Annotated in this window: 34 protein-coding genes and 1 pseudogene; 26 read left to right on the forward strand and 9 right to left on the reverse strand. The window is 73.3% G+C overall.

Annotation, left to right across the window (positions count from 1 at the left end):
• From EIO00_RS24285 to EIO00_RS21000, 3 genes and pseudogenes are all read left to right on the forward strand, one after another.
• Window positions 1–194 (forward strand): annotated as a pseudogene (locus tag EIO00_RS24285) (hypothetical protein); the annotation flags it as partial.
• An 88-nt stretch (window positions 195–282) separates the two neighbouring features.
• Entirely contained in the window at window positions 283–1818 is a 1536-nt protein-coding gene (locus EIO00_RS20995) for a metallophosphoesterase family protein (RefSeq protein ID WP_140181632.1), read from the forward strand.
• A gap of 165 nt (window positions 1819–1983) precedes the next feature.
• Window positions 1984–3642 (forward strand): bifunctional 3'-5' exonuclease/DNA polymerase, encoded by a 1659-nt coding sequence (locus EIO00_RS21000; protein ID WP_140181634.1) that lies wholly within the window; start codon window positions 1984–1986, stop codon window positions 3640–3642.
• An 88-nt stretch (window positions 3643–3730) separates the two neighbouring features.
• On the opposite strand, the gene EIO00_RS21005 is transcribed toward EIO00_RS21000, so the two are convergent.
• The 5 genes from EIO00_RS21005 to EIO00_RS21025 form a co-directional block, all read right to left on the reverse strand.
• Window positions 3731–4516 (reverse strand): ABC transporter ATP-binding protein, encoded by a 786-nt coding sequence (locus EIO00_RS21005; protein WP_140181636.1) that lies wholly within the window; start codon window positions 4514–4516, stop codon window positions 3731–3733.
• Window positions 4517–4705: 189 nt separating this feature from the next.
• Window positions 4706–6304, reverse strand: coding sequence for a benzoylformate decarboxylase (mdlC, locus tag EIO00_RS21010; RefSeq protein WP_140181638.1), 1599 nt, complete (start codon window positions 6302–6304; stop codon window positions 4706–4708).
• Window positions 6301–7158 (reverse strand): ABC transporter permease, encoded by an 858-nt coding sequence (locus EIO00_RS21015; RefSeq protein ID WP_140181640.1) that lies wholly within the window; start codon window positions 7156–7158, stop codon window positions 6301–6303. The genes mdlC and EIO00_RS21015 overlap by 4 nt, the downstream gene beginning before the upstream one ends.
• Window positions 7155–7895 (reverse strand): ABC transporter permease, encoded by a 741-nt coding sequence (locus EIO00_RS21020; RefSeq protein WP_241661496.1) that lies wholly within the window; start codon window positions 7893–7895, stop codon window positions 7155–7157. Before EIO00_RS21020 ends, EIO00_RS21015 begins: the two co-directional genes overlap by 4 nt.
• A gap of 106 nt (window positions 7896–8001) precedes the next feature.
• Window positions 8002–8985 (reverse strand): ABC transporter substrate-binding protein, encoded by a 984-nt coding sequence (locus EIO00_RS21025; RefSeq protein WP_140181644.1) that lies wholly within the window; start codon window positions 8983–8985, stop codon window positions 8002–8004.
• A gap of 850 nt (window positions 8986–9835) precedes the next feature.
• Here EIO00_RS21025 and EIO00_RS21030 point away from each other — a divergent pair.
• The 5 genes from EIO00_RS21030 to EIO00_RS21050 all read left to right on the forward strand — a co-directional run bounded on the left by EIO00_RS21030 (window position 9836) and on the right by EIO00_RS21050 (window position 15196).
• Window positions 9836–12799 (forward strand): sensor histidine kinase, encoded by a 2964-nt coding sequence (locus tag EIO00_RS21030; RefSeq protein ID WP_161602767.1) that lies wholly within the window; start codon window positions 9836–9838, stop codon window positions 12797–12799.
• Window positions 12796–13206, forward strand: coding sequence for a roadblock/LC7 domain-containing protein (locus tag EIO00_RS21035; RefSeq protein WP_140181648.1), 411 nt, complete (start codon window positions 12796–12798; stop codon window positions 13204–13206). Before EIO00_RS21030 ends, EIO00_RS21035 begins: the two co-directional genes overlap by 4 nt.
• A gap of 43 nt (window positions 13207–13249) precedes the next feature.
• Complete coding sequence (locus EIO00_RS21040) at window positions 13250–13702, forward strand: DUF742 domain-containing protein (RefSeq protein ID WP_140181650.1); 453 nt, start codon at window positions 13250–13252, stop codon at window positions 13700–13702.
• Between the two features lie 37 nt (window positions 13703–13739).
• Window positions 13740–14315: a GTP-binding protein gene (locus tag EIO00_RS21045; protein ID WP_140181652.1), complete on the forward strand. Its 576-nt coding sequence runs from the start codon at window positions 13740–13742 to the stop codon at window positions 14313–14315.
• Between the two features lie 92 nt (window positions 14316–14407).
• Window positions 14408–15196 (forward strand): SGNH/GDSL hydrolase family protein, encoded by a 789-nt coding sequence (locus EIO00_RS21050; protein WP_140181653.1) that lies wholly within the window; start codon window positions 14408–14410, stop codon window positions 15194–15196.
• 75 nt (window positions 15197–15271) lie between these two features.
• Here the strand turns inward: EIO00_RS21050 and EIO00_RS21055 are convergent, their stop codons facing one another.
• Window positions 15272–15643 carry an anti-sigma factor antagonist gene (locus EIO00_RS21055; protein WP_161602768.1) on the reverse strand — a complete coding sequence of 124 codons (372 nt, stop codon included), beginning with the start codon at window positions 15641–15643 and terminating at the stop codon, window positions 15272–15274.
• 1705 nt (window positions 15644–17348) lie between these two features.
• On the opposite strand from EIO00_RS21055, the gene EIO00_RS21060 reads away from it, so the two are divergent.
• The 8 genes from EIO00_RS21060 to EIO00_RS21085 all read left to right on the forward strand — a co-directional run bounded on the left by EIO00_RS21060 (window position 17349) and on the right by EIO00_RS21085 (window position 24452).
• Window positions 17349–19526 carry an AAA family ATPase gene (locus EIO00_RS21060; protein WP_241661498.1) on the forward strand — a complete coding sequence of 726 codons (2178 nt, stop codon included), beginning with the start codon at window positions 17349–17351 and terminating at the stop codon, window positions 19524–19526.
• Window positions 19527–19688: 162 nt separating this feature from the next.
• Complete coding sequence (locus EIO00_RS21065) at window positions 19689–20951, forward strand: LCP family protein (RefSeq protein ID WP_140181659.1); 1263 nt, start codon at window positions 19689–19691, stop codon at window positions 20949–20951.
• A gap of 66 nt (window positions 20952–21017) precedes the next feature.
• Window positions 21018–21299: a hypothetical protein gene (locus EIO00_RS21070; RefSeq protein ID WP_140181661.1), complete on the forward strand. Its 282-nt coding sequence runs from the start codon at window positions 21018–21020 to the stop codon at window positions 21297–21299.
• 85 nt (window positions 21300–21384) lie between these two features.
• Window positions 21385–21540 (forward strand): hypothetical protein, encoded by a 156-nt coding sequence (locus EIO00_RS24615; protein ID WP_175596296.1) that lies wholly within the window; start codon window positions 21385–21387, stop codon window positions 21538–21540.
• Between the two features lie 280 nt (window positions 21541–21820).
• On the forward strand, window positions 21821–21979 hold the full coding sequence (locus tag EIO00_RS24620) for a hypothetical protein (RefSeq protein WP_175596297.1): 159 nt from the start codon (window positions 21821–21823) through the stop codon (window positions 21977–21979).
• Between the two features lie 381 nt (window positions 21980–22360).
• The gene (locus tag EIO00_RS21075; RefSeq protein WP_140181663.1) at window positions 22361–22849 is read left to right on the forward strand and encodes a glutathione peroxidase; all 489 of its coding nucleotides are present in this window, start codon (window positions 22361–22363) and stop codon (window positions 22847–22849) included.
• A gap of 25 nt (window positions 22850–22874) precedes the next feature.
• Window positions 22875–23798: an oxidoreductase gene (locus EIO00_RS21080; RefSeq protein WP_140181665.1), complete on the forward strand. Its 924-nt coding sequence runs from the start codon at window positions 22875–22877 to the stop codon at window positions 23796–23798.
• A gap of 225 nt (window positions 23799–24023) precedes the next feature.
• Window positions 24024–24452 (forward strand): phage holin family protein, encoded by a 429-nt coding sequence (locus tag EIO00_RS21085; RefSeq protein ID WP_140181667.1) that lies wholly within the window; start codon window positions 24024–24026, stop codon window positions 24450–24452.
• Window positions 24453–24488: 36 nt separating this feature from the next.
• Here EIO00_RS21085 and EIO00_RS21090 read toward each other — a convergent pair whose 3' ends face one another.
• The 3 genes from EIO00_RS21090 to EIO00_RS21100 all read right to left on the reverse strand — a co-directional run bounded on the left by EIO00_RS21090 (window position 24489) and on the right by EIO00_RS21100 (window position 29473).
• Window positions 24489–25031 carry a methylated-DNA--[protein]-cysteine S-methyltransferase gene (locus EIO00_RS21090; protein ID WP_140181668.1) on the reverse strand — a complete coding sequence of 181 codons (543 nt, stop codon included), beginning with the start codon at window positions 25029–25031 and terminating at the stop codon, window positions 24489–24491.
• A gap of 356 nt (window positions 25032–25387) precedes the next feature.
• On the reverse strand, window positions 25388–28099 hold the full coding sequence (locus EIO00_RS21095; RefSeq protein ID WP_140181670.1) for a DUF6493 family protein: 2712 nt from the start codon (window positions 28097–28099) through the stop codon (window positions 25388–25390).
• 3 nt (window positions 28100–28102) lie between these two features.
• Complete coding sequence (locus tag EIO00_RS21100) at window positions 28103–29473, reverse strand: SWIM zinc finger family protein (RefSeq protein ID WP_140181672.1); 1371 nt, start codon at window positions 29471–29473, stop codon at window positions 28103–28105.
• Between the two features lie 293 nt (window positions 29474–29766).
• Here EIO00_RS21100 and EIO00_RS21105 point away from each other — a divergent pair, with 293 nt between their 5' ends.
• The 10 genes from EIO00_RS21105 to EIO00_RS21150 all read left to right on the forward strand — a co-directional run bounded on the left by EIO00_RS21105 (window position 29767) and on the right by EIO00_RS21150 (window position 40686).
• Window positions 29767–30126: a hypothetical protein gene (locus EIO00_RS21105; RefSeq protein ID WP_140181674.1), complete on the forward strand. Its 360-nt coding sequence runs from the start codon at window positions 29767–29769 to the stop codon at window positions 30124–30126.
• Between the two features lie 66 nt (window positions 30127–30192).
• Window positions 30193–30498, forward strand: a complete 306-nt coding sequence (locus EIO00_RS21110) for a DUF3817 domain-containing protein (RefSeq protein ID WP_140181676.1) — start codon at window positions 30193–30195, stop codon at window positions 30496–30498.
• Window positions 30499–30565: 67 nt separating this feature from the next.
• Window positions 30566–31501, forward strand: coding sequence for a bifunctional helix-turn-helix transcriptional regulator/GNAT family N-acetyltransferase (locus tag EIO00_RS21115; protein WP_241661497.1), 936 nt, complete (start codon window positions 30566–30568; stop codon window positions 31499–31501).
• A gap of 970 nt (window positions 31502–32471) precedes the next feature.
• The gene (gene lon, locus EIO00_RS21120) at window positions 32472–34865 is read left to right on the forward strand and encodes an endopeptidase La (protein WP_140181681.1); all 2394 of its coding nucleotides are present in this window, start codon (window positions 32472–32474) and stop codon (window positions 34863–34865) included.
• A 261-nt stretch (window positions 34866–35126) separates the two neighbouring features.
• Complete coding sequence (locus EIO00_RS21125; RefSeq protein ID WP_140181683.1) at window positions 35127–36149, forward strand: NAD-dependent epimerase/dehydratase family protein; 1023 nt, start codon at window positions 35127–35129, stop codon at window positions 36147–36149.
• Window positions 36146–36640 carry a nitroreductase family deazaflavin-dependent oxidoreductase gene (locus EIO00_RS21130; protein ID WP_140181685.1) on the forward strand — a complete coding sequence of 165 codons (495 nt, stop codon included), beginning with the start codon at window positions 36146–36148 and terminating at the stop codon, window positions 36638–36640. Before EIO00_RS21125 ends, EIO00_RS21130 begins: the two co-directional genes overlap by 4 nt.
• Before the next feature lie 159 nt (window positions 36641–36799).
• Window positions 36800–37657 (forward strand): NAD(P)-dependent oxidoreductase, encoded by an 858-nt coding sequence (locus EIO00_RS21135; protein ID WP_140181687.1) that lies wholly within the window; start codon window positions 36800–36802, stop codon window positions 37655–37657.
• 178 nt (window positions 37658–37835) lie between these two features.
• Window positions 37836–38825, forward strand: coding sequence for a sugar ABC transporter substrate-binding protein (locus EIO00_RS21140; RefSeq protein ID WP_140181689.1), 990 nt, complete (start codon window positions 37836–37838; stop codon window positions 38823–38825).
• Window positions 38822–39865, forward strand: a complete 1044-nt coding sequence (locus tag EIO00_RS21145; protein ID WP_140181692.1) for an ABC transporter permease — start codon at window positions 38822–38824, stop codon at window positions 39863–39865. The genes EIO00_RS21140 and EIO00_RS21145 overlap by 4 nt, the downstream gene beginning before the upstream one ends.
• Window positions 39862–40686: an ATP-binding cassette domain-containing protein gene (locus EIO00_RS21150; protein ID WP_140181694.1), complete on the forward strand. Its 825-nt coding sequence runs from the start codon at window positions 39862–39864 to the stop codon at window positions 40684–40686. The genes EIO00_RS21145 and EIO00_RS21150 overlap by 4 nt, the downstream gene beginning before the upstream one ends.
• Window positions 40687–40803: the final 117 nt, after the last annotated feature.

Raw genomic sequence — 40803 nt, forward strand, 5'->3', positions numbered from 1 at the left:
CGCCCCGCGAGCAGCAGCCCTACCGCCAGCCGCCCGCCGCGCACCCCCGTCCGCAGCAGCCCGCGGACCGCTACCCGGCGCGGCCCCCGCAGCCGTCCGCGCCGCGTCAGCCGGGCGGCGGCCGGTTCCCCGTCACCGGCGAGTACGAACGGCGCCCGGGCGACCGCCCCGAGCACCCCCGCCGCCCCCGATGACGCCCGGGCGCGGCGCGGACGATTGACCTGAGGCGGCCGGCCCCGCAAGGTGGCGGTGTCCCCCTGCACCGCCCCCCGAGGAGAGCCCGTGCGCGCCGACGACGACGCTCAGCCCCCCGCCGGACCCCGCACCTCGCGGACCTCCCCCGCCGGTGCGGGATGGCGATGCGCCCGACCGGGGCGCTTCGTGGACCTGCTGCCGGAGGCGGGGGAGGTGCGCAGGTTCTCCTGGCGGCATCCCGGCGTGCTGTGGCGGTCCCGCAACGACTGGGTGGCCAAGGCGTTCGGCGACCCCAGCGGCGACATCCGCCGAGCCTGGGTGCGCGAGCTGCGGCGACGCGACCCGGATCTGTCGTTCGTCATGCGGCGCGAGGAGGAGTCGTTCTCGTTCCTGCTGCTGGGCGACACCGGAGAGGGCGACCGCTCGCAGTACGCGGTCGTGCCGCCGCTGCTGGCCGTCGGAGGCGACACCGACTTCATGGTGATCTGCAGCGACGTCATCTACCCCGGGGGCGAGGCCGCCGACTACGAGGCCAAGTTCTTCCGCCCCTACGCCGACTATCCGGGGCCGATCTACGCCATTCCCGGCAACCACGACTGGTACGACGGGCTGCGCGGGTTCATGCGCGTGTTCTGCGACCTGCCCGGCGAGCACGAGCCGCCCCCCTGGCGCGGGGCGGCCGGACGGCTGGCCCGGCTGCTGTGGCGCAGGCCCGCTCCGATCGACGAGGCCGCCCTCAAGGCCGCCCGCGAACGCTTCCGGGGCGCGCCCGGCCAGCAGGCCGTCCAGCCGGGCCCGTACTGGGCCATCGACTCCCCGTCGCTGCGGATCGTGGGGATCGACACCGGCATCGCCGGGGAGCTGGACCGCGACCAGGCGGCCTGGCTGCGCGAGGTGTCGGCGGGGGACAAGCCCAAGCTGCTGCTCACCGGCAAACCGCTGCTGGTCGACGGCCGCTGCAGGCCCGGACGGCTGGAGGGCGAGAGCGGCACGGTCCTGGACATCGTGGAGGACCCCGCCCACCGCTACGTCGCCGCGATCGGCGGCGACATCCACAACTACCAGCGCTACAGCAGGCGCCTGCCCGACGGGCGCACGATCGAGTACATCGTCTCCGGCGGGGGCGGCGCGTTCATGCACGCCACTCACATCATCCCCCGGACCACGCTGGTGGAGGAGGGCGCCTTCCGCTGCTATCCGCTGCGCGGCGACTCGCTGTCGCGCTACAGCCGCCTGTACGCGCGGTGGCTGCGGATGAGGTGGCTGGAGCTGTCCCCGCAGCAGGCGGCCGCGGCGGTCGCCCACCGGCTCGGCACGGACGTCGTCCGCGCCGAGGACCGCGGCGTCGTCCCCTCCCGCCGGGCCCGGTTCGTGGCGGCGCTGCTGGGCGTGCCGCGGGGGACCCGCTCGCGCCATCGCCTGCGGCGGCTTCCGGTGCGCACGATGCCGCAGTACTTCCGCTCGGAGTTCGCCGACTGGGACCGGCCCCCGTTCTTCAAGAACTTCCTGCGCCTGGACGTCGCCCCCGACGCCCTCACGATCCGGTGCTTCGGGGTGACCGGCTGCGCCGAGCACGAGGACCGCCCGCCGGTGGAGGACTCGGTGACGATCCCGCTGCGCTGAACCCCGCCCGGCGGCCCTTCTCCGCCCTTCCCAGCCCCGTCCCCGCCGGCCGGAACGGACGCCGTCGCCGGAACGGGGCCGCGGCACGGGGCCGGCGCGCCGCCGCGCCGACCGCCTTCGCGACCGCGGGGCGGAGCCGTGCGGCGGGAGGGGTTCAATGGACGGGTGCGCATCGCGGTGACGGCGACGGCCGACGGCGGCGGGCTGCTGCGCCCCCTGGCCGACGACGGCTCCCCCGCCGGCCCGCCCCGGCGGGTCGCGGACCTGGGCGCCGCCGTCGCCGAACGGGAGCGCGCCGACCGGCCCCGCTGGGTGTGGGCGTCCACCGCGGTGCTGTACCCCCGGCTGCTGGCCGCCGGGGTCCGGGTCGGCCGCTGCCACGACGTCGAACTGGTCGAGAGGCTGCTGCTGGGCCATGCGGGCCGCCACGGGGAACCCTCCTCGGCGCGGGCGGCCTGGGCCAGGCTGCGCGGCGAGCCGGTGCCCGCCGCCCCTCTCGACGACGCCTTCGAACGGCACCGGGGAGAGCAGCCCTCGCTGTTCGAGGAGGCCCCGGACGCCGCCGAGGAGCTGGACCGGCTGATCGCCGTGCACGCCGACCAGCTCCGCAGGCTCGCCGGGGCGGGGAGGCTGCCGCTGCTGGCGGCGGCCGAGTCGGCGGGCGCGCTGGTGGCCGCCGAGATGACCCGCGACGGGCTGCCGTGGCGCGCCGACGTGCACGACGCCCTGCTCACCGAACTGCTCGGCCCCCGCCCGGCCCCCGGGCTGCGGCCCCGCCGCCTGCAGGAGCTGGCCGACCGGATCAGCGCGGCGTTCGGGACGCGCCGGCCGGTCAACCCCGACTCGCCGGGCCAGCTGCTCAAGGCGTTCGCCGCCGCCGGCGTGCCGGTGCCCTCCACCCGGGCGCACGTGCTGCGCCGCGTCGACCATCCGGCGGTGCCGCTGCTGCTGGAGTACAAGGAGCTGGCCAGGCTGCACGCCGCGCACGGCTGGGCGTGGCTGGACGCCTGGGTCCGGGACGGCAGGTTCCGCCCCGAGTACGCGGTCGGCGGGGTGGCGTCGGGACGCTGGGCCACCCGGGGCGGCGGGGCGCTGCAGATCCCCCGGGTGCTGCGCCGCGCCGTGGTCGCCGACCCGGGATGGACGCTGGTGGTGGCGGACGCCGCCCAGCTCGAACCCCGGGTGCTGGCCGCGCTCGCCGGGGACCGCGCGTTCGCCGCCGCGGCCGCCCAGGGCGACCTGTACGCGGCGCTGGCGGAGGCGTTCGGGGGACGCCCGGAGGAGGCCCGCGACAAGGCCAAGATCGCGCTGCTGTCGGCGATGTACGGAGGCGGCGGCGCGGAGGCGACCCGGCTGCTGGGAGTGCTGCGCAGACGCTTCCCTCAGGCGCTGGAGTACGTGGAGGCCGCCGCCCGCGACGGCGAGGCGGGCCGGGTGGTGCGGTCCCGGCTGGGCCGCACCTGCCCGCCGCCCTCGGCCGCGTGGCGGGAGCTGACCGCCGACGAGGGCGAGCGGGCCGGCTCCGCGCTGCGCAGCCGGGGCCGCTTCACCCGCAACTTCGTGGTGCAGGCCAGCGCCGCCGACTGGGCGCTGGTGCTGCTGGCCCTGCTGCGCGGGCGGCTGCGGACCCTGCCCGGGCGTCCGCATCTGGTGTTCTTCCAGCACGACGAGGTGATCGTGCACACCCCGCGGGACGTCGCCGAGCGGGTCGCCGCCGAGATCCGCGCCGCCGGCGCCCGGGCCGGCCGGATGGTGTTCGGGGAGACCCCGGTCGTCTTCCCGATGCAGACCGCGATCGTGGACTGCTACGCCGACGCCAAGTGACGCCCGCCATGCGGAACCGGTACGGCGCCGTGCGGCCTCACCGGCGGCCGCGGAGCGCCTCAGGCGGCCCCGGCGGGCCGCCGGACGGTCACGTGGCGGCCGTGGCGGCCTGCTCGGCGGTCTCGCCCGCGCCGCGCACCAGCCGGCCCACCTCGGCGCGCAGCCGGACGAACTCCGGCAGCTCCCGGGTGGAGATCTGGTCGCGCGGCTCCGGCAGGTCGACCGTCAGGTCGGCGCGCACGTGACCGGGGGAGGCGCCCAGCACCACGACCCGGTCCCCGACGTACACGCTCTCGTCGATGTCGTGGGTGACCAGCAGGATCGTCATGCCGCCGTCGCCGCGCACCTTGAGGGTCAGATCCTCCAGGTCCTCACGGGTCTGGGCGTCCAGCGACCCGAACGGCTCGTCCATCAGCAGCAGCGACGGCCGGTAGGCCAGCGCCCGGGCGATGGACACCCGCTGCTGCATGCCGCCGGACAGCTGCCAGGGGTACTTGCTCCCGGCGTCCGCCAGCCCGACCGACTCCAGCGCCTCCATCGCCGCCTCGCGGCGCTGTGCCTTGGACATGCCGCGCTGCTTGAGCGGCAGCGCCACGTTGTCGCGGACCGTCAGCCAGGGGAACAGCGAACGGCTGTAGTCCTGGAAGACCACCGCGAGGTTGTCGGGGACCCCGTCGGCCGGGGTGCCGTCCAGGACGATCCGCCCCTCGGCCGGACGGATCAGCCCGGCGATGCACCGCAGCAGGGTGGACTTGCCGCAGCCGGACGGCCCCACGATGCTGACCAGCTGGCCGTCCTGCACGGTCAGGTTGATGTCCTTGATCGCCGTGTGGCCGTCGGCGTAGGTGTGCGTCAGATTCTGAATTTCGAGCAAGGGAGATCCCCCAGCGATCCTCGACGGCGGACCAGGCGAACGCGACAAAGCATGTCACATCCTGCCTTGTCCGAATCTGGTTTCCGAGCTTTCCGGAGCCCCGCCCGGGCCGTCCGCCCGGGCCGTCCGGGCGGGCCCGCCGTGCGGCGACGCGGATCCGCGCCCCCGCACGGCGGGGTCACCGGACGCTCAGCGCGCCCACGGCTCATAGGCCGGGGAGTCGTCGGCCGCGACGGTCACGTCGACCAGGAACGGCCCGTCGTGCTCCAGCCCCTCCAGCAGCGCGGGCTTGATGTCGGCGGCCTTGGTCACCGTCCGGCCCGGCACGCCCATCCCGCGGGCGACCTGCACGAAGTCCAGGTCGTGGATGTCGGTGCCGGGCACGGTGGGCAGGTCGATGCGGCGGCCCAGCGCCTTGACCGCCCCGTATCCGTGGTTGTTGAGCACCACGACGGTCATCGGGACCCGGTGCTGGGCCGCGGTCCACAGCGCCTGCACCGAGTACATGATCGAGCCGTCTCCGATCAGGCACACGATCCGTTCGCCCGAGGAGGCCAGCGACCGGCCCACCGCCAGCGGCAGGCCCCAGCCGAGCGCGCCGCTGCCGGTGGTCAGGAACCCGCCCGGCGTGTTGATCGGGAAACGGGCGTGGAACAGGTCCCGGTGGCTGGGGGCCTCCTCCACCAGCACCCCGTCCGCGGGCATGACCTCGCGCAGGGTCTCCACCAGCAGCTCCGGCGGGATCGGATCGGTCGCCTCGGGGACGGCCAGCCGGGGCCGGGGCGGGGGAGCCGGGCGGTCGGACCGTTCCACCAGCTCCAGCAGGCCCCGCAGCCCGCCCCGGATGGTGGTCAGCACGCTGGTGCCGACCGGCGCCCAGGCGACCTGCGCCGGGTCGCAGTCGAAGTGGAACAGCCGCGCGCCCTCGGGGATGAAGGGCCCCTCCTCGTGCACGTGGTAGGTGAACACCTGCGCGCCGAGCACCAGGATCACGTCGTTGTCCGCGAGCCGGGCGGCGAGCTGGGAGCGCACCGGGGGCAGGAAGCCCTGGAACAGCCGGTGCTCCTCGGGGAAGCCCGAACGCCCCGACAGCGGGCTGATCCACACCCCCGCGTTGGCGCGTTCGGCGAGCCGGACCACCAGTTCCTGGGCGCCTTCGTCCTCCACGCCGGGGCCGACCACGATCACCGGGGAGCGGGCGGCGTTCAGCGCGTCGGCCACCTCCCGCAGCGCGGCCGGGTCGGCGGCGAAGTCCGCGCGCACCTCCCGGTGCGGCACCGGCTCGGCGGGCAGGTCCCAGTCGTCCTCGGGGACGGACACCAGCACCGGGCCGCGCGGCGGGGTCATCGCGATCCGGTACGCCTCGGCGATCGCCTCGGCGACGTCCTCGCCGCGTTCGGGCTGGTGGCTGTACTTGACGTAGGGGCGGGGGAAGGAGGCCGGCTCGTCGGCCCCCAGGAACGGGCGGAGCCGGATCATCGGCCGGGACTGCTGCCCGGCCAGGATCACCACCGGCACCCGGTCCCGGTAGGCGTTGAACACCGCCCCCAGCGAGTGCCCCACGCCGCCCGCCGAGTGCAGGCTGACCAGCCCGGCCCGCCCGGTGCCCAGCGCATGACCGGCCGCGGCGGCCACCGCCACCGTCTCCTGCAACGCCAGCACGTAGCGGAAGTCCTCGGGGAAGTCGCGGAACATCCGCAGCTCGGTGGAGCCGGGGTTGCCGAACAGGGTGGTCATCCCGACGCTTCGGCAGAAGTCGTAGAACGCGTCGCGGACCGTGTACGTCATGTGTCGCCCTTTCCGTCGGCCGGGCGGTGCCGGCCGAGCGTACGTCGTTCCACCGCCAGCAGGAGGGTGTTCAGCGCGTAGCCCAGCACGCCGAGCAGGACGATCACCGACCACATGGTCGGCATGTCCGAACGGCTCTGGGCGTCGGTGAGCTGGAATCCGATGCCGTTGACGGTCCCCGGCAGCAGCTCGGAGAAGACCACCAGGATCAGCGACAGCGACAGCGCCAGCCGCAGTCCCGCGAAGATCTTCGGCAGCGCCGAGGGGATGAGGATGTAGCGGATCCGGTCGACCGTCGACAGCCGGAACACCTCGGCGGTGTCCATCTGCAAGGGGGTCACCGACCGCGCGCCGTCGGCGGTGTTCAGCAGGATCGGCCAGATCACGCTGAAGATGATCGAGGCCACCTGCATCTGCGTGCCCAGGTCGAACAGCACGATGAACACCGGCACCAGGGTCGGCGGCGGGATCGCCCGGCAGAACTGCAGCAGCGGGTTCAGGTAGGCCATGGCCCGCTCGGACCGGCCCAGCACCATGCCCAGCGCGATCCCGGCCACCGCCGCGATCGCCAGCGCCAGGGCCATCCGGCCCAGGCTGGGCAGCAGGTTGTCCATCGCCAGGTCGGTGAGGAACAGCCGGGTCGCCGGACCGGACAGCCACAGCTCGTGCGTCGCCGAGACGATCTGGGACGGCGGCGGGAAGAACGGGCTCTCGGCCGCCCGGGTGGCCAGCTCCCACGCGCCGATCAGCAGCGCGAACGGCAGCCAGCGGTGGGCGAGCCCGCCGAGGAACCGGGCGGCCCGGCGCCCGCGCCCGACGGCGGGGGAGACGGCGGAGGATGCGGTCGTGCTCATGTCGTGCCGCCTTGGCGAGCGTGGTGCCAGTGGAACATCCGGCGCTGCGCCCCGCCGAGGGCCGCGTCGATGACCAGCCCCAGGGTCCCCGCCCACACGGTGCCGGCCAGCACGTCGCGCGCCCCGTCGGGGACGGAGTAGGCCTGCGCGATGAAGATCCCCAGGCCCTCGCCGAAACCGGAGATGATCTCGGTGCCGACGGCCAGGATCAGCGCGATCGCCGCGGCCAGCCGGATCCCGGTGGCGATGAACGGGGCCGCCGACGGCAGCGAGACCCGCAGCAGGATCTCCAGCCGCCCGAATCCGAACACCCGCAGCGTGTCCTTGCCGGCGGGGTCGACCTCGGCCAGGCCGTACATGGTGTTGAACAGGATCGGCCAGGTGGAGGCGTACACGATCAGCGCCACCTTCATCTCCGTGCCGGAGCCCAGCAGCAGCCCGGCCAGCGGGATCAGCGCCACCGACGGGATCGGCCGCAGGAACTCCACGATCGCCCGGGTGGCGGCGTTGACCGCCGGGACGCTGCCCAGCAGCAGGCCCAGCGGGACGGCGACGGCGATCGCCAGCCCCAGGCCCACCGCCCAGGCGGTCATCGTGTCGGCCAGGTACTGCAGGAACAGCGTGTCGCCGGCCAGCTCGATCGCGCGGGTCACGACCGAGGAGGCCGGCGGCAGATACGAACGGTCGACGATCTCGGCCCGGCCGAGCAGCTCGCTCGCCGCGAAGAGGGCGGCCACGCCGACGGCCCCTCGCGCCCACCGTCCGGTGCGCGTGAGGGGCCGTGCCGCCCGGCCGGAGCGGGCAGAGGCGGTTGATGTCGTCATCAGGGAGATGGGACGGCCGTCAGGCCTTGGCCTGGAACACGATCGTGTTCAGATCGGGCTTGTCCTTCAGCAGGCCGCCGGAGACCATCAGGTCCACGATCCGCTGCAGACGGGTGGTGTTCACCGAGGACGGGAAGTCCGGCATGGTGATCACCGAGGCGACCTGCGGCTCGATGCGCGCGTAGTCGGGCACCACCTCTTCCACCTTCTTGCGGTCGCTGGCCGCCGCCTCCTGGGCCTTGAGCATGGCGCGCTGGAACGCCGCGCTGGTCTTGGGGTTCTTGCTGGCGAACTCCTGGGTGGTGACGTAGCCGCTGATCGGGACGCCGGTCACCGGCTCGCCGCCGCCGTTGACCACGACCCGGGCGCCCAGCTTCTTCTGGACGTCGGACAGGAACGGCTCGACCACGTGGATCGCGTCGACCTGGTCCTTCTCCAGCGCGGCCCCCATCTGCGGGAACGGCACCTGGATGTACTGGACCTTGGAGGGGTCGACGTTGTTGGCCTTGAGGATGGCGTTCAGGGTCAGCGACTGGATGTTGTTGGGGATGTTGACCGCGATCTTCTTCCCCTCCAGGTCCTTGGCGGACTTGATCGGGGAGTCGGGCTTGACCAGCACGTTCATCATGTTCGGGGTCAGCGCCGCGGCCTCGGAGAGGATGCTCAGCTTGAGCGTCCCCTTCTCATGGGCCTGGAAGAACGTGACGTAGTTGGCGCCGGCGATCACGTCCACGTCGCCCTTGATCAGCGCAGGCAGCGCCTGAGTGCTCTGCTGGATCGGCTTGACCTGGACCTTCAGGCCCTCGGCCTCGAACAGCTTCTGCTTGATCCCGATGTGCAGCGCGGCCCCGTCCACCAGCGGCAGCGCCGCCACCGTGATGGTCTGCTTTTCCAGGCCGTTGCCGCCGGAGGCGGAGCCGTCATCGCCACCGCAGCCGGTGATGAGCGAGCCGGCCACCAGCAGCGCAGCGAGAGCGCCGAAACGACGGCGGGATGGCCTCATGGGAGCTCCTTAATCTCGCATGGGGATTTGGTCGGGAAACCGGAGGTGAACGGGCGGTGCCCGACGCGGCACCGCGCCCTCCGAGCCGTGATCATGAGGGGCGGTCCGGAGAGTACCGCAATTCCGTCGAGGTGAGTGGAGTGTCCGGGAATGGGTGACGATCTCGTGATCGTCGGCTTGGTCGAGTGTGGAAACGGGGTCGGCCGTCGACGGGGCGGCCTGCGATAAGACCGTTCCAAGCCGCAGGGTGCCGCCCGTGCGGCGGCTCACGGGCCTCAAGGCCGCCGAACCGTGGGCGGGGCCGGCGTCGCCGTAGTCGGATCCTTACCGTGAGTGACCTCCTCGCCGGATCCTCTCCGCGGGTGCCGGCGGCGTGTTTTCCGGCCCGTCGGCCGCGAATTATGGGCGGCGGCCCGGCCTTTCCGCAATGGCGGAGCGGCCGGGCAATTGGTCAATCTTCCAGTGATTCTTCCTGGTAGTTGCGTGTTTTGTCATGCTTGTGTGATTTTGTCGTTACGGTAGGTGATGATCTTTGATGGATGTTCACGTATCGTGTTCGTTTGTGTGCAAATAATCGGACATTTGGGTAGAAAGTTCTTTAGGTGGGATCGTCGTGTCCGTTCTGCTGCTGCAATCTTTGCGGGCTCCGTCGGGGATGTGCTCCAATGTCACGCGCTGGAAGGCAGAAAGACGCTGCGCCTGCACCCCCGGGTGGTCCCTCTTCTGCCGATGCGGCATGTGAGCTGGAGGGTGTTAACGCCGGATGCAATCGAACGAAACAGGTGGGGACGACGCACCCCGGTCCAAGGACTCGGGGGCCGGATCGGCCGCTGCCGAGCCGCCCGCCCGTATGCGCGGGCTGCGCCTGCGCAACTGGCGGGTGCGTCGCCGGCTGGCCGTTCTGGTGCTGATCCCGACCGTGGCCGTCCTGGTGCTCGGCGGTCTGCGGGTCTCCGGTTCGATCACCAGCGCGCAGGCCTACGGCCGGGCGGAGCACATGGCACGGCTCGGCAACGGGGTCACCGCCCTGGTGCAGGAGTTCGCCGCCGAGCGCGACCAGACGGTGGGCTACATCGTCGCGGGCCGCTCCGAGGCGCGGCTGGCGGAGCTGCGTGAGCAGTACACCAAGGTGGACGCGGTGATCGGCCAGGTCCGCGAGATCGCCCTGGGGGTGGACGACTCGTTCTCGGAGGAGGCCGCCACCGACGCGCGCCGGGTGCTGAACCGGCTGGAGGGGGTGCGGTCGCTGCGTTCCATGGCGACCGAGACCCGCGTGCCGGTGTTCACCGTGCTGGAGAAGTACTCCGAGTCCATCGACGAGCTGATCGGTGTCGTCGACGGCGTCGCTCAGGGCGTGGCCGACGAGCAGCTGGCCGCGACCAGCCGTGCCATCGCCGCCGTGACCCGGGCCAAGGAGCAGGTCTCCCGGCAGCGCGCGCTGCTGGCGGTCGGCGCCCGCTCCGGCCGGCTGACGCCCGAGGAGCTGGCGGCGCTGCTGGGCGCGCGTTCCCGTGAGGACAGCGAGCTGGCCGTCTTCCGTCAGGCCGCGACGCTGGGGCAGCGTCAGATGTACGACGACACCGTCATCGGCCCGGAGATCGACCGGGCCCGGGAGCTGCGCCAGCAGGCCATCGCCTCGGCCCAGTCCCGCGGCGGGCTGCTGCCCCGGCAGCTGACCACCCGGAGCGGGTCGGCCGCACTGGGCTCCTCGCTGACCGTGATGATCGAGCAGATGCGGGTGGCCGAGCGCAGGCTCGGCGACCAGCTGCTGGATCGCGCCCGCGACCAGCGGTCGGCGGCCCGGCTGGCGGCCGTGGTCGACACCGCGGTCACCGCGCTGATCGTGCTGCTGGCGCTGCTGCTCACCTCGCTGATCGCGCGCTCGCTGGTGGGCCCGCTGCAGCGGCTGCGGGAGAGCGCCCTGCAGATCGCCGGCACCCGGCTGCCCGGCGTGGTGGAACGGCTGCGCGACCCGCAGGCCGCGGCCGGCGGGATCGAGGTCGAGCCGATCGACATCCACACCAGCGACGAGATCGGCGAGGTCGCCCGGGCGTTCGACGAGGTGCACCGGGAGGCGGTGCGGCTGGCCGCCGACGAGGCCGTGCTGCGCGGCAACGTCAACGCGATGTTCGTCAACCTGTCCCGCCGGATGCAGTCGCTGATCGAGCGCCAGCTGCGCCTGATCGACGAACTGGAGCAGAACGAGCAGGACGCCGACCAGCTGGCCAGCCTGTTCCAGCTGGACCACCTGGCCACCCGCATGCGCCGCAACTGCGAGAACCTGCTGGTCCTCGGCGGCCAGGAGCAGGTGCGCCGGTGGAACCAGCCGGTTCCGCTGATCGACATCGTGCGCGCCTCGCTGTCGGAGGTCGAGCAGTACGAGCGGGTCACGCTGCGGGTGCAGGGCGAGGTGTCGGTCACCGGCCAGGCGGTCAACGACCTGGTCCACCTGGTGGCCGAGCTGGTGGAGAACGCCACCGTGTTCTCCCCCCAGCACACCAAGGTCACCGTGTCCGGCCACCTGCTGTCCGGCGGCGGGGCGATGCTCCAGATCACCGACAACGGCGTCGGCATCCCGGCGGACGAGCTGGAGCAGGTCAACTGGCGCCTGGCCAACCCGCCGGTCGTCGACTTCTCCGCGGCCCGCCGCATGGGCCTGTTCGTGGTCGGCCGGCTGGCCCAGCGGCACGGCATCCGGGTCGAGCTGCGCCCGGCGCTGTCCGGCGGCATCACCGCGTTCGTGCTGCTGCCGGCCGCCGTGATCGCCCGGGGCGAGCTGCCCGCCGAGAGCACGCCGGCCGACCCCGCCGCCGACGTCCCGGCCGCCAGTGCGGCCTGGACGCCCGCCCCGGTCGCCGCCGGGGTGGCCGCCGACTCCACCGGCCCGATCCCCGCGGCGGGCACGGGCCGGCCGTCCCGCCGCGAAGGGCTCGGCACCGGGCCGCAGCCGCAGTTGCGGGACTCCGGGCCGCTGCCGATCGTCGAGGACTCCTCCTCGACCGCGCGGCCCACCGGCAACACCGGCGCCCAGCCCGCGGTGGGCGCGGCGCCGCCGCCTCAGGCCTCCGGCCGCGAGCTCACGCCCGGGCCGCGTCACCGGAAGCCGGACGATAAGACGGGACCGCAGCCCATCGTGTCGGATACCGGACCGCAGCAGCCATCGATCGGAGAGCCCACGCTGGCCGCGAGCCTGCCGGGCTTCCCACAGCTCGAACCGGCCCCGCAGTCGGGGCCCCCGCCCGGATCGTCGTCCGGGCCGCCCGCGGAGGGATCGTCGACCGGCCCGCAGCGCCCGCCCGCCGAGACGGGCGTGTCGTGGGGCGCGGCCGAGGACCCGGCGCCCGCCGCGGCCGTGGAAAGTTCGCCGATCTTCGACGCCATGGAGTCGGAATGGTTCCAGCGTCGCGCCGGCGGCTCCGCCCGGGAACGGGAGCGCCGCTGGCAGTCGCCCGGCGACGCTGGATGGCAGGCCGCCGAGGCGGCGCGCGAGCCGACCTCGGGCGGCGTCACCAAGGCCGGGCTGCCCAAGCGGGTGCCCGGGCGCAACCGGGTGCCCGGTGCGGTGCGGCCCGGCCGGCAGACGCCGGCGGCGCCGTCGCAGCCCGCCGCAGGGCGGGCGCGTCCCGCGCCGCACAAGCCCGCCGAGGTGGTCCGCGACCGGTTCTCCAGTCTCCAGCGCGGAGTCCGCCGAGGCCGGTCGGAGGCCCGTTCCGGACAGGGACCGCAGCAGGGCGGCCCCGATGAGAGCATTCCGCCGGGTCCCGGTGGATCCGGGCCTGCACAGGGCGACACAGAGAGGGGAGGATCCGCGTGAGCCGGCAGGATCTCAACTGGCTGGTGACCAATTTCGTGGAGCGGGTGCCCAAGGCCGCGCACGCCGTCGTGGTGTCCTCCGACGGGCTTCCGCTGGCCTACTCCGACGGGTTCCCGCCCGAGCGCGCCGACCAGCTCTCGGCGATCGCCGCGGGGCTGACCAGCATGACCCAGGGGGCCGCCCAGCTGTTCGACGCGGGCGGGGTCAGCCAGACCGTGGTGGAGATGGAGCGAGGGCTGCTGTTCGTGATGTCCATCCGCTCCGGGGCGGTCTTCGCGGTGCTCGCCGCGCCGGACTGCGACATGGGGCTGGTGGCGTACGAGATGACGTTGCTCGTGGAGCGCGTCGGCCGGGTGCTGACCCCAGCGCTGCGCACCGAACTGGGGGCCGGGCCGCCTCGCGGGTGACCCGGCGACCGGAAAGACCTGACAGGCTTCGACGGAAGGCACCGTGGTGGACCACGGCAGGCAACATTTCGGTGCCGGACCGGCCGGCGGCCCCGCCGGTCCCGGACGATCCGGCGATCCCGGGTGGGCGGGCGAGCAGTCCCAGCCCGCCCACGGCGACCGACGTTCGCTGGTGCGCCCTTACACCGTGACCGGCGGGCGTACCCGACCCCGCTACGACCTGGCGATCGAGGCGTTGGTGTCGGCCGCGCCGTACCCGCCCAGGGACGTGACCACGCTGACCCCCGAGTACCGGGCGATCATGGACCTGTGTCGCTCTTGGCGATCGGTGGCGGAGGTCTCCGCCCTGCTCCGCCTGCCGCTCGGGGTGGCCCGCGTGATCATCGCCGACATGGCGCACGAAGGACTGCTGCGCCTGCACCAGTCGCGCCCGGCCGACGCGCAGCCCGATGTCCGTTTGCTTGAAAGGGTGCTCAGTGGTCTACGAAAGCTCTGACGCCAGCCTGCCCCTCCCAGGCGGCGAGGGCCCCGAGATGACCTCGGTCAAGATCGTGGTCGGCGGGGGCTTCGGGGTGGGCAAGACCACCTTCGTCGGCTCGGTCTCGGAGATCCAGCCGCTGACCACCGAGGCGGTGATGACCGCCGCCAGCGCCGGGATCGACGACCTGACCGCGGTGCCGGACAAGACCACCACCACCGTGGCCATGGACTTCGGCCGGGTCACGCTGGAGAGCGACCTGATCCTCTACCTGTTCGGCACCCCCGGTCAGCACCGGTTCTGGTTCATGTGGGACGACCTGGTGCGCGGTGCGATCGGCGCGGTGGTGCTGGTCGACACCCGGCGCCTGGCGGACTGCTTCGCCGCGCTGGACTACTTCGAGGAGTCGGGGCTGCCCTACATCGTGGGGGTCAACGGCTTCCACGGCGAGTTCACGCACACCAACGAGGAGATCCGCGAGGCGCTGACGATCGGGTCGGAGATCCCGATCGTGCAGGTGGACGCCCGCAGCCGGGAGTCCACCAAGCAGGCGCTGATCGTGCTGGTGCAGCACGCCCTGCAGATGCAGTCGGCCGGCCCGGCGCCCGCCCCCGGCCCCGCCTGGACCTGACCCGAGGCGGCCCGGTCACGGTCGCGTAGGGATTTGTTACGGTCGCGTAGGGCTTTGCCCGTGTTGCACCATGTGCTGACGTGATCAGGGAAATGAGTGCGACGCCACCTGGAATCGACGGAATCGATACCTATGTAGCGATCGGTGACAGTTTCACCGAAGGGCTGCAGGACCCCGACCCCGTCGATCCGGACCGGTTCCGCGGCTGGGCCGACCGGTTGGCCGAGCACATCGCGGCGCATCGCCCCGGGCTGCGATACGCCAATCTGGCCGTGCGCGGCAAACTGCTCCGCCAGATCGTGGCCGACCAGGTGCCGCGGGCCGTGGAGATGCGGCCCGACCTGGTGACGTTCTGCGGGGGCGGCAACGACATGCTCCGCCCCGGCGCGGATCCGGACGCGCTGGCGGTGATGTTCGACGAGGCGGTGCAGCGGTTGCGCGGCACCGGCGCCCGAGTGGTGATCTTCACGGGCTTCGATCCGCAGTGGCTGCGGGCGGGCCGCCGGATCCGGGGCAAGGCCGCCACCTACAGCATGCATCTGCGGGCCATCGCCGACCGGCGGGGCTGCCTGCTGGTGGACCTGTGGCCGCGCAGCGTGCTGTACGACCCGCGGGCCTGGCACGAGGACCGGCTGCATCTGTCGTCGGAGGGGCACCGCAGGCTGGCGCTGCTGGTGTGCGAACGGCTCGGCGTCCCGGTGGAGGGGGACTGGCGCGAGCCGTGGCCCGCGCCGGTGGCCGCCCGGAGCTGGCACGAGCAGCGCCGGGAGGACCTGTACTGGGCCAGGACCTACTTCCTGCCCTGGATCCAGCGCCGGATCCAGGGACGGTCCAGCGGCGACGGCCGTCCGCCCAAGCGGCCCGACCTGCTGCCGGTGTGAGGCGGGCCCGGCGCCGAGGCTCGGACGCCCGTCCCGTCCGGCGCCGTGGACGGGACGGGCGTCCGGGGCCGGCGGTCAGACGGCCGAGGCGGCGTCCGCCGGGCGGCGGAGCGAGGCGGCGGCCTGCTCGACGGTGTCGTAGAGGGCCAGCCTGCGGTCCAGCCCGGTGATCTGCAGGGTGCGCCGCACGATCGGGCGGGCGCCGGTCAGCGCCAGGCCGCCCCGCCCGGCGGTGACCGCCTTGTGGCAGTTGATGATCACCGAGAGGCCGTGGGAGTCCATGAACTCCAGCTCGTCCAGGTCGAGGATCAGGTGGTCGCCGTGCGCGCGACGGGCGGCCTGCAGGCCGCGGCGCAGCTCGTCGGCGCTGGCGATGTCGAGTTCGCCCCGCAGGGCGACGACGGCGCAGCCCTCGCGCTCGCGGGTGGTGATGGTCAGTTGTCGCACGGGGGATTCCTCCTCCCGGTAGAAGCGACCGACCGTCGCATGCGGCCGACGGTCGTCTCTGTGCCTCAACTATCCCGGACCCCTCGGGCCGTGCCAACAGGGTGAGCCTTCTTTGTCAGGTGATGTGAGTAAAGAGAGAGTCATCCGAATCATCGGGGACGGGCTCGGCCGAGGCGCATCTCACGTAGGGTGGCTCGCGGATCCCGGGGGTCCGTCTGGCCTGTGACCCCATCCCGTACCGAGAATGGACGACGAGCGTGAGCCCGCCACGGCTGCCGGAGCATCTGGAACTGCTGCTGACCGACGAACCCGTCCTCGACGTGTACTTCCACGGACCTTGGCGGGTGCCCGACGGGCTGTATGAGGAACTGGCCGAACGCGCGGTCGCGCTGAACGGCGACCCCCGGACCGAGCTGCTCAAACGGACGCTCAGCGACTTCTACGGCCCTGAGACCACCGCGGCCGGCGCCGAGCTGTGGTCCCTGCTCACCTTCCTGCTGGGGTCGGCGGCGATCCGGGCGGGCTCGCGCGGCGACATCGACTACGAGCTGCTGGCGCCGTTCCTGGCCCGGCCCGAGCCCGCGGTGCGCGACCCGTTGGCCTGGCTGTCGCAGGGCGGGCGCTGGCGGCCTCCCGGGCTGTGGCTGCCCGAGCCGGCCGGCGACGACCGGGAACGCCGCGCCGTCATGTACGCCCTGGCCCGCGACTGCCTGGAGGTGTTCGAGGGCCTGGAGCCGCTGGAGCCGCGCCGCCGGGCGCTGGTGGCGCTGTTCGAACGCCGCGCCGCCGACCCCCAGACCCGGGAGATCGACCTGACCGTCCCCCAGAGCGAGCTGGAGAAGCGGTGGGCGGCCGACGTCACCGACGAGGAGCTGGCGCTGCTGCCGGAGCTGTCGGGGCCGCTGGGCTACCTGGAGTGGGCGTGCGCCGGGTTCACCGCCGCGCATCAGCGGCTGACCGACGCGGTGGGGGAGGGCGATCCGGTCGACGTCGCGCTGGCCCGGCTGCTGTTGCAGGCCGGGCAGACCGCCGCGCCCGCCGAGCTGGCGGTGGCCGTCGGCACCGGCCGTTATGACCGGGTCGCCGAACGGCTGCGGGCGCTGCGGGCGGACTTCGCGGTGGAGGCCTGGCAGCAGGAGATCCGCGACTGGCTGGCCCGCGCCCTGGTGGCCGGGGAGGCCGACGCCTGCCGGGCCTGGCTGGACATGGCGGTCCGCGTCACCGGGTGCGTGCAGGGCCTGCCGGACACCGCGACCACCCCGCGGTGCCGGGTGCCGGTCCGGGCCTTCCAGGCCGACCTGCGCCGCCTGCACGAGCCGCGCCGGGTGGTCGCCAACCCCCTGGTGGAGCGGTTCGCCCGCCCCGCCGCCCAGGCCGCCGGGACGGACCCGACCGACCGGGCGGACGGGGAGGGCGACCGGGGGGAGGGCGCGGGCCCGACGGACCCGGTCGCCGAGAGGATCGTGGGACAGCCCGAACTGGTCGAGGCGATCCGTCGGACGGTCGACGCCCGAGCGGCGGGCCGGCCGGTCCGGCTGCTGATCGCCGGTCCGGAGGGCACCGGCAAGGGCACCGCGGTCGCCGAGCTGGAGCGCGCCCTCATCGACCGCGGCGTCGTCCGGCAGACCTTCTGGGTCTCCGACCAGGTCTTCCCGACCCTGCCGATCAGCGACGCGGTGCTGTGGCTGCAGACCAGGGCGCGCGAATGCCTGGAGGCCCGCGCCATGATGGTCGTCGACGACCTGGACAAGCTGTTCACCTACGAGCGGTGCGGCCCCGCGGTGGCCGAGGAGCTGCGCCGGCTGATGGCCCGCAGCCCCGAGCTGGACGTGGTGGCGCTGTGCCGGCCGGGCGGCGAGGAACGCCTGTTCGACGGCAACCCGGCCCTGCTGCGCTCGTTCGAGATCACCCGCACCCGCGACTTCGGCGAGGAGGAGTACGCCGAGCTGTTCCGCCGTGCGGTGACGGCGCGGGGCGCGACGGTGGACCGGGAGGTCGCCCGCACCGCCGGGGTGCTGCTGACCCGCACCCCGCCGCTGCTGAACCTGCGCGGCGCCCGCCTGGTGGAGCATCTGGCCGAGCAGTGCACCGCCGGCGCGGCGGCGCGCGGGACGCCCGTGGAGGTCACCGCCGCCGATCTGCCGCAGCGGCTCATCCCCGGCCGGACGGCGGACGCCGACCCGCTGGCCGAGCTGGCCGCCTGCGCCGGGATCGAGTCGGTCAAGCGGGAGGTCGGCGCGCTGGTCGCGGAGGCCAAGGCGGCCCGGCTGCGCCGCGAGGCGGGGATGGCGGTCGCCGCCCGGCCCCGGCATCTGGTGTTCACCGGCAACCCAGGCACCGGCAAGACGAAGGTCGCCCGGATCNAGGCACCGGCAAGACGAAGGTCGCCCGGATCCTCGGCAGGATCTACGCCGATCTGGGCGTGCTGGCCGGCGGGCACCTGGTCGAGGTGGACCGCGCCGACCTGGTGGGGGAGTACACCGGGGAGAGCGGCACCAAGGTGCGCCGGGCGGTCGAGCACGCCCTCGGCGGGGTGCTGTTCATCGACGACGCGCACACCCTGGCCGCCGCTCCCGGGGCCGCCGACGCCGCCCGGCTGCACGAGACGGTCGCCGCGCTCACCGCCGCGCTGGCCGCGCACCCCGACGAGCTGGTGGTGGTGCTGGCCGGGCCGGAGGCCGAGCTGAACGGGCTGCTGCGCGCCAACGAGGAGCTGGCCGCCCACTTCCCCAAGACGGTGCGCTTCCCCGACCTGACCGACGAGGAGCTGGTCGAGGTGTTCACCGCCAAGGCCGCCGACGAGGGCTTCACCCTCGGCCCCGGCGTGGAGGCCCGGGTGCGGGAGCTGGTGCAGGCCGCGCCCCGCGACCGGGGGTTCGCCAACGCCCGGCTGATGGTGCGGCTGCTGGACCGGGCGGTGGCGCAGCAGGGCCGTCGGGTGCTGGCCGACGGGGTGGTCGACGACGACGAGTCGCTGACGGAGATCCTGCTGGAGGACCTGCCCGACTCGCTGGGCGCGCCCTGGGCGGGATCGCCGGCCGAGGGCGATCCGCTCACCGAGATCGACCGGCTGATCGGGCTGGACACCGTCAAGCACGAGGTGGGGCTGCTGGTCGCCGAGGCCAAGGCCGAGCGGATCCGCCGCGACGCCGGCATCCCGATCGGCTCCCCGACCCGGCACATGGTGTTCACCGGCAACCCGGGCACCGCCAAGACCACCATCGCCCGGCTGATCGCCGCCGTCTACGCCAAGCTGGGGCTGCTGTCGTCGGGGCACCTGGTGGAGGTGTCCCGCGCCGATCTGGTCGCCGAGTACATCGGGCAGACCGCTCCGCGGGTGCGGGCGGCGGTGGAGCGGGCGCTGGGCGGGGTGCTGTTCATCGACGAGGCGTACTCGCTCACCATGTCCGGGCACGACCGGCGCGACTTCGGGCACGAGGCGGTCGCTGAGCTGATCAAGCTGATGGAGGAGCACCGCTCCGACCTGGTGGTGATCGTGGCCGGGTACGAGGCCGAGATGGAGCGCTTCCTGCGCTCCAACCCGGGTCTGGACTCCCGCTTCCCCAAGGTGCTGCACTTCCCCGACTACACCAACGACGAGCTGGTGTCGATCTTCGAGTTCATGACCGCGGAGAACGGCTTCACGCTCGCCCCCGGGGTGGTGGAGGAGCTGCGCGCCCGTCTGGCCGCCGAGCCGCGCGGCGCCTCGTTCGGCAACGCCCGGCTGATCCGCAACCTGCTGGACGCCGCCATCTCCCGGCAGGCGCAGCGGATCACCAGCGGCGAGGGCGAGCCCGACCCGGCCGAGGTGCGTCTGCTGCGCCCCGAGGACCTGCCGCCCCGCAGGCCCGGCGAACCCCCCTTCCCCGGCTCGTATCTGTGAGGGGCGGGAGCGCTCCGGCCGCGGTCGCCGCCCCGGATGCGCCCGCCGCCGGGGCGGCGCGGTGCGCCCGCATCGCACCAGCGCATCGCACCGAAAAGTCGCACTTGAGTGTTATGCCGGAGGTGGGTACGCGGGCGTGCGGGTTTGAATATCGTGTCGGGCATGACGGACGAGGCCTGGAGCACACGCGGGCGTCGTGACGCCGGTGCCGACGCGCCGACCGAGCGGCTTCCCCCTCAGGAGGCGGCGACCGAGGAGCCGCCCCCGCAGCGGGCGTCGGACGATCCGTACGCACCGCGCGGCTACGGCCGGGAGGCGTACGGCTTCGACCCGTCGGTGATCCGGCAGGACCGGTACGGCCCCGCCGGGCCGCCGCCCGATCACCACGATGCGCCGCCGCCCGGCTACGACTACGACGAGGAGGAGCCGCCACGGCGTCGTCCGCCCGCCGCGCGGCGCCCCCGTCCCCGGCCGCGTCGGCGCCGCGGCGGGCGCGTGCTGGCATGGCTGCTGGCCGTGATGCTGATCGCGGCGGTGGGCGGCTACTTCTACCTCGATTCCCGGCTCAACCGGGTCGAGGCGCTGTGGGACTACCCGGGCCGCCCCGCCGACACCCCCGGCACCAACTGGCTGGTGGTGGGCTCCGACAGCCGCGAGGGCCTGGACGCCGAGGACCGCAGAAGGCTCCGGACCGGCCACGCCGCCGGCCGCCGCACCGACTCGATGATGCTGCTGCACTTCGGCGACGGCGGCACCACCCTGGTCAGCCTGCCCCGCGACTCGTACGTGCCGATCCCCGGGCACGGCTCCAACAAGCTGAACGCCGCCTACGCGTTCGGCGGCCCCAAGCTGCTGGTGCGCACCGTGGAGCAGGCCACCGGGATCCGCATCGACCACTACGCCGAGATCGGCCTCGGCGGGTTCGTGGGCGTGGTGGACGCGGTCGGCGGCGTGGAGATGTGCATCAAGGAGCCGCTGCGCGACCCCAAGGCGGGCCTGAACCTGCGGCCGGGCTGCCAGACCCTCGACGGGGCCGAGGCCCTCGGCTTCGTGCGGACCCGCAAGTTCGCCGACGGCGACCTGGAGCGCGTGCGGAACCAGCGCAAGTTCTTCGCCGCGCTGATGGACAAGGCGACCAGCCCGGGCGTGCTGCTCAACCCGTTCCGCAGCATCCCGCTGGCGCTGAACTCCGCCTCCAACTTCACCGTCGACGAGGGCGACCACCTGGTGGACCTGGTGCGGATGATGTGGGCGATGCGCGGCCTCAGCGGCGGCGACGGCCTCACCACCACCGTCCCGGTCGGCGGGTTCGGCAGCTCCCCGGGGGTGGGGTCCTATGTCCGGTGGGACAAGGCCAAGTCGGAGGCGCTGTTCAAGGCGCTGCGCGAGGACGAACCGATCCCCTCCGACGCCAAGGGCGGGTGACCGCGGCGGACGCGGCGGAAGGCGGGCGGCAGGATTAACCGGCGCGCCGCCGGTTAGGTCGCCTGCATGGCCGACGTCGGCGACCACGGGGAACTGGACCGGCTGCCCACCCGGGAGCTGCACGACCGCGCCGTGAGGCTCGCGCTCGCCCGCGGCGACCTGGGGTTCCTGTGGCGGCTGCTGCGCGACATCCCGGCCGCCGAGGCCGCCGCCGGCCGCCCCGAGCAGGGCACCGCCGACGTGCTGCACGCCTCGGCGCTGGTGAACGAGTTCCTGCACGCCGGAGAGGGCGAGCTGGCCGAGGCGCTGCGCCCGGTCTACCTGGAGTACCTGGCCTCGGACCGCTGAGCGTCTTTGCCTCGTCTTGGCGCATGTCCCCCTACCACCCGGAAACACCATGCGTGAATATATGTTCACGGAGAGTGGAGGGGGCATGAACAAGAAGTGGATCAAGGTGACCGGCCTGGCCTTCGCGGCCTGGTACATCATCACCCGGCCGCACGGCGCGGCCGACCTGGTGTCGAACGCCATGGGCGGGCTCGGCCACGCCGCCGAGTCGGTGTCCACCTTCGTCAGCGCGATCCCCTGATCGCGGGATGCAGATCTCCAGCCCCGTGCCTGATCTGGGCGCGGGGCTGTTTCGTCGCCCGGAAGCGGCTCCGGCCGCCGAATCCGTCGTCCCCTCTCGATGTGATCTATATCATCATCGTCGATCGTCGCTGGGTGACCCATGGGTAAGGCGCGACTCGATCGTTGACGACGTACCCCTTGCGGCACGAAGGGCTTACAGTCTCTTTGCGGGCACATGCGGATGGGCACATCTGACATGGGTCGGTGTGCCGCTGCACGATGTAAGGGACGGCGACGGGATGAACAAGAAGCACCTTCGCTACGCGGCGATCGCCTTCGTCATCTTCTACCTGTGGACTGACCCTCAAGCCGCGGCCGACGTGGTCAACAACACCATCTCCGCGCTGGGCGACGCCGGGAACTCGCTGTCGCAGTTCGTGAGCGCCATCGGGACGTGAGCGCGCAGGGGCGTCCTCGCGCCCCTCGCCCGCCGCGTCTCGACGGCCTCCTCCTGCCCGCCGGGCGGTCCCCACGGTGCGGGCCGCCCGCGGTGCGCGCAGCGCGGGGGAGGGTCACCGCGCCCCCGGGCGGGGCGCCGTGAACCGGAGGGCGGAGTTCTTCGGCTCTCACTCGTCCCGTAGGGGGTGAATCGTTCCATTTTCCAATGAAGGGGATTTGGGTGATTCTTTAGGGATTTTCGGTCTGTCCGATGTTCGGATTGCGGGTCGAACGGCGCTCCGGCGCGACGCCGTTTTCCGTCGGCCGACAGGCCTGAAACCCCACTGGAGGAGCGAGGGCGGCCCTTGGGGATCGTGGGGGCATCTCCTAGGATCGGCGGCATGTCGGTGTTCGACGTGGAGATTCAGAGCCTGCAGGGCGGACCCGCCGACCTCGGGCAGTACCGCGGCAAGGCCGTTCTCGTGGTGAACGTCGCCTCCAAGTGCGGTCTGACCCCCCAGTACAAGGGGCTGCAGGAGCTGCACGAGCGGTACTCGGGGCGAGGGTTCACGGTGCTCGGCGTGCCGTGCAACCAGTTCCTCGGGCAGGAGCCGGGGACGGCGGAGGAGATCGCCGAGTTCTGCTCCACGACCTACGGGGTGACCTTCCCGATGACCGAGAAGATCGAGGTCAACGGGGAGGGGCGGCATCCGCTGTACCGGGAGCTGGTCGGCGCGGCCGACGCCTCCGGCCACACCGGGGACATCCGGTGGAACTTCGAGAAGTTCCTGGTCGCTCCGGACGGCACGGTGGCGGCGCGGTTCGCGCCGCAGACCGAGCCGGACGACGAGGCGCTGATCGCCGCGATCGAGCGGGTGCTGCCCGCCTGACGGACCGACGGCGAGGAGACGGGCGATGGGCGGCTGGCGGGCCGGCGACATTCCCGACCTGACCGGGCGACGCGCGATCGTCACCGGGGCCAACAGCGGCCTCGGCTACCGGACGGCGCTGGAGCTGGCGCGGCACGGCGCGACCGTGATCCTCGCCTGCCGCAGCGCCGAACGCGGCGAGGCCGCCCTGGCGCGGCTGAGGGCCGAGGTCCCGAGCGCCGACGCGGCGCTGGGCTCCCTGGACCTGGCGGACCTGTCCTCCGTGCGGGCGTTCGCCGAGAAGCAGACCGACCGGCCGCTGGACATCCTGGTCAACAACGCGGGCGTCATGGCCGTGCCGCGGCGGACCACGGCCGACGGCTTCGAGCTGCAGTTCGGCACCAACCATCTGGGGCACTTCGCCCTGACCGGGCTGCTGCTCCCGGCGTTGCTGGCCGCCCCGTCGCCCCGGGTGGTGACGGTCTCCAGCATGCTCGCCTGGCCGGGCCGCATCGACTTCGACGATCTGCAGGGCGAACGCCGCTACCGCCGCTGGCGCGCCTACTCCCAGTCCAAGCTGGCCAACCTGCTGTTCGCCGTCGAACTGCACCGCCGCGCCTCCGGAGCGCTCGCCAGCATGGCCGCCCACCCCGGCTACGCCGCCACCAACCTCCAGCTCGTCGGCCCCCGCATGTCCGGGGACCGGCTGGGCGAACGGTTCGCCGCCCTCGGCAACCGCCTCTTCGCCCAGTCCGACGGCATGGGGGCCCTCCCCATCCTCTACGCCGCCACCGCCCCCGGGGCGCGCAGCGGCGCCTGCTACGGACCCCGCGGCCTCTTCCAGCAGCGCGGCCTCCCCACCGAGGTCCGCACGCCCCCCGCCGCGGGCGATGAGAGGACCGCCCGCCGTCTCTGGGAGGTCTCCGAGGACCTCACCGGCGTCGGTTATGCCTTCCCGGACGCCTCATGACCCCGTGACGACCCCGCGCGGCCCGCGTCGACGCCGGAACGGCCGACGGAGGCCGCACGCCCTCACCGAGACCGGCCGACGGAGACCGGCGAAGGCCTGAGAACCCACGGTTCGCGCCCGCCACGCACAGCCCCTCCGCCCGGGGGATGGAGGTGCTCCTCCCGCGCACCACGCATAAATCCCGACGGGCGGGTATGGCTCGCCGCGCACCTGAGGAGGTGAGCCGTGGCAACGAGGCTGGTGGACGACAGGCAGGCGACGGCGCCGCTCAAGGACCGGTCGACGGCCGAACTGCTCAAACGGCTGTCGGAACAGATCCGCAACCTGATCCAGCAGGAGATCCGGCTGGCCAAGGCGGAACTGACCGAGAAGGGCAGGCGCGCCGGCAGGGGCGCGGGGATGCTCGCGGCGGCCGCGGTCGTCGGCCTGTACGCGATCGGCGTGCTGCTGGCGACGATCATCCTGGCCCTCGACACGGTGATGCCGACCTGGCTGGCGGCGCTGATCGTGACGGTGGTGCTGCTGGTGATCGCCGGGATCCTGGCGATGATGGGGCGTTCGCAGACCCGCAAGGCCACGCCCGCCGCGCCGGCGCGCACGATGGAGTCGGTGAAGAAGGACGTCCAGGTGATGCGGGAGCACGCCCATCGGTGACGTCTCCGGAGCCGCCCTTCGCCGGACCGGCCCCGATCACGGGCCCTCGGCCGGACCGAAGTCGAGGGCGGGCGGCAGGACGCCCTCGAGGGCGAGGAGCCGGCGTTTGACGTCCGGACCGGTGCCGCCGCTGTAGCCGCCCAGGCCGTTCTCCGCCACCACCCGATGGCAGGGGACGATGACGGGGATCGGATTGGCCCCCATCACCTGCCCGACGGCCCGGGCCGGCACGCCCGTCCCACTGCGCTCACCGAGGCGGCCATAGGTCACCACGCTCCCGTAGGGGACCGTCTCCCGCAGACAGGACAGGATCCGGCGCTGCACCCGGGTGGTGAGCCGCCAGTCGACCGGCAGCGCGAACTCGCGCAGCTCCCCGGCGAAGTAGGCGGCGAGCTGCTCGACCGCCGCCGCGGTCCGGTCCGGATCCTCCACCGGGACGAGCCCTGACCGTTCCGCCGTCCGGGCCCGGACGGCGGGATCGTCGCGGAAGTCCACCGCCAGCACGCCCGCCTCGCTGACGGCCACGAGCATCCGCCCCAGCGGCGTGCCCACCGTCCCGAACGCGACCGTCCCGCCCATGCTCGCCCCTCCCGCACCGGATCCGTCCGCATCATCCTCGCTCACCCGGCCCGCCCTCTGCCCGACGTCCACGCCCCGGGCCCGGCTTCCCGTCGGCCTTCACCGAGCCGCCCGGCCGCCGGGTTCGGCCGGCGCGTGCCCGGTGATGCCGCCTCGTCGTCTCGCTCGAGGGCCGACACGAGACGCAGGCGGGGGAGGGACGTGCGTCCGCGGCCGGACCGCCGCACCGGGAAGCCCGGCGCGGCGTCTCGACGCCGGTGAGACGGACCCGCCGGAGCGGGCCCGCCCGGCCGTCTCCCGGCCGGGGGCGACGGCCGGGAGACGGCCGGCCACCGCGTCGACCGGCCGGAAGGCGTTCACCGGGCTTCGCCGGTGAGGAGGCGATGGAGGCGGGCGGCCTCGCGGACGAGACGGCTGGCACCTCCGCGGCCCGCCACCGGGGCGAGCTCGGGAAGCGGGGTGCGCAGCCCGGTGACCTCGGCGGTCTTGGTGCCCAGGGCGATCAGGTCGGGCAGGCCCGCGGGGGCGCGCTCGCCGGGCTCGGGCAGCAGGGCGGGGACGGCCGCGTGGACCACCGTCCAGACGTCGGCGTACGCGCCCGCATGGGCGGCGTCGGTGAGGGCCTGCGCGATCCGGTTGAGCTTGAGACGGCCCACGGACCCCGCCATGCCGATGACGGCGCCCAGGTCCGCGGCGGGCAGCGCGCCCTGGGCGCTGAACGCCAGCAGGGCGTCGACCGCGCCGGAGCGCTCGGCCCGATTCGCACAGCCGAGGCTGTAGGCCAGGGCCGCCGCCGTCGCCGGGCCGGTGGGGCCGTCCGCCTCGGCGAGCCCGAGCAGCGCCGCGCCTCGGCCGAAATCCTCCGCCTCGACCCACTTCTGCAGGTGGAACTGCAGATGGGCGGCGGCGACCTCGCGGTGGGAGGGCAGCAGCGACGGCCACCAGTCGATCTCATAGGAAGGGAAGGGCGGCACCTGCTTCCAGTCGTCGCCGGTGACGGGGAGCCGGAGTATCCGCGCCGCGAGGGAGTCGTCCGTCTCCTCCTGCGGCCTCACTCGGGCGACGACGAAGAAGCTCCGCTTCGGGTCGTGGTTGAAGTGGTCATGGAGGACACGGCCCCGGCAGGTCACGACGGGGTCGGCGTACGCTCCGGCGGCCAGTCGTTCGGCCAGGGTCTTGCCCGCGGGGGAGACCAGGGCACGGGCCCGGGTGACCGCGTCGGCGTCGATGTCGCGGGGGAGGCGGAGCAGCGCCTGTTCGAAATCGGGTTCGGCGGGCTCGACCCCGGCCTCCTCCAGCAGCTCCATCCGGGCGACCAGAGCGCCGGGATCGATGTGACCGCTCGCCTCGGTCGGCGTCGCGAGGAGGGTGGGGGCGAAGCCGACGGAGTGGGCGGCGGTGAGCATCCTCCAGGCCGTGAGACGGTACAGGAGGGAGCAGGTGAAGGGCATGCGGCCCTCCCGCAGGGAGTGGCGCGCCGCCGCCGTCGCATCGGGGACGCGGCGCGTCCGGTCCAGAATCGTCCGAACGGCGGCGGCCAGCCAGTCGATCCGGTCGTCGGAGGGCCGGACGGAGCGGTGCGGCCATGCCCACGGCGGCCGCTCCGGCACCAGCCGCGCCAGCACCTCACGGGTGCCGTCCAGATCACGGCGGGCGTGCTCCACCAGAGCCGCCATCAGCCGCTCGACCAGCGAGAACGCAGGATTCCTCTCCGCCAGGCAGACGGAGAGCTCTTCGGTCAGTTGGGCGGGGGAGGTGATGGGGGTGGGCGGGGGTGCGGGAGTGAAGGGGGGTGGTCCGGGGAGGGGTGGGGGTTCGGTGGTGGGCGGGTCGATGGGGCCGTAGGCGGGGGTGAGGAGGGTGCGCAGGTCTGCGGGCAGGTCGGCGGCGGCCTGGCGGACGGTGCGGCGGGTGTGTTCGTTGGTGTGGGGGGCGTGTTCGGCGGCGGTTTTGACGGCGCGTTCGCGCAGGTCGAGGTCGTCGTGGGGGAACAGGGCGGTGACGGCCTGGACGGTGGCGTCGGCGCGGTGGTGGGTGCGGGCGGTTTTGTTGAGCCAGGTGAGGGTGGTGCGGAGGAGTTTCTTTTCGGGGCGGAACAGCAGGGCGTCGGCGGCTTCGGTGAAGGAGGCCTCGTCCAGGGGGGTGTGCTCGTCGATGCGGCGGATCTGGTGGAGGGCCGTTTCGGCCACGGGGGTGGGTGCGGTCGGGAGGAGGCGCAGGTAGTCGCGCAGGTGGGTGCGGGCTTCGGTGGGGGTGGGGTTCAGGCGGTCGTGGAGGGCGGCGAACCAGCGCAGGGCGTTGTCCCGGCCGCCGCGCAGCAGTCGTCGCAGGCAGCCCTCCAGCAGGGTCTCGCGCTCGAGCCGACCCTCCTCCACGAGCCGCACGAGGGCCTCCAGACGGGTCCGCTGCGGCGGCCCCGCGGTGAGCTCACCGCGCAGCTGCATCCCGGCCGACTCCGACTCCAGCAGCCGGGGCGCCAGCGCCTCCAGGAACGGGTCCCTGCCCATCAGATCGGGCGGCGGTCCCCAGCGCAGCCAGCCCAGCAGGTACGCCTCACCGGGCGGCGGACCGTCCCCGGCGTCGCGGGCCAGCCGGTCGATCACGTGCCACAGCAGCCGATCCGGCTCGTCGCGGCGGCTCCCGTCCATCCGTTCGGCGACCCGGCGGGTGAACTCGGCCCGCCACTCGGGAGAGCGTGCCTGCAGGATCTCCACCACCGCCCGGACGGTCTCCGCATACGGTCTGACCCAGGAGCGCAGCTCGGTCCGGCACACCCAGGCGGCCGCGGCGGCCGGTCCGCCGATGGTGCCGGCCCCGGCCAGCAGCAGATGGGACACCTCGTTCTCGTCGAGCCAGCCGCGCTCCTCGCGCACCGCCTTCAGCAGGGCGGGCATCCGCTCGCCCACCGCACGTCGTTCGGCGGCGTCCAGGGCGGTCACCACCGCCGCCACGTCGTCCAGGTCGCCGCGCCGGATCGCACGCCGCAGCGCGTTGAGCGTCTTCATCAGGGCCGCGTCCCCGGGCGCCAGGCGCATCAGGATCGAGGGCCAGCGAGAAGATGCGGACACCGTTCACACCTCGGCATCCGCGACGGAGGGACGGGCCTGCCGTTCGGCGCGGCGGACCAGGGTGGCGGCGAGCGCGTGCTTGCAGGGGCCGCGGCCGCCGCGATGCTCCGCCCACCAGGGGCAGGTGCACGACACCCGGTCGCCGTCGAACCGGACCTGGCGGGGCCGGCCGTCGTTGGTCACCACGGCCAGGCCGGGCCCCGTGAAGCGGACGGCGCCCTCCTCGACCAGCGCACGGGCCGCCCGCAGCCGCGGGTTCATCGCGGCGACCAGCTCGGGGTCGTAAGGCAGCTCCCGGTGGAAGTGGGCGGCCTCGGCGGTGTCGTAGCCCACCTTGCCCGAGGTGCCGAGCCGGGTGAGCGCCGCCCGCACCCGGTCGATCGGCAGCCCGGAGCGCTCGGCCAGCAGATCCGGCTCGACCCGGGGCTCGAACGCCAGCAGCGCCCCCACCAGGTCGGCGTCGTCGGCCGCCTCGTCGGTGGCCAGCGCGTCCAGCACCGCGCCCTCCCCGGAGAACCCGCGGTGGACCTCCGGCGACAGCGTCAGCACGTACCGCATGCCGGGCATCTCCAGCTCCCATGCGCTGGCGACCGGGATCGACCCGGCGGCGACCGGCGGACCGTACACGCGCAGCGCCCGCGCGAACCGCAGCAGCGGCAGCAGGGTCGCCAGGCGGTGCGGCCCCGCCAGGCACACCGCCCCCGGGACGGCCCGCGACGACGCCCGCAGCGACCGACCTGCGGGGACCGCCCACAGCACCAGGTTCGGCTGCGCCGGCAGGCCGCGCAGGAACCGCACCGCCTCGGCGCGGCCCAGCTCCGCGCGCAGGTCGAACCCCGAGGCGATCACCTGCACCTCGGCGAATCCGCGCAGCCACCGCTCCGGAAGCGGCACCTTCTTCTCCACCACCGCCCCGTCCAGCGTGGTGACCGTCAGTTCGTCCGCACCGACCGCCAGATGCAGCGGGTCCGAGCCGCCCACCCGGGCCAGCGCCTCCCGCAGCGGCCCGTTGACGTCCACGTTGGTGGTGCCGCGCGCCACCACCTCGCCGTCCAGCGCGCCCTCCAGCACGTCCAGCCGCGCGTACACGCCGCAGCAGGCCGAGAACGACTCCATCCGCAGCCGGTCGCCGTTGCAGGTCACCACCGGATCGCGCAGGACGGTCGGCCGGGGCCTGTGGTACCGCGCCTGGGCGACGTCGGCCAGGGCGAGCAGTCCGGCAGCCGCGGGGGCCGCCTGGGTCAGCAGCCCGCTGAAGAAGTGCGGATGGGCCCGGGGACCCGTTTCGGTGACGCCTCCCGAGGTGGACAGGCCGAGCAGGTCTCCGGTCAGCTCGGAGGGACGGCGGTAGGCGTAGGTCTGTGCGGTGGACATGGCCGGACGCTATCCGTCGCGACCGACATTTCCGATGAACCGGGGAATCCGGACTGCGCCTCCGCGGGCGGGACCGGCCATGGCGCCGAACGCGGGACCGGCCAGGGGGTCCGGTCCAAGCGGGGGACCGGCCGGGGAGTCGGCCATGGAGCCGGCCATGGGACCGGTCGCCGCCGGGACGGCCTCGGGGCGGCGGGGCCGCGCGGGACGCCGTCGCGTCGCCGGTGCCGCCCCGGCCCGCCTCGCCCGGGTGGGGGACGGGACCTGTGCCCTCCGGGGGTACTCTCGAATCCGTGCGACGGTTCTTCACCCCTGGCTGGCTCGGCCTGCATGCGCTGGCCATCACCCTGTTCGTCACGTTCCTGTGGTTCGGGTGGTGGCAGTTGAGCCGTGCCCAGGAGGGTAACGACCGCAGCTGGGCCTACGTCTTCGAGTGGCCGGTCTTCGCGATCTTCGTCGTGGTGATGTGGATCAAGATGATCCGCGACGAGCTGAACGACGACGGCGAGTCCCACGAACCGCCGCCGCTCCGGCCCGAGGGGCCCTCCGCCAAGGAGGAGATCATCCGGGCGCAGGAGGAGGAGGACGAGGAGCTGGCGGCCTACAACCGCTACCTGGCCCGCTTGAACGCCCAGCAGGGCCGACGCTCCTGAGACCGTCGCCGACCGGAGCCGTGCCGGGGCGGGAGCATGCCCGCCCTGTCGATGAAGGAGTGACCCGTGGAAGCGGCGATCGAGCGGTACCGCATCCTGTCCATCGTGGTCGGGGTGATGCTGCTGCTGTTGGTCTTCGTGGCCATCCCGTTCCGGTACATCGGCGGGAATCCGACGCCCTCGGCGTTCATCTCGCCGACCCACGGCTTCCTCTACATGGTGTATCTGGCCGCCGCGTTCGACCTGCACCGCCGGACGAAGTGGCCGCTCAAGCAGTTCCTGGTCATGGTGTCGGCGGGGCTGCTGCCGTTCCTGGCGTTCTTCGTGGAGCGCAAGATCGTCCGAGAGGCGAGGGCCCTGGTCGGCTCCTGAGACGTGGACCGGCCGAGGCCGCCGGCCTATTCTTTGACTGAGTCAAAGAATAGGCCGGGAGGCAGCCGTGCCCGTCACCACCGATGAGATCGCCGCCGTCCGTTCCTTCAACCGCTGCTACACGCAGATCATCGGAGTGCTCGGCGAAGGGCTGCTGCACACGCCCTACTCACTGACCGAGGCCCGGGTCCTCTTCGAGCTGGGACGGCGCGAGATCACCCAGGTCGCCGAGCTGCGCCGCGACCTGGGGCTGGACCCCGGTTATCTGAGCCGCATGCTCGCCCGCTTCGAGTCCGACGGACTGATCGTCCGGGAACGCGCGCCCGAGGACGCCCGTCGGCAGGTCGTCCGGCTCACCCCGGCCGGCCGGAGGGTGCGGGAGACGCTCGACGGGCGGGCCCGCGAGGACGTCGGCGCGCTGCTGGAGCGGGTCCCCGAGGGGGAGCGGCCCCGGCTGCTGGAGGCGATGCGGACCGTGCAGCGCCTGCTGACCGGGCCCGCGCCGCGGTCGTCGATCGTGCTGCGGGAGCCGCGTCCGGGCGACCTCGGCTGGATGGTGGAGCGCAACGGCGCGCTGTACGCCGCCGAACACGGCTGGGACCACACCTACGAGGCCCTGGTCGCCCGCATCGTGGCCGACTTCGCCGCCGACCACGACCCCCGGCGCGAGCGCGTCTGGATCGCCGAGCTCGACGGGGAGCGGGCGGGCGCGGTCATGTGCGTCCGCAGGGAGGAGACGGTGGCGCAGCTGCGGCTGCTGCTGGTGGAGCCGTTCGCGCGGGGGCGGGGCGTGGGGACCCGCCTGGTGGAGGAGTGCCTGCGCTTCGCGGCGGAGGCCGGCTACACCGAGATGATGCTGTGGACCAACGACTGCCTGACGGCGGCGCGGCGCATCTACGAGCGGGCCGGGTTCGAACTGGAGTCCGAAGAGCCCCATCACAGCTTCGGGCAGGACCTGGTGGGTCAGTACTGGCGCCGCTCTCTGCGCGCGCCCGCCCCATGATCTTCCCCATGACCTTCCCGTGACCTTCTCCGCGCTCTCCCGGCCGGGCGCGGGCCCGCATGCGAGGCCCCGCGGAGACGGGGACTCCGCGGGGCCCAAGGGGTCGCAACGGTCGAAGTGATCGCTTGAGGCGGCCGAGTCGGCTCAGGCGCCGACCGGTCCGCCGCGCCGCTTCATGGGCGCATTCCAGCTGCCAGGCGACCACCTCCTTCCTGCGTCGCGACGGGAGGCGACCGGACGAGGCCCGGCGGACGGGGACCCGGCTCGGGGTGGCGTGCCGGGCCACAGACGCCACCCCGAGGTCTGTGCGCGGGACGCCGGTGCCGCGGGGGCGTGCGGCACCGGCGCCCGTCGCGTGCGCCGCGCCGGCGGGGGCACTGCACGGCGGGGCGGAAGGGCGGATCCGGGACGGCCGAGGATCCGAGGTGTGTCCCGCTTCGCGCGCACCGCGCCGCGCGAGGCGGGGCGGCGGGTGCGCGGCGAGGGTCGACGCGCTGCACGGGGGAGCGTCGTGTCGGGAACATCCTCGGCCGTCCGGATCGGGTGTGGTGGGGGCTGAGGTGCGGCGCGGACGGCTCCGGTCGCCGTCCAGGATCCGGGCGGGGAGACCGCCCTTGGTGCCGTCCGCCGCATCCGACCCTCCCGGTGGCGGGTGTGGAGTCGGGCCGTCTTTGCCGGTCCGAGGGGTTCTCCATCACCCTGCGTCGCTGTTCCATTGCTGTAAGTACCCGGATGTCACGGCGACGTAAACGCAGGTCAACGAAGATTCGCGGGGGCGGTCGCCGAAGACCCCGTCCGGCCGGCCCCGGCGGGGCGCGCGTCGTCCCGGCGGGTGCGCGATCCGCGCCGCCCCGACGAGGCCCCGGGGAGATCGCTCAGGGCGAACGCGATCGGGAAACAAAACTCGGCTCCATTTTCTTGAGTGCAGGTGACTCAACATCTCGTTGGGTCGCCGAGCGATGGAGTGAGCATGAGCGAGACCCTGACCCTGCCGGTGCTGCCCCTGGACGACGAGGTCGTGCTGCCCGGGATGGTGGTGCCGCTGGATGCGTCGGCCCCCGAGGTGCGCGCCGCGGTCGAGGCGGCGCGGATCGCCGAACGACCGCGCGGCCCCGGGATACGGTCGACCGGCAAGCCCCGGGTGCTGTTGGTGCCGCGGATCGACGGACGGTACGCGGACGTCGGCACCCTGGGCGTCATCGAACGGGAGGGCCGGCTGCCCGGCGGCGGCCCGGGGGCCGTGGTGCGCGGAGTGGCCCGTGTGCGGATCGGGACCGGGACCACCGGCCCCGGGGCGGCGCTGTGGGTCGAGGGCGCCGAGGTGGACGTCCCGCCCGCCGGGCCGCGGGCCAGGGAGCTGGCCGCCGAGTACAAGACGCTGGCCGTCGCCGTCATGCAAAGGCGCGGGGCCTGGCAGGTCATGGACGTCGTCCAGCGGATCGACGACCCCTCCCTGCTGGCCGACAGCGCCGGCTACGCCCCCTACCTGAGCGTGGAGCAGAAGGTCGAGCTGCTGCAGACCCCCGACGCGGTCGAGCGGCTGGAGCGGGTGATCGGGTGGGCCCGCGACCACCTGGCCGAACTGGACGTCGCCGAGACCATCCGCAAGGACGTCCAGGAGGGCGTGGACCGGCAGCAGCGGGAGTTCCTGCTGCGGCAGCAGCTGGCCGCCGTCCGCAAGGAGCTGGCCGAGCTCACCGGCGGACCCGAGGGGGAGGAGGACGACTACCGGGCCCGGATCGAGGCCGCCAGCCTGCCCGAGAAGGTCCGCCGGGCCGCGCTCAAGGAGGTCGACAAGCTCGAGCGCGTCGGCGACTCCTCGCCCGAGAGCGGCTGGATCCGCACCTGGCTGGACACCGTCTTGGACATCCCGTGGAACGAGCGGACCGCGGACGCCTACGACATCGCCGGCGCCCGCGCGGTCCTGGACGCCGACCACGCGGGCCTGGAGGACGTCAAGGAGCGCATCATCGAATACCTGGCCGTCCACCAGCGCCGTGCCGAACGCGGGCTGGGCGTGGTCGGCGGCCGCCGCTCCGGCGCGGTGCTGGCGCTGGTGGGCCCGCCCGGCGTGGGCAAGACCTCGCTGGGGGAGTCGGTCGCCCGCGCCATGGGCCGCACGTTCGTCCGGGTCGCCCTCGGCGGCGTGCGCGACGAGGCCGAGATCCGCGGCCACCGCCGCACCTACGTCGGGGCGCTGCCCGGCCGGATCGTCCGCGCCATCCGCGAGGCCGGATCGATGAACCCCGTGGTGCTGCTCGACGAGATCGACAAGGTCGGCGCGGACTACCGGGGCGACCCGACCGCCGCGCTGCTGGAGGTGCTGGACCCGGCGCAGAACCACACGTTCCGGGACCACTACCTGGAGGTCGAGCTCGACCTGTCGGACGTGTTGTTCCTGGCCACCGCGAACGTGCTGGAGAACATCCCCGCCCCGCTGCTGGACCGCATGGAGCTGGTGCGGCTCGACGGCTACACCGAGGACGAGAAGGTCGTCATCGCCCGCGACCACCTGCTGCCGCGCCAGCTGGAGAAGGCCGGTCTGGAGCCGGGCGAGGCGACCTTCACCGAGGGCGCCCTGCGGATGCTGGCGGCCGAGTACACCCGCGAGGCGGGCGTGCGGTCGCTGGAGAGGTCGATCGCCCGGGTGCTGCGGAAGATCGCCGCGAACGTCGCGCTGGGAGAGGCGCGCCTGCCGGTGACGGTGGACGCCGCCGACCTGCGGGGCTACCTGGGACGGCCGAGGTTCACCCCGGAGACGGCGCTCGGCGACGGCGAACGGCGCACCGCGGTGCCGGGCGTGGCGACGGGCCTGGCGGTCACCGGCGCGGGCGGGGAGGTGCTCTATGTGGAGGCGTCGCTGGCCGATCCGCAGACCGGCGACACCGGCGTGACGATCACCGGTCAGCTCGGCCGGGTGATGCAGGAGTCCGCCCAGATCGCCCTCGGCTACCTGCGGTCCCGGGGCGCCGAGCTGCAGCTGCCGGTCGGCGACCTGAAGGACCGGGGCGTGCACATCCACGTGCCCGCCGGGGCGGTGCCCAAGGACGGGCCGAGCGCGGGGATCACCATGACGACCGCGCTGGCGTCGCTGCTGTCGGGCCGGCAGGTGCGCCCGGACGTGGCGATGACCGGCGAGGTGTCGCTGACCGGACGGGTGCTGCCGATCGGCGGGGTCAAGCAGAAGCTGCTGGCCGCCCACCGCGCCGGGATCACCACCGTGCTGATCCCCAAGCGCAACGAGCCCGATCTGGACGACGTCCCGCCCGAGGTGCTGAAGCAGCTGACGGTGTTCACCGTCGGCGACGTCCGGGAGGTGCTGGAGCTGGCGCTGGAACCGGCCGAGGCGGCCGCGGCCGCCTGACCCGCCCGGGAAGCGGCCTGGGAAACGGCCCCGAAGGGCCGGGAAAGAGATCAGGGCCCCTCGCCCACCCCCGGCGAGGGGCCCTGCTCCGTTCCACCCCGACCAAATAGACGCGCGAGACGCCCACAAGGTTCCTGACCGACGGTGCGTTGTGATGTGGCATAGGACACTTCTGAGACGGCCTTTGCGCGATCACCCCGGGCGTCCCGGTGAACGGACCCGGTGCGGTCGCGGGCCCCTCCGGGCGCATAGGTTGCGCCCATGCGCGTCTTCGTGAGCGGGGCCACGGGGTTCGCGGGGTCCCACACCGTCGCCGCCCTGCTGGAGGCCGGACACCTCCCGCGGCTGCTGGTCCGCGATCCGGCCAAGGCCGTGCGGGTGCTGGCCGCCCTCGGCGTCGACGCCGGCCGGGTGGAACTGGCCGCCGGGGACATGCTCGACGAGGAGGCGGTCGGCGCTGCGCTGGAGGGCTGCCGGGCGGCGATCCACGCGGCCGCGGCCGTCGGCGTCGCCAGGGGAGCGGGGGACCTGATGGAGATCAACGTCACGGGCACCCGCAACGTCGTGGGCGGCGCCGTCGCCCGGGGCCTGGACCCGGTCGTGCACGTCTCCACGGTCGCCGTGTTCGTGCCGCCGCGCGGGCCGGTCATCACCGCGGACGACCCGCTGGGCGCCCCCCGCAACGCCTACGGCCGTTCCAAGGTCGCCGCCGAACGGTACGTGCGAGGGCTCCAGGACCGAGGGGCGCCGATCACGATCGTCTACCCGGGCGGGCTGCTGGGGCCGCACCAGCCCGTGCTGGACTCCCTGATGGCGGGATTGGCGGCGGCGCTGCGGCTGGTGTGGCCGCTGCCGCGCGGGGGAGTGAGCGTCCTCGACGTCCGCGACCTGGCGACGGCGCTGACCCGCTGCCTGGTCCCCGGCCGGGGACCGCGGCGGTGGATGCTCGGCGGGCGCCATCTCACCTGGCGGCGGTACGCCGACCTGTGCGAGGAGACGGCCGGCGCGCGGGTGCGGCGGCTGCCGGTGCCCGGGCCGGCGCTGCTCGCGGCGGGCGCCGTGCTGGACGCGGTCAAGCGGATCCGCCCCTTCGACCACCCGCTGACCCGGGACGCCGCAGAGATCATGATCCGGCTGGCGCCCACCGACGACCGGCCCGCCCTGGACGCCCTCGGGATCGAGCTGCGCCCGATCGAGGAGACCCTCGTCGACGCGTTGCGTTGGCTGGTCGATGCGGGGCACCTTGACGCCGAGCGCGTCCCCCTCGTCCGGAGCGGCCGATGAGCGATCTGATCCGCACGATCCTGGGGCCGCCGGTGCGAGGGATGGCCGGCGCCCGCTGGTTCGCCCGCGTCGGGCCCAAGGTCGTGCCGCCGCTGGACCGGGCGCTGCATCGGATCACCGGCGGCCGGGTCGTCCTCAGCCGGATCATCGTCCCGAGCCTGGTGCTGACCACCGTCGGCAGCGTCAGCGGGCGACCCCGCCGGGTCCCGTTGGCCTGCCTGCCCGAACCCGACGGCAGCTGGATCGTGGTCGGCAGCAACTTCGGTCGGGAGCGTCATCCCGCCTGGACCGGCAACCTGCTCCGGCGGCCCAGGGCCGTCGTCGACTATCGGGGACGCACCGTGCAGGTCACCGCCCGCCTGCTGGACGGGGCCGAACGCGCCGCGGTCTGGCCCCGGCTGGTGGAGCTGTGGCCGGTGTACGAGCGCTACGCCGAGCGGGTCGAACGGGAGCTGAGGATCTTCCGGCTGATCCCCGATCCGCCCGGCTGAAGCCGCCCGCACGGCCGGGACGACGGCGGCCGGCCGACGGATTCTGTGATTTCCTCACGATCACGGTGGTTCCTTCCGAAGTCGCGTCGTTCGGTCCATGCTGGACACGTTTCGAAGATCGAAGTCCGTGGTCGACGCCCGGACGAAGAGGAGAACGACATGACCGGAGCGAAGATCGCCGTGCTCGGCACCGGGATCATCGGGGCCCCCGTGGCGCGGAACCTGAGCGAGGACTTCGCGGTGCGCGTGTGGAACCGCACCCGCGCCAAGGCCGAGGAGCTGGCCGGGAACGGCGGCATCGAGGTGGCCGACACGCCCGCCGAGGCGGTCGCGGGGGCCGGCGTCGTCGTCACCGTGCTCAAGGACGGGCCGACCACCCTGGAGGTCATGCGCGAGGCCGCGTCGGGTCTCGCCGCGGAGACGATCTGGATCCAGCTCGGCACCGTCGGCGTGACCGCGATCGAGGAGCTGGCCGAGTTCGCCGGGCGGCACGGCCTGGTCTTCTACGACGCGCCCGTGATGGGCACCAAGCAGCCGGCCGAGAGCGGGAACCTGGTGATCCTGGCCTCCGGGCCCGAGGACGCCCGCGCCCACGTGCAGCCGGTGTTCGACGTCATCGGCAGCCGCACCGTGTGGGTCGCCTCGCGGCCCGGCGCCTCCAGCCGCCTCAAGCTGGCGCTCAACAGCCTGGTCCTCGCGCTCACCCACGGCGCCGCCGAGAGCCTGGCGTTGGCCGAGGCGCTGGGCGTGGACCCGCGGCTGGTGATCGACGTGGTCGCCGGCGGACCGCTGGACAGCGGATACTTCCAGACCAAGGCGGCCGCCATGGTGAACGGCGACTACGAGCCCGCGTTCGCCCTCGCCAACGCCGCCAAGGACACCCGGCTGATCCTGGAGGCGGCCCGGGCGGCGGGGGTCCACGCCGACCTCGCCGCCGGCGGCCTGCGCAGGTTCGAGCGGGCGATGGAGAAGGGGCACGGCGACAAGGACATGGCGGCCTCCTACCTGGCGGGTTGACCGGCGGGCGGAGACCGCGCCGAGCCGACTGGGATGAAACGGACAGATCTCTGGTCGGCCACAGGTGCAGCAAGCCCGGACCCGGGGTGCGCGAGGCCCCCGGGGTCCGGGCCATTATTTGGACGGCCACATATTTGTGACCGCAACGTGTTCCCACCCCGAGAGAACGGAGAGGTAGATGAAGCGCATGGCAGGCGTCGTCACCCGCGTCGCCGCCGTGGCGTCGGCGATGGCGCTGACGCTCGGCGGATGCAGCAGCTCGGGCGGCAAGAAGGCCGAGCAGGCTGCCGAGGCGGGCGGCGCCGGGCCGCGGCTGAAGATCGCGATGATCACCCACTCCGGGCCGGGCGACACGTTCTGGGACATCGTGCAGAAGGGCGCCAAGGCCGCCGCCGCCAAGGACAACGTCGAGTTCCTCTACTCGGCCGACCCCGACGGCGGCAAGCAGGCCCAGCTGGTGCAGGCCGCCATCGACCAGAAGGTGGACGGCATCATCGTCACCCTGGCCAAGCCGGACGCCCTCAAGGACGTGCTGGCCAAGGCCGAAGCCGCGAACATCCCGGTGGTGTCGATCAACTCCGGTGCCGAGGAGTCCGCCGAGCTCGGCGCCGTCGCCCACTTCGGACAGGACGAGACCATCGCCGGGGAGGCCGCCGGGGAGCAACTGAAGAAGATCGGCGCCACCAAGGCCATCTGCGTCGTCCATGAGCAGGGCAACGTGGGCCACGAGGCCCGCTGCGCCGGCGCCAAGAAGACCTTCGGCGGGCGGTTGGAGAACCTGTACGTGCAGGGCGCCAACATGCCGCAGGTCAAGTCCTCCATCACCGCCAAGCTGCAGAGCGACCCGGACATCGACGGGATCCTGACCCTGGGCGCCCCCTTCGCCGCCACCGCCGTCGACTCGGTCAAGGAGGCCGACAGCTCCGCCAAGATCGGCACCTTCGACCTCAACAAGGACCTGATCGCCTCGATCCGCGACGGATCCATCTGGTTCGCCGTGGACCAGCAGCCCTACCTCCAGGGCTACCTGGCGGTCGAGGAGCTGTGGCTGCTGAAGACCAACGGCAACGTCATCGGCGGCGGCCGTCCCGTGCTGACCGGCCCGGCGATCGTCACCAAGGACAACGCCGACGCCATCGCCCCGTTCGCCGACCGGGGGACCCGGTGAGCGAGGCCGTGCTGGAAGTCGCGGCGGACGAGCGCCTGGCCGGGCGCTCGCCGCTGCGGCGGCTGGCCGCCCGCCCGGAGGTCGGGGCGCTGATCGGCGCGGCCGCGCTGTTCGTGTTCTTCTCCCTGACCGCCGAGTCGTTCCTGCGGGCCTCATCGCTGTCCACGGTGCTGTACGCCAGCAGCACGTTCGGGATCATGGCGGTGTCGGTGGCGCTGTTGATGATCGGCGGCGAGTTCGACCTGTCCGCCGGCGTGATGGTCACCACCTCCGCGTTGCTGGCGGCGATGCTCAGCTACCAGCTCACCCTGAACGTGTGGGCCGGAGTGGCGATCTCGCTGGTGCTGACGCTGGGCCTGGGCCTGCTCAACGGCCTGCTGTACGTGCGCACCCGGCTGCCCAGCTTCATCGTCACCCTCGCCACGTTCTTCATGCTGGCGGGCGCCAACCTCGGCGTCACCAAGCTGGTCACCGGCAACGTCGCCACCGACTCCGTCCGCGACATGGACGGGTTCTCCTCCGCGCGCGCGGTGTTCGCCTCCACCCTCGACGTCGGCGGCGTGCAGCTGAACGTGACGGTGCTGTGGTGGCTGCTGTTCACCGCGGTCGCCACCTGGATCCTGCTGCGCACCCGCGTCGGCAACTGGATCTTCGCCTGCGGCGGGAACCCCCAGGCGGCCCGCGCCGTCGGCGTGCCGGTCACCCGGGTGAAGATCGGCCTGTTCATGGGGGTGGCCTTCACCGCCTGGTTCTCCGGGATGCACCTGCTGTTCGCCTACGGGACGGTGCAGTCCGGGGAGGGCGTGGGCAACGAGTTCTTCTACATCATCTGCGCGGTGATCGGCGGCTGCCTGCTCACCGGCGGTTACGGCTCGGCGATCGGTGCCGCGATCGGGGCGTTCATCTTCGGGATGACCAACAAGGGGATCGTCTACGCCGAGTGGAATCCCGACTGGTTCAAGTTCTTCCTGGGGGCGATGCTGCTGGTGGCCACCGTGGTCAACCTGGTCGTGCGGCGGCGGGCGGAGGCGTCGCGATGAGCGCCGTGGGCGCCGACGCCCCGCTGGTGCGGCTGACCGGCGTCGGCAAGAACTACGGCAACGTCATCGCGCTGCGCGATGTGGACCTGCAGGTCGACGCCGGTCAGGTGACCTGCGTGCTGGGCGACAACGGAGCCGGCAAGTCCACCTTGATCAAGATCATCGCCGGGCTGCACCGGCACGACTCCGGCACCTACGAGGTCGAGGGCCGCGAGGTGGTGTTCGACTCCCCGCGTCAGGCCCTCGACCTGGGGATCGCCACCGTCTACCAGGACCTGGCGATGGTCCCGCTGATGCCGGTGTGGCGGAACTTCTTCCTCGGCTCGGAGAAGCGCCGCGGCTTCGGCCGGCTGGACGTGGAGTACATGCGCCGCACCACCCGGGCGGAGCTGGCCCGCATGGGCATCGACCTGCGCGATGTGGACCAGCCCGTCGGCACGCTCTCCGGCGGCGAGCGTCAGTGCGTGGCCATCGCCCGCGCCGTCCACTTCGGCGCCAAGGTCCTGGTGCTGGACGAGCCGACCGCCGCGCTCGGCGTCAAGCAGGCCGGCGTGGTGCTGCGCTACATCGTCCGGGCCCGGGAACAGGGCCTCGGCGTCGTCTTCATCACCCACAACCCGCACCACGCCTATCCGATCGGCGACCGCTTCCTGATCCTCAACCGCGGCCGCAGCATCGGCTACCACACCAAGGACGAGATCACCCGTGACCAGTTGATCTCCCTGATGGCCGGGGGCGCCGAGCTGGAGGAGCTCACCCACGAGCTCCAGGCGGCCGCCCGCGGCCTCGCCGGGGAGACCGAGGACGCCCTGTCGTCCTGACGGCGGCCCGCGGGCCGGCCTCGCCCGCCCTCGCCGCCCCGGTCGTCCCCGGCGGGGGCGGGGCGTGCCGCGGACCGGGCCCCGCCCGGACGCCGGTCCGCTCCGCCGGATGCCCCG

The organism is Thermomonospora catenispora (assembly GCF_006363815.1).
Taxonomy (GTDB): Bacteria; Actinomycetota; Actinomycetes; order Streptosporangiales; family Streptosporangiaceae; genus Thermomonospora; species Thermomonospora catenispora.

What these genes read in the sequence shown, in the direction of transcription:
- EIO00_RS21065 (WP_140181659.1), top strand. Translation starts at nt 19,689, where the DNA reads ATGACGGACGAGGCCTGGAGCACACGCGGGCGTCGTGACGCCGGTGCC.
- EIO00_RS21090 (WP_140181668.1), bottom strand. Translation starts at nt 25,031, where the DNA reads ATGGGCGGGACGGTCGCGTTCGGGACGGTGGGCACGCCGCTGGGGCGG.
- EIO00_RS21125 (WP_140181683.1), top strand. Translation starts at nt 35,127, where the DNA reads ATGCGCGTCTTCGTGAGCGGGGCCACGGGGTTCGCGGGGTCCCACACC.
- EIO00_RS21135 (WP_140181687.1), top strand. Translation starts at nt 36,800, where the DNA reads ATGACCGGAGCGAAGATCGCCGTGCTCGGCACCGGGATCATCGGGGCC.
- EIO00_RS21075 (WP_140181663.1), top strand. Translation starts at nt 22,361, where the DNA reads ATGTCGGTGTTCGACGTGGAGATTCAGAGCCTGCAGGGCGGACCCGCC.
- EIO00_RS24615 (WP_175596296.1), top strand. Translation starts at nt 21,385, where the DNA reads ATGAACAAGAAGTGGATCAAGGTGACCGGCCTGGCCTTCGCGGCCTGG.
- EIO00_RS21080 (WP_140181665.1), top strand. Translation starts at nt 22,875, where the DNA reads ATGGGCGGCTGGCGGGCCGGCGACATTCCCGACCTGACCGGGCGACGC.
- EIO00_RS21070 (WP_140181661.1), top strand. Translation starts at nt 21,018, where the DNA reads ATGGCCGACGTCGGCGACCACGGGGAACTGGACCGGCTGCCCACCCGG.
- EIO00_RS21150 (WP_140181694.1), top strand. Translation starts at nt 39,862, where the DNA reads ATGAGCGCCGTGGGCGCCGACGCCCCGCTGGTGCGGCTGACCGGCGTC.
- EIO00_RS21015 (WP_140181640.1), bottom strand. Translation starts at nt 7,158, where the DNA reads ATGAGCACGACCGCATCCTCCGCCGTCTCCCCCGCCGTCGGGCGCGGG.
- EIO00_RS21050 (WP_140181653.1), top strand. Translation starts at nt 14,408, where the DNA reads ATGAGTGCGACGCCACCTGGAATCGACGGAATCGATACCTATGTAGCG.
- EIO00_RS21130 (WP_140181685.1), top strand. Translation starts at nt 36,146, where the DNA reads ATGAGCGATCTGATCCGCACGATCCTGGGGCCGCCGGTGCGAGGGATG.
- mdlC (WP_140181638.1), bottom strand. Translation starts at nt 6,304, where the DNA reads ATGACGTACACGGTCCGCGACGCGTTCTACGACTTCTGCCGAAGCGTC.
- EIO00_RS21140 (WP_140181689.1), top strand. Translation starts at nt 37,836, where the DNA reads ATGAAGCGCATGGCAGGCGTCGTCACCCGCGTCGCCGCCGTGGCGTCG.
- lon (WP_140181681.1), top strand. Translation starts at nt 32,472, where the DNA reads ATGAGCGAGACCCTGACCCTGCCGGTGCTGCCCCTGGACGACGAGGTC.
- EIO00_RS21100 (WP_140181672.1), bottom strand. Translation starts at nt 29,473, where the DNA reads ATGTCCACCGCACAGACCTACGCCTACCGCCGTCCCTCCGAGCTGACC.
- EIO00_RS21025 (WP_140181644.1), bottom strand. Translation starts at nt 8,985, where the DNA reads ATGAGGCCATCCCGCCGTCGTTTCGGCGCTCTCGCTGCGCTGCTGGTG.
- EIO00_RS21045 (WP_140181652.1), top strand. Translation starts at nt 13,740, where the DNA reads ATGACCTCGGTCAAGATCGTGGTCGGCGGGGGCTTCGGGGTGGGCAAG.
- EIO00_RS24620 (WP_175596297.1), top strand. Translation starts at nt 21,821, where the DNA reads ATGAACAAGAAGCACCTTCGCTACGCGGCGATCGCCTTCGTCATCTTC.
- EIO00_RS21030 (WP_161602767.1), top strand. Translation starts at nt 9,836, where the DNA reads ATGCGCGGGCTGCGCCTGCGCAACTGGCGGGTGCGTCGCCGGCTGGCC.